Genomic DNA, 57,671 nt, shown 5'->3' with positions numbered 1-57,671 from the left:
GAGCGCACACCGGCGGAAGTGATCAAAAGCATCGAGGAGCAAGGCAAGATTGTAACTGCTTCGCTGAAGGCTCTTCAAAAGCTCCTTAATTCGTGAAATGGGAGGACTTCAATCGGTGGTTTAATCGCGATTTTTGGAGAGCGTTCAAAAACCGAACCTTCCCAATTGATGTTCCCACGACTCCAAAGGAGAGATCGGCTACGGTGCGCGCCGTCTTCAAGGCTGTAAAATCAGCCCGCTACGCGCCGTCCATTCCGGAGGAAGAGATTGTCATGAACAAGGGTATGGTGTGGCCCGAACCACCCCTGTCTTCTGTATCGAAGATTACATCGTTTCACACTACACGACATTTTTTTTGGGAAAAGATCCATTATCAATCCATCCTAAAAACTGATTCCACAGTTGCTCTAAGCGTTTGGGGTGATTGAGCATTTCAATCACATGCTCAAGGCCAGCCCTGAAGTAACTCTTGCGTTTTATATAAGCAGTCAGGGTTTTGTTATGCTTCAAAATGACTCCCCAACTAAAACAGAAGAAGAAGCTTAGGGTGACCACGGCTACTAGTGCGTCGACTCTTTTTGCTTCCCTTAGATGAGTGTCTTCTATGTTGAGCCCTTTCTTTTTGAAGTGACCAAAGAGTACTTCAATACCCCAGCGACGCTGATAGGCGTTCAGAGCTTTCTTACTTTTGAAACGGTTACTCACGACGTAAAGCGTTTGGGTACGTTGTGTTCGAACTTCTTTTTTACCAAAATAGAGATTCATTCCCCAGATACTTTGGCGTTCTACCCGCGAGCGTTTACACTCCCTAGCGAGTAGATCACCAACAATGGTATTTGCTTTGATTCGCAACACAAAAGTAACGTCCTTCTTGTCTAACCAAGCAAGCCACCTCTTCCCGTGGAATTCGCGATCCATAGCAATGAAGTAAATGTCCTTGGCAGGCAGAACTTCGAGCAGTTTACTCATTAGCCCAATGCGTAGCTTTGTGTTGGAGTTCCCTCGTTTGGAAGTCTGTGGTAAGGTTTGCCAAACGAGAGGAACAGCTATTTTTCCCACAATCACTCCGATAGTTAGGATGTTGATGTGAGTTTTACCGAACTGCCAATTGGTTCGATCAATACTCAAAATATAGCCATCCTTAGGTTTAGGAATTTTTCCCAAAATGAGTTGCGTAATAGCGAGCATGGGCAGTTCCCATGTGGCAAAGAACCTTTGGAACCGACGGTAACGACTACTTTGTGAGCACTCCATTTGGCTATCCGTGGCCAGCTTCACCAAATTGACAGATCGAGACTTTGTGATCGCAAAAATAATGTCAGCGAGACACTTGAGACGTGAAAGATTCCCTCCAACCTGCTGTCTCAGAGTTGTTAGTATAGAAATGTGTAAAGACATGCCTATTTTGCGGCATGGCACTTGCAGTCAAGGTTTTATCTAACAATCAGTTGTGATTTTTTGTCGTGTAGTGTGACATCGTTTACTACTTCTACATCAAGGAACTGGAAGAAGTCATTTCCGGCAATCGCACCGAGCATACCTACGGCGGTTGGTCACTTGGCGGGAATCTCCGCAAACACGAAGACCTAGATGTCGAGTTCGACATCAGCTTTTCCAGTGCTCGTTATTCCTTCAATCCCCGCGCATGGCAACAGGCCTTTGGGAGTTACTCTGATGATTCTACCTCCAGCGCTAATGCTGTGGGGCTTGAAACGAGTCGTCGCCAATGAAAAACGCCACAGCCGCTCGCCATTTTCCGACAAATTGCTTCGCCCACCGGGAGAATCGCTACGTATCAAGGTCACGGAATTAGAAGACCAGCTGAATGACGTCCTCGTGAGTCTCGTGTTCACACTGATTTCTCCGGGCATTTTCTTGCTAGTGATCGCCAAGTTCCCTCTGGTGCTTGTCATTCTAGCCATGGTGATTGCTAGTGGAATGGGTTGGGGCTTCGCCTGGAAATACTGGAAGCGCTTGCTTCGTATTCGCAGAGATTTGAGGAACTACCGCCTAGGTTTTGATGGTGAGCGCTGTGTGGGTGCCGAACTCACGCCCTTACTTGCAAAGGGCTACTCTGTGTACCACGACTTCGTTTTTGACATGCGCCCGGGTGGAGAAGCCAGCAACTTCAATATCGACCACATCGCTATCGGGCCTGAAGGCATTTTCATCATCGAAACGAAAACGAAGAGGAAATCTCTCAAGCCACCCATAAACGAACTAGAGCCACAGCAAATTGCGGTCGAGGGCAAATCGCGTGAGACCACCACCCTGCGCTTCCCCGATGGTTCAATTGACGAGAAACCGATCAAACAAGCACTCAGGCAGTCTGAGCAATTTTACCGCTGGCTCAAGATGCCAACTATCACGCAAGCCGAAATTCGACCGATAGTGGTCTATCCAGGCTGGTGGATTCGTTCGAAGAACTGGGATAAGCTTGGAGTTCAAAGCGCTTCAAAGCTTGCAGATCGCCTCCCCGCTCTTGGCAAAGGCAGGCGCCTTCGCTCCGACGAGATTAAAGCCATCGCAGCGCGTATCGAAGACAAATGCCGTGACATTGAAGGCGCGAGATAAGCTACCAGCGACAATGACAAATGCTCAAACTCCGCTCCACGCTAACAGCTAGAATGTTAATCAATATTCTTTCATTACTCATTGATTGAATCGATCTTCTGCCCCCCACTCCATTTCACCGTAATCAGATCGTTGCGATCCATGCGAAAATAGATTTCCTCTATTCTAGCTATCGCCCCACCAACGCTACACTTCTCGCTTAGCGCCAAGTCTCGGATTTCCTAAAACTTTGATTGGAACCTGCCCGCATCCACGCTTATCTTTCTACCAACAACGCACGACACATCAATATGATCACACTCACTCAATCATCCATCAAAGAGGTCAAGAACCTACTCGCCAAGAAACAAGCAGAAGCGGGCGCTGGGCTCCGCCTCTCTGTTCAAAAAGGTGGATGTGCTGGCATGCAGTATGTGATGGAAGTCGACCAGCCGCACGAAGGCGACACCACGATCGAAGAAGATGGAGCCATCGTCCACGTTTCCGCTGACTCTGAACAGTACCTCAAAGGTTGCCACCTCATCTACGAATACTCACTCTCCGATTCCGGCTTCAAGGTCCAGAACCCCAATGCCTCCCGCTCCTGCGGCTGCGGCACGTCCTTCGAGGCCAAAGGAGAAGAAGGCACCTACGATCCAGCAAACGAGTGTAAGTAACTTTAACTCACCGTCCGCTCCGTGCCGCGCGATCGCGAAGACGACTCCTTTGTCGCCAGAATCCTCAAGAAAAAGCCCCCGCTTTTTTGGTGGTTTCTATTGAACACCACAATGCTCTGCATCGCGATTCTCAGCTGGGCATTCTTTTTAGAAATTTTTGGCAACCCGCACCGCGCACGGAACTACGTCATTTTAGAGAAACTGGGACGTAAGCAAGAAGTTAAATCCTTCGACACCATCACCGCACCTAGCGGCAAGGCCTATAATCCAAGTTCACTTTATAAAAAATACTACAACCTCAACCCCGAGGACATTTCGCTGCTCAATAGCGAACTTAAGCGCGTCTACGTAGGAAACCTTAAAGACCCTAGTTATAATAACTATGTACAAGGTGAATTCCGCGTCCTCAAAACACGCGTATTAGACGAGCAAGATTTTATCCAAAATGGAATTGCAATCCAAGCCCAGGCTCTCGTCCGACCAGATGCCTTCCACCCACCCACACCCTACCTTGTACTGATCGAGTGGATTCTACCAGGCGCCCCAGCAAATGCTGTTGAATCCTATCAATTAGGTGACTTGCTAGAACTAGGAAAAAACCCCTATTACCCTTTTGTACTGCACGCACTACGCGTCCCTAGACCGGGCGATGAACCACTCATTTCATTGAGCTGCATTCCATTAGTCTACGACTCTAAGATCATTCCTCCACGCGGCGAGGCATTTTCTATCGAGCCAGCTGAACGGCTCAATCTCAACGGCTCTTTCCCTATCTTTAAGAAACAATAATTTATGAAACTCATCTCTTGGAACGTTAATGGTATTCGCGCAGTCCTAAAAAAAGGTTTTGCCGAATGGTTCGCAGAAGTTCAGCCAGACATTCTCTGCCTGCAGGAAACGAAAGCCCGCGCTGAACAAGTCGAACTCCCACTCGAATTCGCTGGCTACCACCAATACTGGAACGAAGCAGAAAAACCTGGTTACTCTGGCACTCTCATTCTCACAAAAGAAAAACCTCTATCAGTTTCTAACGGAATCGGTATTGACGAGCACGATACGGAAGGTCGCGTCATCACAGCTGAATACCCCGACTTTTACCTCGTCACAGTCTACACCCCAAATGCACAAAACGAGCTCAGACGGCTAGACTACCGCATGCAGTGGGATCTCGACTTTCTCGCCTATTGCAAAGACTTAGAAAAATCAAAACCAGTAATATTCTGCGGAGATCTCAATGTCGCCCACACTGAAATCGACCTCGCTCGACCTAAAAACAATCGCAAGAGCGCAGGCTTCTCAGATCAAGAACGCGCAGGCTTCGATAAAATTGTAGAAGCAGGCTTCATCGACACCTTCCGCCATTTCGAGCCAGATACCACAGACGCCTATTCCTGGTGGAGTTATCGCGCTGGAGCTCGCGGCAAAAATGTAGGTTGGAGGATCGATTACTTCTGCGTTTCTAGCACTTTAGTTGATCGCCTCGAATCAGCAACAATCCTTTCAGAGGTCATGGGTTCGGACCATTGCCCAGTAACTTTGACGCTAAAATAGTTGGCGAAATCTCCCTAACATATTAATGTGCGAGAATGAAAACTCTCATTCTCGCGCTCGCTCTCACTATCCCATTGGCAGCTGAGACGCCGCCAGTTCAGGAAATCACAGTCAAAACGGAAGTCCCTTCACCCGCGTGGAATCTCGCGATTGAAAGCATCCACAAAAAGGATGGAAAACTCCTCGTAGTCACTCGCGCCAGCAAGTCAGAAGGAATTTTCACCCAGCAAATCACAACGGCAAAAGCTTCAGCAAAGCTGCCAAACAAGATTGCTGACATCCCTAGGGAAATCTACTTGTTAGACGCCACTTGGAAGACACCCGAACACGTGCATGCAGTCACTCAAGAAGAACTCGACACCATCCTCGCTGGCAGCACTCAGATTTATAAAGTTAAGACAGAAATCGCTAGCGCCGACTTCCTAGAACTATCACTCGAAGAAGCCGAAGAGCTGGCAAAAAAGAACGGCCTGAAATATAGGATCGTAGAAGTCGACGGTCAACCGCGACCAATCACCATGGACTTACGCATGGATCGCTTCAATTTCCATGTAGAAAACGGCAAAATCGTTAAGGTTACAAAGGGTTAAGCAGGCCATATGTCAGCCTTAAGCCACTTCGAATCAGAGCCAGATTGACTATTCAGTATCCACTGATACACCAGCTCCATGTCCGAGCCCGCTATCGCTTCCGCATCCGAACTTTGCGTTAAATACTCACACCACACAGTGCTCGATGGAGCCACTCTAGCGATCCATCAAGGCGAACGCATTGGCCTCGTCGGCCGCAATGGTTCAGGTAAATCTACTCTCATGAAAATCTGCGCCGGTGCCGACCAGCCAGACTCTGGAGAGTGGACCACCCGCAATGATCTAGTCACCGGCTATCTCCCCCAAAACTTCGAATTAAATGACAATGATACGGTCCTAGAAGCGACACTTGCAGGAGCTCAATACATCCTCGACATGCTCGAGGCATATGACAACTGCGACCCGACATCAAAACAAGGTGCAGAGCTCTTAGAAAAAATCAATCACCACGATGGCTGGACCATCGACTCGCGCGCCCAAGCGCTTCTCACAAACCTCCACGCCCCCGAAGCTGATCGTTTAATAAAAACGCTTTCCGGCGGTGAAAAGCGCCGCGTCGCACTCGCACGGGCACTCCTCGCTCAGCCCGATTTCCTCATCCTCGATGAGCCTACCAACCACCTAGATACTGGATCGATCGAATGGTTAGAAACTTTCCTTTCACGCTATAACGGCACCTGTCTTTTCGTCACGCACGATCGCTACTTCCTCGACCGTATCGCTACCCGTATCGTCGAAATCGCCCGCGGCAAATGTATCGCCTATGACGGCAACTACACCGACTACCTCGTTTCTCGCGCAGAACGCATGGCGCAAGAAGCGGTCAATGAACACAAACGTCAGCGCTTCCTGAAAAAGGAACTCGAATGGGTTCGTCGTCGACCATCAGCACGTCGGACCAAGTCGCGCGATCGTATGGATAAATATTTCGAAGTTGCTGATCAAGAAGCACCCGAACAAGAAGTCGACGTCGACCTCATCATCCCGCCTGCGGCGAAATTGCCAAACGTGGTGATCGAAGCACACGGCCTCACCCAGACCGTCGGTGATCGCACACTCTTCCGTAAGCTCGATTTCAAACTCGAGCCAAATGAACGAATCGGCATCGTCGGGCGCAACGGCATGGGGAAATCCACGCTCATTAAGACCTTATTAGGAATGATGGAGCCCTCTGCTGGTACAGTAAAAGTGGGAGCGCGTACTGACCTCAACTATGTCGACCAAAACCGACTACTCCTCGACGACCAGAAATCTATTTTTGATGAAGTCGGCGAAGGCCAAGAGTACGTGAAACTTGGCGATGAAACACTCGGCTTACGCGCTTACTTGAAACGCTTCCTCTTTGATGACGACCGCATCAACACCAAGATCGAACTCCTCTCTGGCGGCGAACGTTCGCGGGTATTGTTAGCAAAAATCCTCAAACGTGGCGGCAATGTTCTGGTTCTCGATGAACCGACAAACGATCTCGATCTTAACACTCTGCGCTTACTCGAAGAAGCGCTCGCCCACTTCAAAGGTTCCGTGCTGGTCGTTTCTCACGATCGCTACTTCCTTAATCGTGTGTGCACCGGCATCCTCGCGTTCGAAGATGATGGCTCCCTTCATTACAATGTCGGCTCCTACGATTACTACCTTGAAAAGAAAGCTGAACGCGACGCCCAACGCGCAACGTACGAAAACCTAACAGCAGCAAAGGAAAAGCCGAAAAAAGAGAAGTCTAACGACAAGCCTCGCAAACTCAAATGGAGCGAGGAACGCGAACTCGAAACCATCGAAGACGACATTCTTGCAGCCGAAGAAGATGCCGCAGCACAAGAAGCAGTCATCAATGAACCCAACTTCTACACAGAACACACCCACGATTACCAAGAGTACGAAGCGAAACTCAAAGAAGCGCAAGCGAAAGTCGCAAGCCTCTATGATCGATGGGAAGAACTCAGCGCTGTCAAAGCAGCATGGGACGAATACCATGCCTAAACACCATTTCTAACTCTCAAGCACTCTATCTTATGGAAACACGTGTCCACCTGCCAGATTCCGAACCACCCGCAACCATCCGCGAAGTAGTCGCTGCCCTCAAAAAGCAAAAGCTCATAGCCTCACACGACAAACAAAGCTGGGGCGACTGGATCAATTTTGAAGGTAAACAGACAGTCATCTCAATCGAGTCAATGAATGGCCTCACCACCTCGGCGACCATCGAAGAAGCCGAAGGTGAAGACGACATTCTCATCGCCTGCATCACAGCATTCCGCAAGCTCGGATGGTTCGGAGAAGACGAAGACGGACCGTATCCATTGTGATTCTCACCTGGGGAATTATTAGTTAGAAATTACATGCGAGTATGAAAACTGAAAAGCCCCTAAAGGACAAAGCTTACGCATTCGCGTTGCGATCCATCAAACTTTATCAACACCTCCAAACAGATCTTCGTACAGCCACTTCGATAGGAGCCAATGATGAAGAAGCAATTGGAGCTCAGAGCGATAAAGACTTCATCTCAAAATAGTCCATCGCTTACAAAGAAACGAGAGAGTCACACTACTGGTTGAGACTGCTCCAAGACTCTGAATACTCAACACAGCGTCAAGCGGAGTCGCTACTAACTGATTGTGATAAACTCCTAAAAATAGCTGGCTGTAACCTAAAACCCTTAAGCTGAAATTACAGCAATCTTCCTAATTCCTAATTTTAAATTCATCCTTGGAATGCCTTCACAAAAAAACTTCCTCCCTTCTAACTCTCCGCTTCTCCCCGCAGTGGCTCACTTCCTACTCGGTCTCGGTGAAGAGCTCAAAGATACTCTAGTCATCGTCCCAACCGCGCAATCAGGTCGTCAGCTCAGACAGCAACTTCCCCTCATCGCGGGACGCCCCGTACTCGCTCCCGCAGTCACCACTGCCGACGTACTCTACGCGCCCCAAGCCGACTCGAATGCTGCCAATAAAATGCAATGGTGGAATGCCTGGAGCGAAACACTGCGTTCCTACACAGATTCTCAACTCGAAGATCTTTTCCCACAATTAGAAGGAATTAAGCGCGACTTTAATTGGGGGCTCAATGCCGCGCAACGCTTCTGCAAACTTAAAGACGAAATCACCGTCGTCGATCACAGCTTCTCCTCAGTCGCGGCAATTGCAGACGTAGACAAAGAACGCTGGGAGCGCCTAGCCAGCATTGATAAAGACGTAAAAGCATTCCTCGCTAAACACGGTCTTCGTTGCCCAGCCGAAGCGAAACGTTACGCAGCAGAAAACTGGCAGGCCCCTGATAAAGTCAAACGTCTCGTTCTCGCCTGCACACCAGATCTTCCAGCGCTCGCCATAAAAGCTCTTCAGAATAGCAACATTCCGATTGAGGTGCTAGTTCACGCCAATGAAGACTTAGCTGAACATTTTGATCAATGGGGGCAACCTGACACCGCCTACTGGAATTCCTGCCCGATTCCTCTTCCTTCCCCGCAACAGGAGTGCATCAAGCTGCATAGCTCAGGCCATGACAGCTCCGAAGCATTAATCAAAGATCTCTCAAAATACGCATCAGACCAAGTCACTCTCGCAGTCACCGATCAAGCCTTTTCCACATTGGTGAGTGACTCGATTGAACAAGCTGGTTGGCCATGCTTTGATCCCGATGGTCGACTCGTTTCAAAATCTGGCCTCTGGGCGTTTCTCAAGCAACTCCGCCAATGCCTAGCACATTCTAACAGCTTCCAACACGTTCAGAGTCTGCTTAAAGCTCCAGAAGCTCGCTACTTGCTAAAAAGCATTCAATCCCCCGCAAGTATTGCACGGAGGATCGACACCTTATTCCAGAGATCGCTACCGCAAAACTTCGACCACGCGATCCATTGCGCCGATGAAACACTCGCCCCAGTGCTCGAAGAACTCCAAGCATGGTTGAGCACCCGCAGCGACGATGCCTCGCGCTTTCTAGAAAAACTATTCGACCGTATCGAACGCTCGCCAGATTTCCCGACCGAACTCATCGATCCATTTCTCGAAGGTATCGAGACCATCAAACAGCTCGAATTTCATAAGCAGCGGCTCAACTATCACCACGCACTTGAACTCATCATGGCAAGCTGTGAAGGCGTAAAAATACATGCAGAGCGTGCCGGGACAGTCATTGACCAATTAGGATGGTTAGAAATCCCCTACGCCGAGCAAGCACATCTCCACATCGTTGGCTTCCACGAAACCTGCGTCCCAGAACGTCCACATAATGATGGCTTCCTGCCCGAATCCCTCCGTAAAAAACTCAATCTCTACAGCCGCGAACAACTCACAGCCAGAGATTCCTACTTACTTCACAGTATCATCGAAGCGCGCAAAGATCTAGGTTCCACTCATTTCTACCTTTCTCAAACAGCTCCTAACGGAGAAGAACGCCAAGCGTCACGCCTACTCATTCGCTGCGACGAAGAACAACTCCCAGCACGCGTCCAACATTGTTTCCGTGAAGATATCGAGAACAAAAAGCGCCTTCCCGCATACTCCGAAGGTGGCTGGAAACTGACTCTCCAACACGGTCTCAAATGGCCAGAAGAAAAAAATCTCAGCATCTCGCCAAGTAAGCTCACTAATTTCCTTCGTTGCCCGTTCCGCTTTTATCTTCAATACGTCGAGGACTTCCAACGTTCTGATTTTGACTCCCAAGAAATGGACGCCATGCAGTTCGGCAACCTTGTACACGATGTGTTAGAACTCTACGGTAAAGACCCTCAAACACGCGATCTCATCAACACTGAAGAAATCGAGCAAGCCTTTACGGACCTACTAAATACTCTTTTCATCCAACGCTATGGCCACACCAGTAACCTCCCACTGATAATTCAAAAAGAGAGTGCACTCAATCGGCTCAAAGCATTTGCCCCCGAACAAGCGCTCATGCGCGAAGAAGGTTGGCAAATTAAACACGTCGAACTCGCCATTGGTACAAAGGAAAAGGAAATCCTATGGAATTTCGACGAGACACCCATCAAAATGCGCATCGACCGCATTGACGTCAATCAACACAATGGCTCTTGGCGAGTCATCGATTACAAAACTTCGACAAAAGTCAAAAAACCTCAGGAGGAACATCTAGAAAATGTCCGTGCTACAGATGATCCACACCACATCTACGGAGAACTCCTCCCCCCTGCATCATCTAGAGCGCGTGCTGAGCAGCGCTGGAAGAACCTACAACTCCCCCTATACGCCGAATTTGTCCGACAACACTTTCAGTTAGAATATCTCCCAGAGATTGCATACGTCGCTTTCCCCGCCGCAGCCTCTGGCACGGGTCTGCAAGCGTGGTCAACTTATGATGAAAATGTCCACGACTGCGCCATGCAGTGGGTGAGCCAATGCATCACAGCCATTCGCCAGAGCAAGTTCCCCATCCGCGAACTCCCATCTAACATGCGAAGCTGGGATAACTTTGCCGATCTTAGCCCCACCGACTTAGCCTCTGCATTTGATCTCACACCAGCCTCCTAACATCATGTTTTCTAGTCTACTCATTGAAGCTTCTGCTGGTTCAGGAAAAACTTACCAACTCTCTAACCGCTTCCTCGCCCTCCTCGCTCTCGGAGAAAATCCATCCGATCTCATCGCCCTCACCTTCACCCGCAAAGCCGCTGGTGAATTTAGCAGACGCATCTTCAACCGACTCGCCCTCGGCGCGAGTTCACCTGAAAAAGCACAGCAGCTGGCAGCTGAAATCACTCCAACCCTCATCGGTGACCCAGCTTCCGACCAGCCCGGTATTGTCAAAGCAAATGAGCTTCCCGAACTGAGCATGGAACGCTTCCGCCAGCTTCTCTGCGAACTGATCACAGCGCTCGACCAACTGCAGCTCAGTACTCTCGATAGCTTTTTTACCCGACTTGTTAGCTCCTTTGGCCCTGAACTAGGACTCGCAGGTTTCGAAATGTTAGATGAAGACGGTTCCGCCCGAGCTCGCGAAGAAACACTCCAGTCCGTACTCAGTGGTGGTTCACTCACTGACTCTCAACGCGACATTTTCCTCCAAGCCTTTACCATCGCCAACTACGGAAATGAAGAAGCGCGCGTTCGTGACTCGGTCCTTAACTTCATTGAAAACTATCATGAAAAACTCCTCCGACTCAGTTCACCCAGTGCCTGGGGAAATGCTGAATCCTTGTGGCCTGATTCCGATAACTGGCCTTACGCCTCATCTGCCAAACTAGCATCTCTCCAACAAGAAATAGAAAAAGAAATCCCTGAAAGCTTTGGCCATAAAGGATTTGATAAAACCTTCAGAACCTTCACCGACTCGATTACCGAGTACACGCCTGGCTCACCATTGCCCAAACCGATTAGTACTTACTTGTTCAAATGGACTGAAAATACCGAGCGCGGCGATGAAACATCATTCCTCTACAGCCGTAAAGAAATCAGCTTTTCTCTCAAACTGAGTACCGCTCTGTTAGATTTGAAGGATCTCATCCATTTTTCAGAACTACGCACTTATCTGCAGCGCACTCAAGGTATTTGGAGCGTTGTCTACGCATTCGAAAACCAATACCACAAGCTCGCTCGTTCCCAAGGTCGTGTCAGTTTCTCCGACCTCACACTCTTACTTCAGCGACACAATGTTCTAGCGGGCGAGCAAGGCTATAACCACCTCGCTTACCGACTCGATTCACAATTCAAGCATTGGTTGTTAGACGAATTCCAAGACACCTCGCGCGCCCAATGGGATGTCATTCAGCCAGCCATTGATGAAGCTATGATCGACCACGAGGCCACACGCAGCCTCTTCGTCGTTGGCGACACTAAACAATCCATCTACGGCTGGCGCGGTGGTGAACCTCGATTATTTAACGAACTTGAACATCAACCGTCTTGGAGCCACCTCAATGTATGGACGATGTCTCAATCGTGGCGTTCCAGCGCTGTGGTGCTCGATTTCGTCAACCTCTGCTGTGATCCCGAATCTGACGGCATGTCTACATTACCAGAGCAAACACGTGAGCGTTGGAAATTTGAAAAACATGTAGCCGCGAAGGACTTGAGCGGAGAAGTCGCAGTCTATCAGCTTAATGCGAAACCTGAAGATGACGAGCTCAGCGATAAACAAATGGCTATTCTCGCCGAACTTTCACGTATAGCGCCGACGGAACGCGGTCTCAGCTGTGCCATTCTCGTCAGCTCAAATAAGCAAGTCCAAGAGTACACTCAGCTGCTACGCGAACACGGCAACTGGCCAGTCGAAGCTGAAGCAGCAGTGACCATAGCCTCAGATTCACCACTCGGTCTCGCCTTGCTCGATTGGTTCAAATATCTTTGCTACCCAGCCGACCACTTTGCTCTGAGGCATGTGCTATCCTCACCTCTAGCAACCGCAGTCCAGCAATTTGGCGATTCGGATGCCGAACAACTCATCAATGCACGCAGCCAAATCTCTTCCCAGGGCCTCAGCAAGCATCTCGTGCAGTTGATCAAAAAACTCCCGAAATCACTTCATTTAGGAAAATTCCAAGAACTACGACTGCGTCAAATCATCGATACAGCACGTAGCTTCGATGCTAAAGGAGGAACCCTCGAAGAATGGCTGCGCATGCTCAAAACTCAAGTACACCGCGAAGAAAGCAGTGCTGGGGCCATTCAGGTCATGACCGTCCACAAATCCAAGGGACTTGAATTTGACCTCGTCATTTTACCAGAACTCGACGGAAGCGGATATGATGCCATCAATCGCATGGACATGCTCATTCAGCACAACGAGCAACACCTCCCTGAGCACTTCATGCTCAAGCCAAACAAAGAGATTATCCAAAACGACCCGCAGCTCACCGAGCAATACAATGACTGGATCGCAGATAATTGCTACGAACGCGCCTGTAATGTGTATGTGGCCCTCACCCGCGCTGCACACTCGCTCTATCTCTTCCTCAATACTCCTGCGAAAAGCGCACAGCCTACAGAAAAACTCAATGACGCAGGCTGGATCCACCGTTCAGTCGGAGACATCGAAGCCACCGAATACGACTTTGGAGATGGTGTCCTCGGCCAGCGACTCTACCATGCTGGCGACCACCACTGGCATGAAAGCTTCGATTTCTCTGCCGCCCTCGATGTCGAAATATCTGAAGCAGTCGTTCTCCCCACCGCCATCCCTCGCGCTGGCAGAAAGACGGCCTCATCCGACAAAACAGAAATCTTCGTCAACCGCTACTCCCGCTCCAGCCAAGGAGGTAAAGAATTTGGCAACCACATCCACGCGTTGTTTGAGCAAATCGAAAGAGCAAACGACTTAGACAGTCTCCCTAACAATAGCTACAAAGAGCACATCAAAGCGGCGATCGAACATCCAGACGGAGCCTTCTGGTTCTCCCCAGATGCCCACACCGAGATCCTGCGCGAGCAAGCAATTGAAGCGGTCGACAGCAATGGAGTTTGGTTCTCAGGCGTCATTGATAGAGCACTCATCCACCGCAACTCCGAAGGCCAAGTGCAAAAGATTGCGATCCTCGATTACAAAACCGACCGCGTCGAAACCGCAGAGGAACTCACAGAGCGCTACGCAGCACAGCTCGCAAGCTACCAACACTACCTCGCCAGCGCCTACCAAATCCCAGTCGCAAACGTCAGCACCACCCTCTATTCCACAGCTCTGCGTTGCTACATTTGAGTAAACGCATCTCAAACTATTTGTCTGCCCTCTTCTACGCATAAGGCAGGGCTGCTTATCCCTAAGCGGCCGGCAGCGCAACGGTCTTCAAACCGAAATACCCCACCCCTCCTACCCACTTCGCCTCATCCCTGACCCGCTCTGATAGTTACGTTTTTTGACCATTCAACCATTAACCAAAAGTCTACGCTCGACCCATGGTCAGGGATAGGTGAGCTATTACGTTATACAATCTGAGATGAGTATGGATTCCACACCGCAATATTCAGGAAAACCGACACTATACTTAGATCAGAATATCCTCGATCTTTTCGTTAAGAATGGCATGGGTAGCTTTGGGCGAGAGCTAATGGACAAGTTCCAGATTGTTTATTCTGACGAAACTCTTAAAGAGATAAGACGATCTGTCGGCCATGAAAGCGACTTCCTTAATATCCTAAAGGACCTTGGTTCATATCATTTAAAAATCGTCGTTGAACAACCTAGCTTCATTGTAACTGACAAAGCGACCATCACTAGCAGGGACGTATTTGAAGCATTCGAAGAACACTGTAGCAATGATAATGAATATGGAAGCATTGAGAATTCAATGCACCAGTGGCTATACAAGTTCTCTGGCGGAAGATCGGGTGATAGTATTTCTGATATTCATGATGAACAGTTGGCTGCTTTTACACAGCTTATGGGAAGTATGCTCGAAAACGCTGATGAACTTCCTGTTGAAATGAGGGCGCAGATTAAAGAGTATTCCGAACTAATGATGGAGCAATATAAATCTACGCTTCATGAGCTTGAAAATAGGATGTCAAAAGACATTCCCGATACGAAGGAGTGGAATGGAATAAAGTCCTACAGAGAGTCAGTGGGTATAGGTCCAAAGGAACTAAATAATATCAAACCTCCGAAAGTGATCGAAAAAATATGGGATGCTTTTAAAGTTAAGCTCCCAAAAAACGATCACATCAACAGCTTAGAAGATTTCTTCCAGATTCGCATAAATCCTATCTACCCTGACAGACCTTACCATCTACACCAAAAGGTGACCGGTATGTATAACATGCTTAATACTCTTGGCTACTTCCCCGACTCCAAAGTACATAAGGAAAGACGATTTATCGCCGCCATGAGCGATAATAGCCACGCATCAATGGCCTCATTCTGTAATTTATTATTATCAAGAGATGCGAACTTTGTAAAAAAGGTACGGGCTGTGTATGAGTATCTTGGAGTACAAACAGAAGTAAGGCTGGTTACGGTTAGCTATGCATAACAAGGCGCTGCATTCTACACTGCGCTCTAAATTTGCCGTAAAACTCGATGTTAGCGGAGGAAGGACATTTTGGAAGCTCTCCCTCGCGAATTTGTCTTTTACCTAAATGACGATAAAGGACATCGCTTCTGATCTAGAGCAATAGAAAAGGACAGCCCCCATCTAGAGAATCGTCGGCTAGAAAAACAAAATACTCAAGCTTCCAAGTATCGCCACTTAAGAGCGGCATACCGTGCCATGACGTCTACCCAGCCGCCTTTGCAACATCAACGGCAAGTGAAACCCACAGACCTCATATAAAGCACTTACACCTTTGAGGGTTAAAACGCATCTTTCACCCAGCACAATTGCGGTCGCTCATTTTCCTCTAACACTACTTCCACGACATCGAAGCGCCAGAAGAAATCGTTGTCGGGAAGCAGCTTGAGCCACGCACGCGCTCCGCGTTCGATCAACTCCTGTTTCGCGACATTCACCGCGTCGAGCGGACGGCTCCCCGCCCGACGTTTACGCGTTTTCACCTCCACAAAACACAGCGTATCCGCGTCTCTAACAACAATATCTAACTCGCCACCTTTCGGCCCGCGGTAATTGCGGTAAAGCACTTTAGCGCCCTGCCTTCGTAAATAGGCCACCGCCATAGTCTCCCCCAGTTCTCCTAACTCGATGTGACTGCGCTTTTCGCCATCCACATGAAAGTGAAAAGGGCGATCCAACAGTCGATTGGGCACAATAGAATACAACGAGAACACAGCTCGTACACTCTAACGAACCTAGCCTCAGATCACAAGTTCAAGCTGAGCTGCGCCACCGGCGCGAACGACTTCCTGTGAATGTTTGTAGGTCCGTGTGCTTGAAGAGCAGCTAGATGCGCCTTGGTTCCATAACCTTTATGCTTCTCAAAACCATACTCAGGAAATTCTTTTCCGTAGGCGACCATTTGATGATCGCGCTTCACCTTCGCGATGATACTCGCTGCCGCAATTGACAAGCTCTTGCCATCGCCTTTCACAATCCCTTGAGAGGGATAGGGAAAATTCGGCACAGCAAGACCGTCGATCAAACAGAACGGACTCTCTACCTCTAACTGCGCCACCGCTCTCGCCATTGCAGCATGGGTCGCTTTGAGAATATTGATCGCATCAATCTCTTTCACATCGGCATACGAATGCCCCCAGCGGATGCGTTCATCCGCCATGAGATCCGCATAAATCAGCTCACGCTTCTTCTCCGAGAGTTTTTTGGAATCATCTAACAATGGATGACTGTATCCTTCAGGCAGAATCACCGCAGCTGCAGAAACAGGTCCCGCCAAAGGCCCTCTCCCCGCTTCATCCACTCCGACAATCAGCTGATGACCTGCAGCCATTGCCTCTAGTTCTAATTCTAAATCGGGCATCTTACTTACGAATCATCGCTTCTGCTGCTTCTGCGCATTTCACGCCGTCGAGTGCTGCGGAGACAATCCCTCCCGCGTAACCAGCCCCTTCACCACAAGGGATGAAATGCTCAATCTCTGGGTGTTCTAGCGTTTCATCCTTCCGCGGAATCCGCAAAGGACTCGACGTGCGCGTCTCAAAACCTAACAAATTCGCTTCCTCACCGACATAGCCCTTCATTTGTTGACCGAATTTTTTCAATCCTATCTTCATCCGATACGACACATCGTGCGGTAAAATTTCGTCCAGACGCGCCGACGTCAACCCAGGGAAATAGCTCGTCTTCGGCAAGGTGTCTGAAAGTTTTCCAGCAATAAAATCTTTCACTCGCTGACCGGGTGCTTTTTGCACACCACCACCTGCTTTGGAGGCTTTAATCTCTAGATCTTTCTGATACGCGATCCCAGCGAGAATCCCGTGTTCTTTCTGAAATTGCACCGTATCCTCCGGCTCCACAGTCACCACCATGCCACTATTGGCAAAGGGTGAATCGCGCCGCGCCAAGCTCATACCATTCACCACGACTTCATCATTTTCCGTCGCCGCTGGCACGATGAATCCACCCGGGCACATGCAAAAAGAATGTACGCCACGGTCATCAATTTTCGTCGCCAGACGATAACGCGCAGCGGGCAAAATCCGCGGACGCTCGATGCCTCGCTCGTAGGAATACTGGATTGAATCGATCAATGGCTGCGGGTGCTCGATGCGCATTCCAACTGCGAACGGCTTTTGCTCCATCAAAATCCCTTTGTCTGCTAGAAGCTGATAGATGTCGCGCGCGCTATGACCAGTGGCCAGAATGACCGCTTCACCCGTGATTTCACGACCATCCGCAAGCACCACGCCACGCATCTGCTTGTTGTCAGCAGAGAGAATAAAATCGACAACCTTGGACTCAAAGTGCACCTCGCCGCCTGCTTCGAGAATCGATTGGCGCATCGCCTTGACCACATTGGGCAAAAGGTTCGACCCCACGTGCGGGTGCGCATCGGTAAGAATCTGCTCGGGCGCTCCATGCGCGACTAAGGTTTCGTAAACGTCCCTCACAGGACCACGCTTGGTCGCACGCGTGTAAAGTTTCCCATCAGAGTACGTTCCTGCACCACCTTCTCCGAAGCAATAATTTGAATCTTCGATCACGCGCCCTTCTTTCATGATCGGACCAAGATCAAATCGACGCGCAGAAGCATCCTTGCCGCGCTCCACAATGATGGGTTTCATACCCAACTCGATACAGCGCAATGCCGCAAAAATACCCGCCGGCCCGCAGCCCACAATCACGATCTGCTTCTCCCCGCCACCGAGCTTTGTGTAATTGGGCTCTGGCTTCACATACTCCGGCAGTGGTCCATCGATCCCGACTTCCATCCGCATTTGAATCTTGATCTGCGCCTTGCGGGCATCGATCGAATGCTTCTGCAGTCGAAACTCGTGCACGCGCTCCGGCTTCACATGCAGCTTTTTACAAATCGCCTTCTTGCGTGCTGCTTCATCTTCAGATCTCTCCAAAGGAAGAATAATATCAACGAGCTCGTATCGCGCCATGCACCCACTCATGCTTTAGCCCTAGACAATAGTCAAGAAGACAGCCGCGACAGCCCGAAAATCAATCGTAACTCAGCAGCTTCACTTTCCCTTTGAAAATGCGATACGCAAGCGCCGTGTAACCGATCAAAAATGGAAATACGACCAATGTCCCTACTAAGATAATCCACAGCGATGCAGGAGCAGCCGCTGCGTCTGTAATCTTCAAATGCCCGGGAATGATGTACGGATAAAAACTGTAGACCAAGCCGATCCCGCCAAAAACAAAGATAAACATCGAAATTACAAAAGGAAGCCAAGACAACTTATCATTCTCCAGCGGCAAGACCCCGCACAGAATATGCATCAGCACCGTCAAAATAATCGACATCACCGGCATGATGATCAGCAGTGTTAGCTCAGGAAATGAAAACATCCGATCGTAGATCCGTGTGTCGAGAAATACCGCCGCCAGACTACTCATGATCGCTCCGAGCACCATGAACCACAAAGCGACTCGAGCCCACTTCAATGCACGTTTCTGTAACTCACCTTCACACTTCATGATCAACCAAGTCGAGCCCATAAGCACGTAACCAGCTGTCACAATAAAGCCGAAAGACATTGAAAAGAATTCGCCCAGAATCCCCTCTTTAAAACCAATCACGAAACTTCCGACCATGTAGCCTTGCGTAAGCGCGACCAGCAAAGAACTGACAAAAAAAGATCGATTCCATTTCTCCTTCTTTTCTGGCGCCACCTTTTTCCGGAAGTCATACGAAACACCGCGATAGACAAGGCTGAGAATCATCACCGTCACCGGAATGTAGAGGTTAGTGAGCACAACCCCATGTGCCGTAGGGAAAGCTACTAGCAAAAGTCCTACTCCCATCACTAGCCATGTCTCGTTAGCATCCCAAAATGGCCCAATCGAGCTAATCATTTTTTCCTTATCCTCGCCATCCACCTGACGCGAAAGAATGCCAACACCAAGGTCATAGCCGTCCAAAATGGCGTAAAGCAGCATCGACACCCCGATCAAAAAGGCAAAGGCGAATGGCAACCAATCGCCGCTTTCAATAAATTGCTCAATCATACTTCACCTAAGGTTTTCTTTGTTTCTACGCGAGCCATGTAAAAGAGCGTAGCTACGTACGCGACCATCAATATGCAATAAGTCAAAATGTATCCAGTCAAAGTCCATGCCACATGTGCTGGTGGCAAATCTGCAACTGCGTCTTTCGATAAGAGCACCCCTTGAACCAGCCACGGCTGTCGTCCCATCTCGGTCACATACCATCCAGCAATCGTGCCGACCCAACCAGAAAATGTCATCAAGCAGAGAACTCGAACGTAGACCCGAGGATAGTCGATTTTCTTCCAATGGAAAAATACTCCGAGAAATGCCACGCCGATCATTAACATCCCAACGCCAATCATGACCCTGAAACTCCAAAACACAGGTGCTACCCTCGGTCGCAATTCTCCAAAGTCATTCAAGCCTTGCACGTACCCATCTGGGTCGCGAGTGATGATAAGGCTGCCGAGCTTAGGAATCCCCACTTCTACCTCATTCTCGCCTTTTTCCTCATCGGGAATCGCAAACAGCAAGAGTGGAATCCCTTTTCCACTTTCCCAGTGCGCCTCCATTGCAGCCAGTTTTGCGGGTTGGTATTCACGCGTATTCACTCCGTGCAGATCACCAGCGATACCTTGGAGCGGTGCTGCGATCGCTGCCAGCACAAGTGCACATTTCATGCCGGCACGAACAGCGTCTGATCGATCACCTCGCAACCAGCGATAACCCAGTAAGCCTGCGATCAAGAATGCAGCTGTCAGCACAGATCCTAACAAAGTGTGGGTGAAACGATACGGCATCGAAGGGTTAAAGATAATCTTCCACCAGTCCTCAGCATGCGCCACACCATCAATCATTACATAACCATCGGGCGTATGCATCCAGCTATTGAGCACGAGAATCCAAAAGGCCGAGAATGTCGTCCCCAATGCCACGAGAAATGTCGCCAAGGTGTGCAGCCATTGAGGAACACGACGGAAGGCATACAACATGATTCCCAAAAAAGTCGCCTCCATGAAGAAGGCTGTCAGAATTTCATAGGCTAACAAAGGCCCCGCGATATTCCCCACCGTATTCATGAATCCGGGCCAATTTGTACCGAACTGGAAAGACATCGTCACCCCAGTCACCACCCCCAAGCTAAATGTCAGAGCAAAAACCTTGGTGAAGTAAAAGTAGAGATCCATCCATTTGTCATCACCAGTCTGACGGAAACGCAGCTTAAAAAAGAACAACATCCACCCGAGTGAAATCGTGATCGTCGGAAATAGAATGTGAAAAGTAATATTTGCCGCAAACTGAATGCGAGACAGAAGAAATTCGTCCATTTGACTAGCCTAAGTAAGACGACATGCAGTGCTTCATTCTGTGAAAATCACAGTTCTCACCCAGCACACCATGTCACAAATAAGCTCTCCCTTATGCCCACTTTTTGCAAGGTTAATTGGCCGTAAATACTGCCATCTCATCCCAGCTAGCACGCAATCTACCGATCACTGCACCCCACAAAAAAACGAGTACCAATAATTTTTATAAACAATGAAGGATCTAACGCCAAACGTGCTCAAGAATTTGAAACTGCACCTTTTCCATTGCTTCACGCTCAGAAGGAACCTCATCCTCATGCCCGGCTAAGTGCAGTAAACCATGAATGATATATAGCATCAACTCGCGCTCAAAGGAGTTTCCAAATTCAGCTCCGTAGCTCTTCGCCGTCTCCACGCTAATCACGATCTCCCCATGAGCAAAAGTAATCACATCAGTCGCACCAGGAATATCCATGAAATCGCGGTGGACCTGATCGATTGTAGGGTCATCAACAATGCTTACTTCGACGAAGTCTAATTCCTGCAAAGGCCCCCCACCGTTCGCCGGATTCGCTAAAACCAGCGGTAGCGAGCTAGCCGCAGCTTGTTGCCATTTCTCTATAAGAGATTCACCAAGCGGAACAACCTCTTGATTGTTGAACACTTCTATCATCATCTTCTACGCGGATTTAGCCGATGAATCAGACTTCGTAGGCTGAGGACTAGTCGGAGTTTTTACTGGCGTAGTCTCCTGAGACTTCGTCTTGATTTTCTGTGACTTCCTAGAGCTAGGCTTCACCGTTTGCTGGCCAGACTTACGCTTTTCTAAAGGCTCCTCGACCTTGCGCTGCAAACTTGATGGTCGTCCTGCAGCACGCAACTCCTCATCATTCTTCTTTTCCTCCTCTTTCGGATAATTGATCCGACTATGCAGAATACTACGAATCGTTTTGGCGAAGCTTTTGCGGATTTTCTTAAGATCACTAAGTGTCAGTCCACAATCATCCATCTGCCCTTCAGCGATACGCTTGCTCACAATATCATTCACCAGTGCCTCAATCTTCGCTGGGCTAGGCTTTGTTAAAGTACGAGATGCACTCTCCACACAGTCAGCCAAACTAATAATTCCACTTTCTGGAGTGCGTGGCCTAGGTCCAGCATAACGGAAATTTTTCTCATCCACATCGGGAACATCTTCCGCATTGATCAGACCTTGCTCAGCTTTCTCCTTCGCCTCATTACAAGTTTCACGCGCTTTATGATAAAAATAGTAAACCAATGAATCGCCATGGTGCTCGCGAATCACATCGATGATCATTGGGTCTAACTTATGTTTGATAGCTAGATCCACCCCATCCTTGACGTGAGCAATAATCACCAATGCTGACATACTCGGCGTAAGATTATCGTGTGGGTTCTCTTCGCCTTGGTTTTCAATAAAGTAAGTAGGCTTCTTTAACTTTCCAATGTCATGAAAATACGCACAGACACGGCACATCGTAGCATTTGCCCCCACTTCCTCTGCTGCCGCCTCCGCGAGCGATGCCACAATCAAGCTATGATGAAAGGTCCCCGGAGCCTCAAGCTGCATTTGGCGCAATAACTTGTGATTCAGATCACTCATCTCTAGCCAACTAATATCGGTCGTAAGACCGAACATGCTTTCAAGAGCTGGTAAAATGCCACTCACAACCATCGCGATCAATAAGCTCACACCTAGAGAGCCGAGCATCTGCTTGCCCATCGTTTGAATCCCTATCGCATTCTCTGGCCATTGGATGAATTCAAATAAGACACCAAGTACCATCACCACTACACCAGCGTAAAAACCAGCACGAAGTAAGGCTCCACGTCGACGCACTTTTTTAGTAAATGCCACTACGGTGATCCCGGTAATCAAACTCAATACCATGTATTGCATCGTAATCGGTGCTGGAATTAACAAACTCCCAAGCATCGTCACTACATAGGTCGTATACATCCCACTCAAACGGCCCAACAACACTGAGTTCACCAATGGAGCTAGTGCATATGGAAGCAACAATGGCACATAAGCAATACTTCCCATCGATGGCACAATCGCTGCCACAAAGTATAAAATGACCAAGTGCACGGTAATCGTACCAAACACCAATATCACGCGCCCGTTACGTACGCGATGCTGATGGCGCATATCAAACAGAGCAACCAAACCTGCTCCCATCAAAATATTCACAAACACTGCATTCAGTAGAGTGAGCACGCTCTCGCCACCAGTAGTCGCAGAAAACACCAATACACTACTTACCCCCAAGAAGAGTAAATATAACAAAACACGGAAGAAGACGCTGCGATCCATCGTTGCTACCGCAGTTCTTTCGCCTTGCGTGCGACGCTTTTTGCCAGAAGACATCCCTTTTTGAGCAAGCTGCCTTCTTTTAATAAAATCGAATAATCCCACGAAATTTTGTTGGTTATTTCTTCATGAAAAAGCACGAGACGCCCTTTCACAGACTCAGCTCTAGCCGTTCACCTGTCACAATGCAACCTACAAATCATCGCTGTTAGAGACATTCTGACACACAATCCAAGCTAGAACACTCTAAAACAAGACTTCCCCGCCGTCTGCCCGCAGCAACAAAACAAGTCTGCGTCAGCAAAGTTCTCCTACGAAAAGCCTCTGCAAACGAGCAGCTAGTTACTTTCTAAATGCATCGTACGCAGCGATAATCCGTGCCACCACTGGATGACGCACCACATCAGATCCAGTAAAGCGGACAAAATCCACACTCTCAACTTCTTGAAGAGCATGCTCTGCTTCGAGCAATCCAGACATCTGCCCTTTCTTTAAATCAATCTGTGACCCGTCGCCAGTTACCACACACTGGCTCCCCTCACCAATGCGCGTGAGGAGCATGAAGAGTTGCTCGGGAGTCGTATTTTGCGCCTCATCAAGAATCACAAAGGAATTTGCGAGCGTGCGACCGCGCATATAGGCAAGGGGGGCGATTTCAATCGTACCATCTTCCATGTAGCGCTTCCCCGTTTCAGCATCCAGCATGTCGTACATCGCGTCATAGAGTGGTCGCAAGTAGGGAGCAACCTTCTCCTGTAAATCCCCAGGAAGGAAACCAAGAGCCTCACCCGCTTCAACTGCAGGACGCGTCAGTACAATCCGATTAATTTTTTTCGCCTTTAATAAACTCAAAGCCATCGCCATAGCTAAATAGGTTTTACCTGTACCAGCTGGTCCGAGCCCAAACACTACAACGTTCTGAGTCATCGACTGAATATAAGCCATCTGCTGCGGAGTACGCGGCACCACCGGTTTGCGGCCATTCGTCCCGAGCAATTTCACCTTTCCTAACTGAGCGACCCCAGTTTCTCCACCCTCAGCTGCGACATCAATCGCCGTGCGGAAATCTTTTGCCGAAATGTCTGAACCAGCGCGCCGCGCTTCTTCGAGATCGATAATTGCATTTTTCGCCCGAGCCACGCCATCTGCCGAACCACGAAGCAGGATCCAACCCTCACGCGTGACCACTTTCACGCCTAACTTCTCTTTTAAATAGGAAAGTTCTTTCGGTTCATTAGCGAAAAGAGCGTGAACGAACTGAGGAGTCTCAAACTCCAAACGCTCTTCAATTTCATCCATCGTAGCTGACATGACCTTTAGCTATACTACACCTTTTCTAAATGCAATCCACGTTTATGCACCCCGCCAGCCTCAAAAAGCGTTGGGAACTAGTGTTTTTCGCTCGTATCAGAGTACTTATTCACATTAATTCAACAGCGCGGAAAATAACTATTGCATTCTCGGATGGAATACCCTTAATTCCGCGTCCCGCGAGACTGTCCAAAGGTTGTAGGTCCTCTATGGCTTTATCTTTCAGATAAGCGCCAATACTCGCTAGAGGGTAACCCAACCCACTTACTAGACACATGTCAGAAGAAACGACAAATACTGAAGAACTAAGCAAAGAGGAAAAGAAGGCTATCCTTCTCGACCGCTTCGAACTGCCAAACCGCGTCATTAAAGACGAGGATACCGAGACTGATACATACGCACAATTCACTGCCGAGCCATTCGAGCGTGGATTTGGCCACACTATTGGTAACTCACTCCGCCGTGTACTCCTCTCCTCTCTTGAGGGTGCAGCTATCACATCTGTACGTATCGCAGGTGTTCAGCACGAATTCTCCAGCCTTGCAGGCGTTGTAGAAGATGTCACCGACATCATCCTCAACCTCAAGAAGGTGAAATTTAAGCATCACGACAAAGAGCCACGCGTTCTCAAACTCCAAGTGGAAAAAGAAGGCGTTGTAACAGCTGGTGACATCCAAGACGACAACATCTACGAAGTTGTCAACAAGGACCAAATCATCTGTACTCTTGACCGCAAGACTAAGTTCGACTGCGAATTTGAAATCAAAGTTGGTCGTGGATTCAACACTGGTGATGAAAACAAGCGTCCTGACATGCCAATCGGCGTGATCGCGATCGATTCCATCTTCTCACCTGTTACTCGCGTAAAATACTCAGTTGGCCAAACTCGTGTTGGTCAAATGACTGACTTCGACAAGCTCGAACTCGACGTATGGACTGATGGTCGTATTTCACCACCAGACGCACTCCTTCAGGCATCTGCAATCCTTCGTCACCACCTCGACGCCTTCGTTAACTACGACGACGACGCAGTGGAATTCGAATCCGCACAGCCAGAGCAGAGCGAAGAAAACGCAGCACTCAAGAAGCTTCTCAACATGAGCGTGAACGAGATCGAACTCTCCGTTCGTGCAGCAAACTGCCTCAACAACGCGAACATCACTTCCGTTGGCCAGCTTGCTATGAAAACTGAAGCTGAGATGCTCAAATACCGTAACTTCGGTAAGAAATCTCTCAACGAAATTAAGGACAAACTCGTCGAGCTCGGCCTCGGCCTCGGTATGTCCTTTGACCCTTCACTCCTTACAGGACCTATGCCATCAGTGGCTATTCCACGTCTTGGAGTTGAAGAAGAAGCACCGGTGGGTCTCGCTGACCTTATCGCGCAGAACCTTAACGACGAATAACCAAGATGAGAAAAAGACGCAAGACCGTAAAATTGCAGCGTGATGCAGCACACCGCCGCTCACTCCTCGCAAACCTTACATGCAGCCTTATCCAACACGGCAAGATCCGCACCACACTCGCTAAAGCCAAAGCTCTCCGCCCTGTTGCAGAGAAAATGGTAACTCTTGGCAAGCGCGGTGACCTTCATGCTCGCCGTCAGGCAGTTGCATTCCTCCAGCAAAAGGATGCTGTTAAAGCACTCTTCGAAACAATCGCACCAGCAGCAGCTGACCGCCAAGGTGGTTACTGCCGCATCACCAAACTCGGCGCACGTACGAGCGATTCCGCTCCTATGGCACTTATCGAGTGGGTTGATGCACCAGCGACTGTTGAAGCTGAAGAAGCAGCTGAAGCATAAGCCTCACTCAGCTTCGAGCTGATTGATAAAAATTTAACAAGCGCACCTGAGCAATCGGGTGCGCTTTTTTAGCTTCCCAGCTCTCTTGAATCAGCCGGATTACTTGAATTATAATCAGCGAAATTGAACTACCTATTAGATAGCCTGAAATGATTTGAAAATAAAATCGGGATCTATTTAATCCACCAGCCCTTCAAGCTCTATATCCTCTACTAAATCCCACTGATGATTCGGATGAACATGATTTTCACGCGTATGATGACTATGCCAGTGATCACCGTGCGCATGCACAAAGGCATACACATCTGGCTGCGGCGCTTTGTACACTGATTCACCACTGAGCACTACAGCAGGCTCCTCCACTGATACACAAGAAACCACACTGAAAGAAATCAACAAACCAAATAGAAGCCGCATACAGATCTGTCTAACAATAAATATACCCGCTAACAAGCCCAGATAAAACCTAAGCCTCTACCCAACTCTCTATAATTCACCCCATTAAAATTGTCCATCGCCCTCCTGTAAGCCGGATTCTGTCCACTCCCGAGAGAGCTGTGTGATCATTTGTCTCCTGGCCAAAACCAGACGCAGCCGAAGCTGTCGTGCGACTAATACCCGAGGATTCTAGTCGGGCGGGCACCCTTCCTCTGTTTTGTCTTGCACCACGCGGGGTTTACCGTGCCACAGCTGTTGCCAACTGCGCGGTGGTCTCTTACTCCACCCTTTCACCCTTACCTGTGATCCTAAGATCCATCGGCGGTCTACTCTCTGCTGCACTGTCCGTCTACTGAGCTTGAACCCAGCATCCCTCCTTCTTCAAGAGGCGCGTTTCCCTACGGTGTCCGGACTTTCCTCTGCCGTCAGCCTCGAAAGGCCACGACAGCGATCACCCGGAGAGCGATGGACTTGCAAACTAGTCACTTTTACTCTCTGAGCAAGAATTTTCTAGCCCTTCTCCACAGCACCACAAAAAGAGCGCTTCGCTTTTGCTTCTATCAAATGTGCGATAGAACTATTACATTCTCTCAGGCACCTGAATCCCTAACAGCCCAAGCCCCTGCTTAAGAATGCGTCCGGTAACGGCACAAAGCACGAGACGAGTCTTGCGGACATCTCCTTCGCTCTTCAACACAGGACATGCTTCGAAAAAGCTATGGAATGCCTTTGCCAGATCCAGTAAGTAGGCGGAAAGAATATTCGGCTTCAAATCATCAAGCACAGTCGGTAATACTTCTCCAAACTTCGACAGAGTGCGAACAAGGTTGATTTCGCCCTCCTCAGTCACCTTCACGCCTTCTGCATCAAGCTCGACCTCTTCTTCCAGTTTTCTGAAAATTGAACTCACACGCACTGAACTGTACTGTAAATAAGGAGCAGTGTCTCCCTGCAGGGCGACCATTTTTTCTAGATCAAAAATATAATCAGAAGCGCGATTGTGAGAAAGCTCGGTAAACTTCACAGAACCAATACCAACCACCTTCGCCAACTCTTCTTTTTCTACCTCTGAAAGGTCGTTAGATTTCTCATCTAGAACAGCCCGAGATGCTTTTATCGCATCATCTAGCACATCAGCAAGCTGAGGCAGGTCACCATCGCGAGTCTTCAATGGTTTTCCATCTTTCCCGAGAATGGTTCCAAAAGAAACATGCTCGAGCTCTGCAGAACATCCGCGGCGCTCAGCAACGTCAAAAAGTTGCCTAAAGTGTAAGCCTTGCCGCGCATCCACTACATACCAGATCTTGTCGGCTTGCCACTGATCGAGACGATAATCGACAGTCGCAATATCAGTTGTCGCGTAATTAAATCCACCATCTTTCTTTCGAACAATCATCGGCAGATCACTCCATTCGCCATCCCGCTTCTCCTTAAAAGGATCCTGCTTGGGAGGGAGAGTTTCGCCTGAAAAAATACATAAAGCTCCATCACTTTCACGAGCGAGCCCTTCATCAGCTAAAGCTTTAACCAAAGGCGCCAGCTCGTTATTGTAGTAACTCTCACCAAGCCAGTGATCGAAATTCACATCGAGTCGGTCGTAAATTTTATTGAGTCCTACTTTAGACACTTCCACGCATCTTTGCCAGATAGCGAAGTTTTCAGTATCACCACCTTGTAGCTTCACCAATTCGTCGCGGCAGAGGTCTTTGATTGCTTCATCTTCTTTGCACAATGCATTTACCGCTCGGTAAATGCGGAGGAGCTCTTGGAGTGGATCAGCTTCTAGCGCAGGTTCGTCCAGGAGATTTTTCCAGCCATAAATCACCATCCCGAACTGTGTCCCCCAATCACCAATGTGATTGTCAGTAATCACCTTATGACCGAGAAAACGTGAAATCCTTGTAAGAGAATCACCAATGATCGTTGAGCGAATGTGCCCCACATGCATCGGCTTCGCCACGTTTGGAGCTGAAAAATCTACGACAATCGTCTTCGGATCGGCAACTTCACTCACGCCCAAGCGAGCATCACCCACCAGCTCGCCAGCTTTTCTGCTCCAAGCTTCTGGCTTAATAGTGAAATTAATAAACCCTGGACCCGCAATGTCTAGATCAGCGACATCCTCAGCTTCAAATGCCTCAACCAGCTTGGCAGCAAGCTCACGCGGATTCATTTTTAAACGCTTCGCCAAGGCCATCGCCGTGTTAGCCTGATAGTCACCGTGGCGCAGATCAGCCGCGGCTACTACCTTCACAGGAAAACCTTCAGGAACCTCAATCCCTGCTGTTGTCAGCGCAGCATGAAGCCGCGATTCTAAAACTTCTAAAATCGTTTGCATATCGAAAATTTAATAGAGACTCACGCCTCTTAACGTTCACAGTGAATGCGTGAAGGACGAGAACCAAGGATATCAATCACCTCTTCTCGAGTCTCAGCCGCTGCGAGATGTTGACGCACCTCACAATTATTAAACAACTTAGCAATCGCTGCTAAAGTTTGAAGATGCATGTGGTAATCCTTCTTAGGTACCACAAATAATAAGACAAAATTTACTGGCGCATTATCCAGAGCTTCGAAGTCGATGCCTTCCTTTGAACGACCAAAAACAGCCACCACGTGATCAAGCTTTTCTGAAAATGCATGCGGAATAGCCACTCCACTGCCAATCCCCGTACTAATCTGATCTTCTCGTGTCTGCAGAGCTTCTAAAACATCTTCCTTTTTCTCTCCCTTAAGAAACTCGTGACGGTCAAGGTGTTCGACAAGTTCTACGATCGCTGGCCAGTGCTCCTCAGATTTCATATCAAGGATCACTTGGTCATTAGTCAATAAGCTCGCTAATTTCATAATGTGTAGAGAGCCTCGACAGCTGGCACAGCGTGTATGCCAAGTGGCGAAGCATATGTGGGCTTAAATAGGAATCGCTGACAAAGCAAGTCCCTTTTGTCGAGGCCACATGGGCGAATCGATGCTCTGCTCGATGAGAACCCATTTCACTTCAAATACAACCCGGTCGTGCGGTGATGCAATTTTCCCACATGGTCTGTCCATGATTCCCCCCATTGAAACTATTGACATATCATTTGCCACATTTCATATAATGCACCATGTCAACGGCACTACCACCTCGTCCTCGCCACGTTTCTCAATCTCAGTCCGAAATCTGCATCGTTGCATCTAACTACAACCAAGAGTTCACCGACGCGCTTGTCGAAAATGCATGTAACGAGCTCAAAGAGATTAACCCAAATGCCAACATCACCATTGCCCGTGTTCCTGGAGCTTTTGAAATCCCAGTAGCTAGCGCCGCGCTGCTCGCTCAAGATAACAAGCCATCCGTGCTCATCACTCTCGGCCTTATCATTCGTGGAAAAACACAACACGGTGACCTCGTCGCAGAATCTGTCACCAATTCATTGCAAAAACTCGCCTGCGAAACAAAAATTCCAGTAATTCATGAAGTTCTTCTTGTAGATGACGAAAAGCAAGCGTACGCACGCTGCATCGGATCTCAACTCAATCGAGGCCGCGAAGCTGCCCGCTCCGCACACACCATGCTCGAGTTGTTCTCCGACCTTGGACTTCACCAAGGCAACAAAAAGAAATCAACTCGATCTTATCCCAGCAATGCATAGTAGACGCGCCATCAGAGAATCCGCCATTCAGTTCCTTTATTGTTCCGACCTCGAAGGTGGAGCGGCCGCTGAAAACCTTTCCGAAACCTTTTGGGAACTCGCTCTCGAGTCGGACCAAAGCAAGCTTATCAAAGCATCTGCAAAAGCAGTTCTTCACTTGAATCAAGGACGTGAATCACGTCACAATAAATTGGTAGAACGCAGTGCTGACTCTATCGCCATCATCTCTACCGACCCTGAAGCAGAAAAAGTAAAGAAAGCTCTCGATCATCTCCTTAAGCTCGAAAGCAAGTGGCAATCTATTATTGATCGTATCCAGCGTCTCTACGACCCCGGTGTTGAAACTCCAGATCCAGAGCTCTCAGCAGCCTTGAATGATCTCTACACCCTCAACAGCCAACTCACTGACCTGCGCACCCGCTGGAACCTCCAACTACAAGACTTCCCATACATCAACAAGCGCCTCACCCCAATCAAGGCTGCTATCGACGGTCTCCAACGAGTTTCTGATAGAATCGTAATGGTTCAGAACCCTAAAGAGTTCGCAGACCACCCAGACATCAAACATATCCAAGAAACGAACGATAAAATGGAGAGTTTCCGTAAGGAAGTCGATTCCCTCTCTCGCGCCATCGTTTCCAAAAAAGCTGAACTCGATTCCACAATCGAAAAAATTGTCGACAACTACAAACCTGAGCGCATCGATCCAGTCGATCGAGCAATCCTCAGACTCGGCACCTACGAAATCTTCTTCAAAGAAGAAATCCCTGCCCCTGTCACGATCAACGAATGCATCGAAATCTCCCGCCGCTTTGGCTCCAATGAGTCACCCCGTTTCATCAACGGTGTCCTAGACAAAATCGCTAAAATCGACGCGTAAGTTCATATCCCTAGTTTTTCTAGGTTTTTTCCTAAGCTTCAGTTTCATTGAGTGCTCTCTCTGAGACTGGAGCTCTTTTTTTGTGAGGTTTACTTATATATATCATACTATTTGATCGATCAAACTGACACCACACTCAGTTCACAATCAATTCCTAGTATCATCGAAAATTCTAACACAATCATCGATAAAGATTTCCTTGCTAGATGAGAGGTCTTCAGCAGATGATGCCTCCGTCGACTACTAGACCAACAGCCCTACTCCGCACGTCCTGAAAATGAGCAAAGCTATCAAATACATCCACCGAGAGAGAATCCCTAATGAGCCAACACTCATCCTCCCTGGTAGGCTCGACCACTCAGAACTCATTGAACTCGAGAAGCTCCTCGCTCATCGTAAAATAATTTGGCTGTGCGAAGAAAACGTAGCCCTTTCCCCATCCACGGAAAATTATCTCAAACAGTCTAAAAGGGAAGTCATCGCATTCAGCCAGACTGACCTAGGGCTTCAGCAAGTCGGCAAAAACATCCTCTCCGACCTCGGCAGCGATGGTATTGCCATCTTTCTCCCTGGCCAAGTGAACTGCCTTAATGGCACCTCCATCCACATTACTGGCGAGACTCTAACCGCCATCTGCGCACTTGATCTTCCGACTCTTCCGCTCGCCGTTCACATTCCTAGAGAACTTTCCTTAAGCATCGAAAGTCCAAACTCGCTGCCGAGTGCCATCCTCGTGTTTGGCAAGCTACTCACCCCCAGTCAGTGCTCAGTCTCCCAATTCCGCCAAGAGCTGATGATCGCATTTGAAGAAGCCTTTTCTTCACGTTCTTTTCTAAATGGCTCACTTGGATACGCGCTACTCGCTGGACTGAAACGACACAGTAAATCAAAAGTGGTCGATGGCACCAACGATCAGGAAAAGACCTATGACATCATCCTCGGTGCAGCCATCGCCTTATCCAAGCATCTCCAAAACGAAACGAATAAGAAGCGTATTGGTATTATTCTCCCACCAGGTCCCGGCGGTCTCATCGCTAACCTCGCGGCTATCTTTGCTGGGAAAACTCCAGTTAATCTCAACTTCACCGCCAGTAAAACTGCAGTGCAGTCCTCGATCCAACAAGCAGACATCGATAAATTTATCACTGCTGACCCCTTCGTCCGGAAAATGCCTGACTTCGCCTGGCCACCGAACAGAGACCTCATCTACATCGAACGCGTACTGCCAGCCATGAAGAAACAAATCACCCGCTGGGTGGTTCTTTCAAAAATTCTCCCCACCACGGTACTCGCTAAAATGCTCAAAATCTCCAACGACGGTGGAGATAAAGAAGCCATCCTTCTCTTCACTTCCGGCTCTTCCGGAGAACCAAAAGGTGTACCGCTAACGCACCGAAATGTCTTGGCCAATGTCTGCCAATTCGGCACCCGTCTCAACCTACCAGAAAACTCTAACATTCTCGGCTCTCTGCCGCTCTTTCACAGCTTTGGCTGCACTGTCACCCTCTGGTTCCCATGTATCGAAGGCCTAAACCTGATTACTAACCCGAGCCCACTCGACTCTAAGCGCATCGCTGAACTCATCGAGCAACACAAAATCATCCTCCTCCTTTCCACCCCCACATTCCTCCGCGGCTATATGCGCAGAGTGAACCCTGAACAACTAAAGTCGCTTCAACTCGTCGTCACCGGCGCCGAAAAACTACCGCAAAACCTCGCTGAGACCTTTGCTGAAAAATTCGGTATTCATCCGCAAGAAGGGTACGGCCTCACCGAAACCTCCCCAGCCACCAACGTCAATCTACCTGAAAATTCTGACGTAGAAAATATTGCAACCATCCGCTCATCCCGCCCCAGCACAGTCGGAAATTTCCTTCCCGGCATTGCCGTAAAACTCACAGACCCTTCAAGCGATGCTCCCTTACCTCTCGATCAAAGTGGAATCATCTGGATGAAAGGCGCCAATATTTTCCCAGGATACCTGAACAATCAGGAAAAAACCGATGAAGTCATTCAAGATGGTTGGTTTAAAACTGGCGACGTCGGACGTCTAGATTCCGATGGTTTCCTAACAATCGAAGGCCGTATTTCCCGATTCTCAAAAATTGGAGGCGAAATGGTTCCCCATGAAACCGTCGAAGCCGCTATCAACCACGCTCTCGGCCTCGATGAAGAAACCGAGCGGAAAATTGCCGTCGTAGGTATCCCTGATGAGAAAAAAGGAGAAGCCATCGCTATTCTTTCCACCATCGCAGGTGTCGCCCTCGAACAAGAATGCCTCGATCTACGCTACCGTCTCCTCGATCAAGGGATCCCCTCACTCTGGTGCCCTAAACAAATCCTTCCCGTGGAAGAAATCCCTGTTTTAGCTTCAGGAAAACTCGACATCAAAGCCTGTGAGGCTCTTGCCAAACAAGTCCAATAAGCCCCCTAATATCTCCGTGCCTAGATTCGACTCCTTCATGCAATTTGCCCTGCATGATCCAGACCATGGCTATTATGCAAAAAAAATCCGCACCGTCGGTCACCAAGGCGATTTCTCAACCACTGCCACTCTCAGCCCCACTCTCGGAGCTGCTATCGCTGATCGCGCAACCAATTGGCTCAAAGAAAATCCTGGAAGCTTCCACTTAATTGAAATTGGTGCAGGTGACGGATCTCTAGCAGAATCTATCATCAAGTCGCTCCCCTTTATCCAAAGGCTTAAGCTCCACTACCACATCGTAGACACCTCAGAACCTCTACGTAAAATTCAACAACAACGGCTCAAGAGCCACCGAGTCCTCTGGCACGACACCCCTCGCGATGCCCTCAAATCCGCTGGAGGCCGTGCCATCATCTTTTCTAACGAACTAGTCGATGCATTCCCTGTCCGTATTTTTCACCGCATCCAAAATGATTGGTTAGAACTGCATTGCGACAACCAAACCGAAACCTTCCTCCCCGCCTCATCACTCCCCGACTCCTCAGCTCTCAACCCAAAGCACCCAGAAAGCCACCGAGTCGAAGTCCATGAATCCTACCACCAGTGGCTCGAAGAGTGGATCACCTCATGGCGAGATGGTGAAATGATTACTATCGACTACGGAGACACCTACCCAGACATCTACCATCGCCGCCCTCAAGGCACTATCCGAGCATTCTTCCACCACGAAAACCTAACTGGCCCAGCAATCTATCAGAATGTCGGCCATCAAGACCTCACTGCTGACGTCAATTTCACGGACCTCATCGAATGGGGAAATGAGTTAGGACTAGAAACCATTTCACTCACGGATCAAACCTCCTTCCTCACCCCCTTCGCACGGAACACAACCCAAGACCTCTACCTCCTTCACCCAGATGGTCCTGGCGCAGCATTTAAAGTGCTAATCCAAAAACCCGCATTCTAAACCCTGTGAACAACACAGTTCACCTTCACTAGAGCTCGGTAACTAATCGCGTAATCACTCGCACCTTCACAGGCTGATTGGTGTGCAAATTCGCTTCATTCTGAAAATCAGATACACAGTCCTTCGAAACCTTCTTCGTCGCATCCACGGTAATTTCAAGCACTTGCTGCCCATCGCTCGGTGTTAGCCTGCGCACCTGATTCACGCGTACACCATAGTTTTCAGCCGTTCTTCCGAAACGATTAGTCAAATCAGCATCACCAGCAATCTTGTTCACAATCGCAGAGGATAAGGGCACCATCAAGCCTACTAAACAAAGGGTAAAAACAATCGCCGTACGCTTCGCCCATGCCGCCGAGCTCGATGAACGACCGCGGATACCCGCCATAAAAAAGTTGGCCGCACTCCCTAACACGATTGCTACCACATTCGTTCCAAACAAAATCGCCGCTCCTTGCGACACCTCAAATTTCTGCAATGCTAAGCAAATTCCCACTGTTGCAATCGGTGGAACCAAAGCCGCGGCAATAGCAACCCCAGCCAATGCGCCACTCAGCTTCGGACGAGCCAAACAATAACTCGCCGCAATCCCCGAGATAAACGCTACCCCCAGATCGAGAATACTCGGAGCTCCACGCGCTAATAATTCGTCAGTCAGTCCCAAGCCTAAGAATCGAGCGAAAACCCCAAAACCGAACGCCACGCTCAAGGCGAACAAGAAACCTAAACCCACCGCCTTCTGACAATTCTTCCACAATGGCCAATTTCCCTGAACCACTGAAAGTCCACCTCCCAAAAGTGGAGTCATTAGAGGCGCCACTAACATTGCCCCAATCACTACTGCCCCACTGTTAGCGAGAAGACCTAACGAGGCGATACCTGTCGATAAAGCCATCAAAGCAGCGAAATCAAACGACCAACGCGCTTTGTCTTCCACTTCATCGAATAACAAAACCCTTTCACTCCGCTTCAGTTGGGGGATTGAAAGCATCATCATCCGCTCCAGACGATTCCGCAGCTGATGCTTCGTCGAACGCTCCCCACGAATGATTCCCACACTCATCCCCTCATCCCCACGCATCAACCTATCAGGGACAGTGCCAAAAAGTTTCTTTCTAATCGACCCCGCACCAGAAGCTCCGATCAATAACATCCCATAAGACTCAGAATGGATTTCTTCATGTATTGCCTCAAAAACATCACTATGTACGACCGCCTTTGTTGAAACCACATCCTCTTTCACTCCCGACTTCTTGAGAAAACGAGCTAACTGCATCTCACCTACTTCCCGAGACACCTCATCCACATCTGGCTCCACCAAAAATGCCGTCAGGTTTCTACCCAAAGCATCCGCTGCTATCTTCAACCCCCTTCTTGAATGCGGCCCACCTGCACACGGCAATAACACCCGCTCACCAGCACCTTCCCCCAAACGCATCACCATCACAGCACAGTCTACCTCATCCACTAGATACTGAATCGCTTTTCGATACACCTCAGGATGTGAAATCCTGTCCTGTAACACTAACAAGTCAGGCTTCCGCTCCTTTACAACGGCGTGAATAGACTTCGAGACATTTACTGCCTCTAACATTCCAAACTCACTACCCTCTGGCACTCCACCCTCACCCCACCATGCATGAACATCTTCTTCGCTCCACTGTTCTGTCAGCTTACTGTGCCCCTCCTCTACCCGCAACAAACCAAGCTTTCCACCCTCTCCAGCAAACCGAACACACCACCGCTTCATCCCAGCTGCAGTATTTTGATCTCTTACGACTAACAGAATATTCACTATGTCGTAATAAAAGTTTCTAGCGCAGCTTCAACTCCCAATTCACAACATCACCCACGTAACCACAGCATTCCACAAAATTTCATAAATTCCACACAGCGTCACAGACAGCCACAAGGCTTTTTACAAACCCATCTAGCCAACCAATTTAAACATCTAAGACAACCCAGTCGTGTGGTGAAGTAATTTGTCCACACGACCTAAACCGAAGGCTCACTTTCCCCTTTATCCTTCTCCCTTTTTCCTTACTACTTCCGCCATGCACTTCACTACACTTTCAGAACTCACAAACAACCAAAACTGGGTCGGACTCGGCATCGCTGGCAACCAAGCCGAACACCTCAATCAGGCAGGCGAAGCTGACGACTTTAAGGAGGTCGTTGCCCTCGAAAACGCTCCCAAAGGGATCTTCCCATGGTATATCCCAGGCCACGATAGTTTCCTTGGCACCAACCCACTCTCAAGCGACAAACTTAACCACAATGGCGAGCCAGTGCTCCAGCCAGAGCCTGAAATCGCTCTCGTTGTAAAATTCACCTACGCCTCCGACGCCTCAGAGACTTCTGTCGAAGACCTCGATGTCCTCGGTTTCACAGCCTTCAACGATTGCTCCCGCCGTGTCAACGCTCCAAAAATCAGCATCAAAAAAAACTGGGGAGAAGCCACCCAGGGTATGTCAAAAGACATCCTCCCTATCAACGACTTCAACCTCCCAGGTGGCACCATCGATAGCTTTCGCCTCACCTGCTATCTCAAGCGCAACGGTGAATTTCTCCAGTACGGCAAAGATACCGCCGTATCCGACTACTGCTATTTCAACCAAACCCTCGTCGACTGGATGGTAAACCAAATCAACACCCAGACTGATCACGGCCCACTCGAACCCCTCAGCGCAATGCTTGCCTACTCCAAACCCGCCTACGGCATCATCGCCATCGGCGCCACCTGCTACTCAGACTTCGGCAACAGCAACCAACGCTTCCTCCAAGAAAACGACGAAATCTTCATCATCGCCTACGACGCCTCCCACCACACCAACACCGACATCCAAACCTCCCTGACAAACAACTCTCCACTCAAAAACGAAGGCTCCCTCATCATCCTCCAACAATCCGTTACCACCTCCGCCCTGGCCACCACCTCAATCTAACTAAGCTCTGCATTTTCCGCATAAAATGCCCCCCCTTCTCGGGCTCAATTCCCTGAGATACCTCATAATGATTAGACTCACACTCACCACATAAACCGCAACGAGATTCCCCCCTGTAACTATTTTCACGCAAAATAAACATCAACTCCCATAACATAGAGACCAAAGGCCTCCCCCATCTTAGCCTAGAGTAAGCTCATAGAGCGCAACCCTGTGTCTACGGATGAAAATAGAAACGACCAAGCCAACACGCTCCGCAATAGTTCCCACCCACAACCGCATCCCCTTCTCCGATGCCATGCATCAGCGCTCCACGTATTTCTATCAGATTGTCAAATAGGAAGACGACCGCAACACACGATCAATCTCTATTTATCTACAGGATCAATATCCCTTGCCCGATTATCCTAGTCTCAACTAATCTATTCAGGTGATCCAATCCTTCGCCTGCAAAGAAACCGCGCACCTTTTCCATGAAGAAAAGAGCCGCCGTTTTCGGGCAATTTCACGAGTTGCGCTGAGGAAGCTGATCCAAATGAACCGCGCCGGCAAACTCGATGACCTCCGTGTTCCTCCCGGTAACCGACTCGAAGCACTCAAGGGGGAGCGCTCAGGGCAACATTCCATTCGCATCAACCAACAATGGCGCATCGTCTTCCGTTGGACCGATGCCGGACCAGCCGATGTCGCCATGGTCGACTACCATTGACAACACCCTTATGACGTCATACGTTATACCCATGAACCCACCGATCACACCCGGCGAGATCTTGCTCGAGGAATACTTAGAGCCAATGGGGATTTCCCAGAATGCCATGGCCCGCGCGATTGGCGTCGCTCCGCGTGCGATCAATGAAATCGTCCACGGCAAACGCTCGATCACTCCACAAATGTCGATCCGCTTTGGCGCCTTTTTCGACCAATCCCCCGAATTTTGGCATGGCCTCCAAGTCGAATGCGACTTCCGCGCCCTGCGCAAGCAAGCCAAAGAGCTCACCAAAAACATCCCCCGCGCCGAAACCCTCAGCGCCTAAGCTCCTGAACCAGCACTCCCCCCAAAAAAAATCTGAGCTAATCATTCCAATCTGTGGTCCGAAAGCTCCATCCATTCTCCGCCCACCCAGTCGACAACTGCGCACTAAGCAAACTACAAAAAAATACATACACACTTCTAACAGTCAGTATGTCAATTAATGCCAAGCCATCGATTTACTTAATAGCATACTCACGCAAGTACCTGAAAAAACTTTCGCGTCTTTCGCGGTTAGGAAATCACCCCAAACTAGGAAAGCACTTCTTAAAATTCTCCCCAACAGGCGCAGTGAAAGTCAGTGATTCGCCTGTCACGGGATGGGCGATACTTAAGCTCTTAGCTTGAAGCAACATTCTCGTACCTGTGCCTAGCAGTTGGCCGAGCTGGTCGCAGCGTTCGATCCCAGCGTAACGGTAATCCCCCACGATTGGCAGATCAGTATCGAGTAAATGCCGACGAATCTGATGGAAACGGCCTGTGTGCGGAACAGCTTCTATCAAACTAAGCGTGTTCCCTTGATTTTCCTCACTGCATGGCTGGTCAGCCAAAGCCGGATGTTGATAACTCTCTAACACCTTAAAGCTGGTGTGCGCTTCACGAACTGGCGCCCCCTCATCTTTCTGAATCGGCACATGGCATTCCCAACTGTTTTGCTCTGACACTCCCTGCACCACCGCCCAATACTTTTTCTCAAAATCGTGATACTCCAGCGCTTTGTGCAAGTGATGCGCCACCTTCTTGTCTAGCCCTAACAAGAGCACGCCTGATGTCGGCCGATCCAGCCGATGAATCGTATAAACACGTTTGCCAATCTGATCACGAAGGATCTTCATCGCCACCAAGTCACCCTCCTGCGGCTCCCGAGCTGGGTGCACCAAATAACCAGCCGGCTTATCAATCACCACCAACCATTCATCCTGATACAAAATTGCTAACTCCTCACTCATTCAAAACTCAACATTTTTCATTCAACATTCGAAAGCGCAGCTTTCGCTACACCGCATCTCTCGCCGCTAAATAAGCATTAGCAAGTGCCACAGGAAGCTCCTGCGCTGTCGCATCGACCGATTGAATACCGTGCTCATGCAGCTCTTTCAAAATGGCAGCACGATCATCGAGATACATCTGAGTCGCACCAACTGCGAGCGCATCATCCAAACTCACCACAGGCTCATCCATCCGGTCCATCACCTCTTTTTCACGGAGATTAGCTAACAGAGTAAGATGCTTCTGTCTCACCAATCGCAGCGGCTCTATCAAGTCAGCCCCATCCTCTCCGCGTACATTACTCAAAAATACCACCATCGCGCGCCTACGCTGACGCACTAACAATCTCTCTGCCGCTTCTGCATAATCACTCGGAGAAGTAGTTGTTTGATAATCATAAAGATGGTTCAAAATCGTAGTCATAGAGCTCACACCTTTCACAGGTGGCAACCATCGCTCTTCTCCCCCAAAGCTCAAAATGCCCACCTTATCTCCTTGCTTTAATGCCACATAAGACAGCAATAGCATTGCATTGAGACAATGGTCAAACTGAGGAATATCCCCATCCACCGCGCGCATCCGTTGGCCACAATCGACTGCTAGAATCAAGGTCTGATCACGTTGCTCTTGGAATTCGCGACTGATCAAATGACGTTTCTTAGAAGTCGCCTTCCAGTCCACTTTAGAAAGCGTGTCACCGAGCTGATAGTCGCGCAGCTGATGAAAGTCCTTACTCATCCCAGCCCTATTCTTCAGTACGATTCCCATTTGCTCAGGGCTGTTCTCCATTGCTAACAAAGCAAACTGAACCACTGGCTCATAGTTAGGATAAACCCGTGTACTCTGGGTCTCACCAGCGCGCAGCTGACGTGTCCAAAACCCTAACAAACCCCGATACTCAATGTGCGCCGCATCCACTTCCCACATGCCGCGTTCTCTAAAACGCACCGGGTATTCTAACTTTAGATGCTTCTTCGCATCAATGCCTCCACTCCAGGGTAAACCATCGCTTTCCGCAATTTCAGGCAAACCATCATACACTCTGACTTTTACGGGGAAGCGTGAGCAGTTGCTAATCTTTAACTCAACTACCGATTCTTGATCGATCGCAAAACGTGTCGGCAAAACGCGTTCAACCTCCAACTTTGGTATCGCTAGCACAATCACCAAATCTATCAACATCAACGCCACCCAGACAGCCAATGCTATCCACCACAATTGTGTGAGCTCAGGCAATATTGAAACGAGAATTCCAATCCCCAGCCATACAAAGCCACAAGATATCGCCAAGTTACTTGGCTTACAGCGCCCTTTCTTCCAGAGCACTAAGATTGCAATGACAGGGCTAAGATAAAACAAAGCACTGACGAAAAATCCTATAAAGCCACTCATGGAGGCCAAATGGTGAGGACCAATCATTGAAAATTTACTGACGTGGCGCCTCCACCGAAGCTACGATACTCAGAAGTGCATCATCGACTTTCTGCCCACTAATCGCCAGCTCGGGACTCAACTGAACTCGGTGACGAAGCACAGGAAGAGCTGATTGCTTAATATCATCAGGAATCACATAATCACGGCCAGCCATATAAGCATAGGTCTTCGCGATTTTAACAAGACTAATCGCTCCGCGAGTTCCTGCCCCTAAACTAATCCCCTGTGTATTTCGGGTCGCACGCACAATATTGACTGCATAATCGACTACCTCATCGACACAGCGAATGTGAGCGACTTCCTCTTGAATCTTCACGATATCCTCTGGAGAGCTGAGTTGTTTCACTGAAGCGGGACTCAAGCCAGCTCCACTAGTCACATCTCTCACAATCTTTGTCTCGTCCTTAATCGATGGATAGTCGATCACTACCTTCATCAAAAATCGATCAAGCTGAGCTTCAGGCAGAGGGTAGGTTCCCTCTTGTTCAATAGGGTTCTGCGTGGCCAATGCCATAAAGGGTGGAGTGAGTTTAATCGTCTCCCCATCGATCGTCACCTGCCGTTCCTGCATCACTTCTAACAATGCAGCCTGCGTTTTTGCCGGTGAGCGGTTAATTTCATCAGCTAACAAAAGATTCGTAAAAATGGGCCCCTTGCGCACCTGAAATGTCTGACTCTTCATATCGTAAAGTGTGAAGCCAGTCACATCAGACGGCATCAAGTCGGGCGTGAACTGAATGCGTCCAAATTGCCCACCAAATGTATTGGCCAAAGCAACCACAAGATGGGTTTTCCCTAATCCAGGCTTCCCTTCTAACAGCACGTGACCACCAGCCAAAAAAGTAGCAATCACCTGATCAATAACGAGGTCTTGGCCAAACACTACTCTCCGAAGTTCTGCCCGCAGTTGCTGTACATAACTTTGCTCTGTCGACGAACTACCCATGCTCACTGCTGAGTTGTCCAGTGTTTCTTGTGATTCATTCATAATTGTTTCAATAGGGTTTGAAGATTTTTGGTAATGCGCACCATAGTGCTGGAGTCTTTGACCTGTTTCAGAGTCATTGCTTCGGTAATCTGTTCTCGATTCATCCCAGAAGATTCACTGAGTTTTTCAAGTAATACACTGGAATCCTGATGCTCAGAAAATGCGTGGCCAGACTTCTGGAGCACCGCCTCTCGTAAACTTTTGAGTAAAACATCAGACCGCTCTTGCCTCCAAAAGAAGCGACCAACGTGCTGCACCTGCTCTAGATAGTTTCTAGAATGCCCCTCCGTAACCTCTAACAAAGGCCCGAATCTCGGTAAATTCTTCCATAGCCACAACACAGTCAGAACGAACAATGCCCACATTGCCTTCGATGCATGCTCTCCTAGCATCGAAGTAAAACTTCTTATTTTGCCCAATGAAAACTCAACATGCTCATTGTTGGCAACCATCGCATCGAGTAACTCTGCATGTTGCTCTAATTCCAAATAAGGATTCCGGAACAAGCGGGCTTCACTTACAAATGTAATCCTGCCCATAAATTCATTTCCCTGCTCAGAATAACCATACAAACGACTAAAGAAGCGATGATGGTCAGCGATGTCGTACCAATCACCGATATAATAAGTGTCGTCTATGGATTCGAAATATTTCATCCCGCCGAGCCGCGCAGCATAGCTTTGCTCATCATCGAAATAGATATCAACCACCTCCGAACTGGGGAGAATCCTTCCTCGTGCAATCTTATCGAGCCGCTCTTCCCTCGCTTTTTTTAAAGCTTCATTCTCTTCTTCGCCCGTCTTCTCCAGATCTCCTAGAATATCTTCTGCGCTCTCCCAATCCTCATCCACTTCGAGCTTCAAATCCACAGCCTCTAACAGCATGTTGATGCCGTTGTTAATTTCATCCTCCTCGGACTCACCCCAAACTTCTGGCTCATGATCTGGATAGCCGCCGACATCAGTCCAGAATTCTTCCCCGCGTTCGAGAAAACATACGAAATGGCCACCATCGGCTACCCATTCAAGAATGCGTTCTGCATCGCCCACTGAGCGCACACTCGAAGCTGGCGCAAACACCGTCCCATCAGCTTCATCAAACTTGAGCACCCCACTCGTACTCTCCACCACTTTTCCACCAGCTTCTAAATAGCGTTCAGCAGCGAGGTACGGGTTCTTACGCGCCTTCCCCATATAGCCGATGACGTTTTCCTTTTCCTCAGTCTCGCGAGAACACGAAGCTAAGAAAAACACTGTGAAAATACATGCCCAGAAATACCTCAAGCCACATCCCCCTTACTAAACGGCCACGCTCGCATTAACCACGAAGCATCTTCATTACTAGGAACGGCTGAACCGTATGCTAAGCGCATCCAGCAATGTGTTAATCGATCAAAATACTCACCCCGTTCATCAGAAATCTGCGAGTGCACCGAGCGCAAGCAATCAAGTTCAGTATCACCATCAGAGATTTCTACATCATCTTGCAGTACGATCGCTGAAATCGCCCCTCTGTATAGAAGACTCATCGCTTCTTGATATTTTCTCTCATCCCACGCCTTACGAGCAGCAGCCACAATGTCATCGGGCAAACTCTCCGGAGTGATATCCATTCCCATCACAGAACTGACCTTAGGCTCAGCTTTCGATAGTCCAGAAACTTTCGTCCCAGTGAATACATGTCTGTTAGAATAAATAAGCCAAACAAGACCCGCCACTATCGCAGCCAATACAGCCCAGAAAATGAACTGAGCCAGCGGACCGACAAATCCCCAATCACCGCTTTGGAAACCAGAAGATGACGACGAATTAGTACTCACGGGAACTTCAACAATTTCAGTGTGAACAATGAAATCTTCATGCTCCATCACTTGCTCTAAGCGTTCGTTTGAAGCTTCCGTTACCTCTCCAAAACCGAGACCACCGCAAAGAAGCATCGCAATAGTTTTACCAGTATTCTTTAAAATGCCACTCACCCGCTCACTCATGCGCTTGAATGCCAACTCGATATCCCAGCCTTCGGTCACTGTCCGGCTATTGATATAAATCGCAAATCCAGCCCCCACATAAAATGGCTCGACTAAAGTAATGGCCAACAACACTAAAACTAACAAAGCCCAGACGTATGGCGCCTCAATGAATGCGGCATCGCTACCCATAATGTGATCGACCCAAAATTCCTCTAACACCACCGAATCTCCGAACAAAGCCAGCACACTCAGAGACAAAAAGAACATCGAAACAATCGAGGCTAACACTAAGACGAGGCAGATCAACGATGCTTGGCTCGCGCCCTCACCACCATTGCGAGAAAGCAAACTCACTCGCTCTCGATACGCTTTGCGCTTCAAGCCCTCCAGTTCCATCACTGGTTGAGAAAGCCCACGCCCTAGATCGAGCGGCCCTAACAAGAGAGTGCCAAATGCCCTCCTCGTAAACATGCCAGGAAGCGCTCTCAGCAACTCGCTGAACGTTGAGTCTTCGCCAAACAATCTGCGACTAATCACAAACAATGGCACTCGGTCACAAAACGGCAAAATCCAAATACATAAAAACCCCGCGATCCATGGACGTCCCTCTTCAAAGGGCAACATCTGCGAAAGTGCAATGATCAGAAACCACAAAGGAACTACCGTCAGCAGCCACGCCGAGATTACCTTTCCATAGTTCTCACGCACCAAAGCACAACCCAGATCGATTGATTCCCAGCGTCCGCGCGGTCTAATCTCAGCAGTTACTTTTTCAAGCTTCACGCTTCCCCCTTCCCACAAATCCAAAATAAACAATAAGCAATGCCCACCCAACAAAACCAACCGTGTATTTCACCCACGGAGCAAAATAATGAGCCGACCAAAACCCTTCCACGCAAGCTGCGATGAAAGTAAGAAAAAACGCGCCGTAAACCAGAGGTAGACCTTTCTTACCACTTTCTAACAATGCTCTCCCGCGCGACATCCTACCGGGATTCAGAAGCCCTAAGCCGATCCGCATTCCAGCCATTCCAGCCACCACCATACCTGTCAGTTCGTAAGGAGCATGCCCGGACACGAAGCTAAAGAACTTCACCGGATCACCATACTCTATCACATAGGCCATCGCTCCACCTATGCCTAAACCATTCATCAGCAGAATAAACAAGCTGCCCACTCCTGCTAGAATCCCCCCTGCTATGATCTGAAAATCAATGCCAATATTGTTGTACACGTAGAAGCCAAACATCATGAAGTTTGCTCCAGCCTCGTCGCGCATACTTAAGTTCGCATTCTCACTCTTACCATACATGGAATCCATATTCTCCATGCCATGGCTCCCTAAAATACTCCGTACCCAATCTAAATCGTAGTGGACCGAAATCCACATCCCAAACAGAGGTATCAAGAAAAATAACCAACACAAAATGTGCAACCTCCACTCACGGCGCATCACCTGTGGAAATTCTTCGGCAAAAAAGTAGAGTGTTTTCTCAATAAATCCACCCGAGCTTCTCGCCAAGACCTTGTGCCCACGAATCACTTGTTGGTTGAGAAATTCACAAACAGCTTCCCCGTACATCCGATGACGCGCAATCGATAACTCTTGGCAGCGCTCGCGTACCATTTTGGGAATCTTCTCTGCATCAATCTCACCACCCTTCTTGCCGGACTCTAACAGCTTCATTTGGCGATCGTACTCGCGCCACTGTTCAGATTTTTTCTGTTCGAATTGACTTCCCCCCATTGCTTTATCTTCCCTCTGTTAACCAATCAGCCATACCTAACAACTTTGTCATCCCCTTGCGATCACTCTCGCCAGTCACTGCGCTAGCGTGATTAGCTAGCTCAATTCTCCGCGCTTCCGACCACAAGCCTGCACGCTCACGAAAAGCTGCGATGGCAGCCTGCTCCTCACGTGTTAGAGCGATCGGCGGAGCCACTGCTTCTAATGCTGGCGGTAAAGTAGCTGAAAGGTGCTGCACTGGCTTGTCATAAACAACCACCGTATTCGCGACAAGATCACCTAGGCGTTGAAACTTCTTAGAAAGAAAACAAGTCATTAAGCCAGCTCCATAACCACCAATAAAAATACCCATCGAACCACTCGGCACGCCCGGCAACATATCAATGTAGCGCAAAATATTACGAACCAGCACCTGACCGCGATTGGCTCGGTTCCCTGAACCATCAACTACCCGAATACCTAGCGCACGTTTACCTGGAGTCGCCGCTTTTTTCCCTCCTTCAAAGAAAGCAAAATACCCCCAAGACATCAAAAATAAGGAGATCAACATTACACCAGCCGCAATATTTCCATTTGAACCAATGGCAAGCATGGTGGTCACGATCCCAATCACAAACAACAAACCTAGAATAATGAGGTAATCAATCACCAAGGCCATCGCCCGCGCGAAAGGTCCAGCCACCCTCAATAAGATTTCCACCCCATCACCAAGCTCCACGCTCTGTAAGGTATCTATCTTTTGCTCGGGTTTCGCCATACACTCAAATTTCTCAAGCAGACTAGCCTCTAGCCCAATGGCGTAAAGAAAAAGAACCACTCCAAACACCTGTAAATCGATATTTTCTCATTTTCCAAGCTCAAGCCCCGCACCGAAACCTGTTAAATTGTAAACCATTCTGTCGCGGATTGCCATTGTTCCCCTCCGACTTGCTGACTCATATATGTTTTACCAATTTTCTGTCTTTAGACTACTCACCCCATGAAATCACACCTAACATTCGCTCTTACATGTAATCTAGCAGCATTATCTGCACTCAGTGCTGCTCCAAAAGGAAATAAGCTAGATTTCGATAAGGTCTGGGAGACACAGAACATTGAAATTAAATCTCCTGGCATCGAGCACCCAAAAGCCAAACCTGGTTTTCCTCCACGAGCTCTTACACTCTCGAAAGATGCACATATCGCATTTATCGGTGGCGGTTTGGGATCACGCATGAACCTCTATAGCGAATTCGAAACCGAGATCCAGCGACGTTACCCAGAGCTCAACCTCTACATTCGTAACATGTGTTTCGAAGGCGACACCCCCGCTTTCCGCCCACACCCAGCGCGTAGCAGCTATGTCGTTCTCCCTGATGGAGAAAAACTGGTGAAAGAAGAATACCGAGCAAAATCAAAATCGCGTGGTCACTACGAGACTCCCGCCCAATGGCTCGCCCGTCATAAAATCGACACTGTCATTGGCTTCTTCGGCTATAGTGAATCATTTGATGGCCTAGAGCGTCTCAATGGCTACAAGGAAGAGCTCAGAGCCTTCATCAAACACACCCTCAAGCAAAACTATAGTATAGCGGTAAGCAGGTGCAACTCGCCATCGTTGGCCCTGCTGCCTTCGAAAACCTCAGCACTGATTTCGATCTCCCGAATGGAGAAGAAACCAATAAACGTCTCGAAGACTACACCCAAGCCATGGCTGAAGTCTGTAAAGAAGAAGGCGTCCTCTTCATCGATACATTTGATGCCACCTCCAAACTCTACAAATCTAACAAAGACTACCTCACCAGCAATAGCCATAACCTGACTCGCGATGGCTACCGGCAGCTCTCACCCGTTTTAGCAAATAAGCTTTTCGGAGAAGCCAAAGCGAAAGGTGATTACCAGAAAACTCTAGCAGCAGTTAGTGAGAAAAATCGTCTCTGGGTCATGGACTATAAAATCCCCAATGGCGTTCACGCCTACGGACGTCGCTTCGCTCCTTTCGGTGACAAAAACTACCCAGTAGAGATTCGAAAAATCCGTGAAATGACCCACCTGCGCGACCGAGCGATCTGGGCTAATAACCAAGGAAAAAGCTTTGACCTCGCTGCTGCGGACAAAGAAACCACGCCACTCATCACAGTCGAGACAAACTCTGACCGCCCAGTCGATTATAAAGACGGTGAAGAAGTCGCGGAAATCATGCAAATGGCAGAAGGATTCAAGATCGAACTTTTTGCCGACGAGAAACAATTCCCCGAACTCGCCAACCCCTCACAAATGGCATTCGATAATGCGGGTCGACTCTGGGTCGGCTGCATGGGTTCCTACCCTCACTACAAAATCGGTGACCCACTCCCGAATGACAAAATCATTATTCTCGAAGACACCGATGGCGACAACAAAGCGGACAAAGTCATCACCTTCGCCGACAAGCTCAGTGTCCCCACTGGTTTTGAAATTACCGAAAAAGGAGTCTTCGTCGCCCAAGGTAAAAACCTACTCCTGTTAGAAGACACCGATGGTGACAGCGTCGCCGACAAGCGCACTGTGGTGCTTTCAGGATTTGATGATCACGACACCCACCACGCCGTCTCTTCCTTCTGTGCCGATCCATCGGGAGCCTTCTACATGGCTGAAGGAGTTTTCTCCCACACCAACACCGAAACTCCATACGGACCAGTGAGAGGAACCGACGGTGGCTTCTATCGATACAACCCTAACAAAATGCGTCTCGAGCGCACCGCTCAAATCAATGTCCCTAACCCGTGGGGAATTGCCTTCGATGATTGGGGGCAAAACTTCTTCCTCTACACTTCAAACCCAGCGATGGGCTGGATGCAACAAGCAGCGCTGAAGCCAGATTTTGGACGCAACTTAAAATCCTCTGACCTCCTCACCGACCAACGTGTCCGACCTACCTCAGGGCTAGAATTCGTCTCCTCGCGCCATTTCCCCGATGAAATGCAAGGTGACGCCCTGCTCTGTAACAACATTGGCTTTCTAGGGTGCAAACAGCACAAGATCGTCCAAGATCCGAAAACAGGTTTCTACAGTGCAGAATTTCGCCAAGACCTCTTCTACGCCCCAAAAGAATACCAATACTTCCGCCCAGTAGATCTCGAATTTGCTCCCGATGGCTCACTCTTTTTCATCGATTGGAGTAACGTCCTCATCGGCCACATGCAGCACTCCGCTCGAGATCCAAAACGCGACCACGTTCACGGTAGAGTCTACCGCGTCACCTATCCATCACGCCCACTCCTCAAACCTGCAAAAATTGCAGGAGCGAGCATCGAACAGCTGCTAGAAAACCTCAAGGAACCAGAGATTAGAACTCGCTACCGCACCCGCCGTGAACTTCGCGGCCGAGATGCTGACAAGGTGTTAGAAGCCACTCGCTCATGGGTAGCTCAACTCGATAAACAAAACCCGCGCTACGAGCATCACCTGCTAGAAGCGCTCTGGGTTACTTGGGGAGTCAATAAAATCGACCAAGACATCCTCGAGTCTACCCTCTCCGCTAAGAACTTCCGTGCACGTGCTGCTGCAGTCCGCGCCGCTCGCTACAATGTTGATAAAGTTTCTAACTTAGAGCAGCTCATGCTCACTGCATGTGAAGATCCGAACGCCCTCGTCCGTCACGAAGCAGTCATTGCATCCTCATGGATCGCCGGTGAACTCGGTCTCAAAATGATCAACAAAATCGGCCAAGTCGGCATTGATAAACAATACACAGGGGATGCCTTCAAGTTTGCCCATGGCGATCTCACCGGCAATAAAGTGAAAGTGAAGGACAATAGCTACAAGCCAATGAAACGAGGAATCACTCGTAGAACAGGAAAAGAAGTGCGCGTCCAAATTAATTGCGTCCACGAAGGCCTCAAATTTGACTTCGAGAAATTCACTGCGGCAGTTGGCCAAAAGATCCAGATCACATTAAACAACCCAGATGTCATGCAGCACAACCTTGTAGTCGTAAAGCCTGGCACCGAAGATAAAGTCGCTAGGCTAGCAATCGACATGGGTGCCGAAGGCTTCCCCAAAGGCTTCGTCCCTGAATCCGGTGATGTCATCGCCGCCACGAAATTACTCAATTCAGAACAGCAAGAAGTCATCGAATTCACCATCGAGGAACCCGGAACTTACGGCTACATCTGCTCTTTCCCTGGTCATGATAAAGTCATGCGTGGAGTTATCATCGTAGAATAATTCTCGCGTTATTTAAAGAACCTAACCACACGAGCAGAGCTATACAACAAGCCTGTGAATCAGCTTTTCTTGACTCCACCGGCTCAAACCACTTAAGTGTTACTACTTATATAGTACAACTATTATGAACGGATATTACGAATTAAAAGAAGCCGCTGGCGGGAAGTTTAAATTTAACCTTAAAGCTGGAAACCACGAAATCATTCTCAGCAGCCAGCTCTACACAACTAAGGCCGCCGCCCAAAACGGCATTGAATCCTGTCAGAAAAATGGCACAGACGATGCTAAATTTGAAAGACTCACTTCAAAAGCTGACCAACCCTATTTTCGATTGAAAGCCGGCAACGGCCAAATTATCGGCTCTAGTGAAATGTACAGCTCAGAAGCAGCCAGAGACAACGGCATCAAGTCCGTCCAAACCAACTGCGCCACTACTACCATCAAATAGTCTCCTCATGAACGAACTCAAACAACAGCTCATCGATAAATTAGGGATCGATGAAGCAATGGCAGACACTGCTATCCAACTCGTTTTTTCTTACGCCAAAGATAAGCTCCCAGAAAACCTTCGAGGTCCACTTGATCAAATTTCTAAGGGTGAAACACCCGATATGGGTGACACAGCCATGAACGCTCTAAAAGGCTTCCTTGGATAATCTGATTCACACTAAGATTTTTACAATACCGACCAGACTCGCTCTCGGTCGGTATTTTTATTTCTAGTACTCCCGAATAATTTCCTAACTATATATTCCCCCACTTGCGAGAGATCGCGCTTGCACTATACTCCCTACCACTTCTAGTAACACATCCATATGACAGCCCAGAAAATTCACAGCTACACTGGTGGCCACGTATTCACTAATGGCTATGTCGTCGAGCACGACGGAGCTTGCATCATCATCGACGCCCCAGCCTTGATTCACGAAGTCATCCAACAAGAAGGGCTCAAGCCGACTCATCTCTTACTCACCCACCAACACTTCGATCACACCGAAGATGTAGAAGCTCTGCAGGACATGGGTATAAAGGTGCTAATGCACTCGCCGTACAACGAAACCCTCATCCGCCAAAAAGAAGCGCGTGAAAACTGGGGTCTCCCTATCAACATTAAACCATTCGAAGCAGACGAATTGTTAGACGGAAAAGATTCCATCGCGATCAAGGGATTAGAAATCCGTGTCTCTCACGTGCCTGGCCATTCTCCTGACTCTATCACATTCTATCTCCCAGCCCTCGGAGTCGTCTTCGCTGGCGACACCCTCATGGAGGGCTCCATCGGCCGCACCGACCTCCCTGGGGGATCGCATGAAACTTTGTTAGACGGTATCCGCAGCAAACTCTATGCGCTGCCTGATGAAACAGTAGTCTGCTCAGGTCACGGATCACAGACCACCATAGGAAGAGAAAAATCCCACAATCCATTTATTTAAAATCACTCTATGCGTCTGCGATCTCTTCAGCTGGATAGGTCCAGATTTCGCTAAGCGTCGGATGGTAGTGTGGTATTTTCGCCAATTGCCCAGCAGTTGAATGAAATGCCATTGCTACCACTATCTCATGAATAAGCTCCGCAGCTTCTGGTCCCACCACCGAGCCGCCTAAAATTTCTTTGGTCTCCGCATCGGCAATCAATTTCACAAAGCCGAACTTCGAACCGTGAATCATCGACTTCCCGTGATCGTTAAATGGGTATGATTCGACTAACACCTCACGTCCTTGTTCTTCCGCTTCAAGTTCGTTCATCCCCACAGCCGCTACTTGTGGATCAGTGAAAATTCCATAGAGCTTTAAGCGGTAATCCATCTCTGCGTAATCTGACTCACCCGCCATATACCGCATCGCATTTTCTGCCGCCATCTCTCCCTGCTCGATCGCTATGTGCACAATCTCATACGGACTCGCGACATCACCACAGGCAAAAATATTTTCAGAACTCGTCTGCATATCGAGACTGACTTCGATTCCACCCTTGCCATTTAATTTGATCCCAGCCTTCTCAGCCTCTAACGAGCCAGTATTAGGTTTCCGCCCGAGAGCAGCGAGAATCTCATGCGTTTCCACCGAATGCTCTTTACCATCTTTTAGATAAACCACGCGTTTGTGCCCCGCGCTGGTGCTTTCCACCCTTTTCAATTCAGTACCACATTCGATTTTTAAACCACGGTGCTCCAAATCCGCCTGTAGTTCGTCAGCCAAATCATGATCCATTCCAGAGAGCAAATGTGCGCTGCGCTGGATCACAGTCACTTTCGTCCCAAGACCATCTAAGTAGTGCGCCATCTCAAGAGCTATTGCTCCACCACCGAGAACCACCATCGATTCAGGCAAATCAGCAAGATCTAGAATATCATCCGAAGTCAAATATCCGTTCTCGGCTAAGCCCTCGATCTCAGGAACAAAAATCGTAGAACCAGTCGCCACGATCACAGTGTGTGCTGTCAGCTTTCGAGTCTGCTCACCTTCTTTCACTTCGAGGGTATGCGCATCGACAAAGCGACCAAAGCCTCTCACCAAATCAAAACGACCATCTTCTAACTGCTCCGCTCGATAATCAGCAAAATCTTTAATCAACCATCGTTTGCGTTCGATCACCTTTTGCTGATTTACCGAACTCTTTTCTACATCGATGCCAAACTCTTTCCCCTCACGAACCACAATATTACGGTTGGCTGATTCTATCAGCGCCTTACTCGGCATACATCCAAGTAAAATGCACAAACCTCCCAATTCATCCGCCCCATCAATGACCACGACCTTTTTACCAGCCGCCGCTGCAGTGCGCGCTGCTGCATAACCACCACTTCCGCCGCCGAGAACGGCTACATCAAAATCATAATTTTCCATAACTTGTAATCTAACACAGTCACACTACAGCAAATCTCTGCTTTGTAAATGAGCTCTCATTTCTTCTGAATCTTTCACCACATGTGCAAAACCACCATGCTCCTTACTCAATTGTTTGAAATCTTCACGCACCTCGTTGGCACGCAGTTCGCCAGAAACAGAACGTATTAAAATCGCCTTCACACGCTCCGACCCGTACGACTTTAACGCATTAGCATAAATCTCCGGATCGCGTTGGCTGTCGTCACCAAACAAAATAAACGATGCCCCCTGAAACCATGACGCCACCTCATCGATCGACGCTCTCTTATGCACATCGTGACTCGGCGTCAGCCATTGCTCAGGAGTCAGCCCCCAGTTTGTCATAAACAACCCGCCCGCCGGCAATTGAGCGCGACGAAAAATGCGTTTCAAAAAATTGGCCAAATTCCACGGTGAACTCGTCACATAAAACACAGGATACCTACCACCTTGATATAACTCCGAGATAAGTTCAGGCATCCCAGGCACCAATTCACGCGTCAGAGAATTCCCAAATAAAGTTGTCTCTAACATTTTCCCCATTGAGATCGACCCAGTCTCCATCAAGGTGTCATCCACATCACTGATGATTACCATCGGTGTTTGTTCCTTACTACCCACTAATGGAACCTCGGCTCTATATCCATGCTGAGGGAGATGCACCTCGACTGACTCAATCGGCCCTTTGCACGCATCTTGGACTTCAAAATACCCTTCCTTGTTAGAGCGTACCGTAATCACCCTATCACCCATGGTGATCTCAACGCGAGCATGTGGAAAATCTAAGGTAAACCAGTTACTCGCCATGCGCTTAAAATTCACCCACTTGCCATCCTCGGGCTTAGGAGCAGACATCACACGCAGCGCCATCACTCGTCCAAATAGGTAAATTCCTCCAGGGTGGAGAATCGCATTGTACACATCCGCCACTGGATCCGCCTTCTTACGCGGAATCCAAAAAGTCATAAGGTACCAAATTACCCCGAGCAGCCATTCTATAACTAGCGCACCGTGGCGCAACCATACGATCAATCCCTTCATCCAGTAGTCAAGCTTCTAGCATACAGCATGCCGATGGCAAGCCGTCAGCAGAACTATACTGGCCAAAACACCAAAATGGCCTTATGGGTCTTATATGACTTCAGAGGAAATACATAAATCCATCTATTCCATGGGCCAAACAGCTCGCAACGCGGCACACGCACTAGCCCAGCTCAGCGCCGAGAAAAAGTCAGACATTCTGCGCGCCATGGCCCAAGGCCTCCGCGACAATGCAGCAGAAATTCTTGAAGCAAACGCTAAAGACATCAAAGCAGGTGAAGAGAAAGGACTCAGCGGAGCACTCCTTGACCGTCTCCGTCTCGACGAAGCCAGAGTCCACGCCATAGCTGGCGGTGTCGACCAAGTCGCAGATCTTCCTGATCCAGTAGGTGAAGAACTCGAGCAAACCACTCGCCCTAACGGTATCAGTATCACAAAACTTCGCGTCCCAATTGGCGTTATCGGTATCATTTTCGAAAGCCGCCCAAACGTTACTTCAGACGCCGCTGTACTCTGTCTCAAGTCTGGCAATGCAACCATCCTTCGCGGAGGTTCCGAAGCGATCCATTCTAACAAAGCAATCGCAAAAGCGCTGCAATCTGGCGGTGAGCCAGCTGGTCTTCCTGAAGGCGCCATCCAGCTCATCCCATTCACTGACCGCGAAAGCGTCCAGGTAATGGCTGGCATGGACAAATACCTCGACCTCATCATACCACGCGGTGGTAAAGGTCTGATCGAGGCAGTTGTTAGCCTCGCACGCATGCCAGTGATCAAGCACTACGATGGAATCTGCCACGCCTACGTCGACAGAGACGCTGACCAAGACCTAGCTATTGCCATCATTGACGATGCGAAAACGCAAAAGCCATCCGTCTGTAACGCGCTTGAAACTGCACTCATTCACAAAGATGTAGCTGCTGAGTTTCTTCCAAAACTCGCTGAGCGCCTCAACAAACGTGGTGTTGAAATCCGTGGTGACGAAAGAGTAAGAGAAATCCTCCCAGATGTTAAAGCTGCAAGCGAAGACGACTGGAGCACAGAATACCTCGACCTCATCATCTCCATCAAAGTAGTCGACTCCCTTGATGACGCTATCGCGCACATTAACGAATATAGCTCACAGCACAGTGAGGTCATCATCACGACCAACGAGGCGGCAGCGCAGCGCTTCCAGTCATCCATTGACAGCGCCTGTCTCTTCCACAACTGCTCCACACGCTTCGCAGATGGTGAAGAGTTCGGTTTCGGAGCAGAAATCGGGATCAGCACCGACAAACTCCATGCACGCGGACCAATGGGCCTCAAAGAGCTCTGTAGCTACCAATACCGCATAAACGGCGAAGGTCAGCTCAAAGACAAAGCGCGCCAAGAAAACCTCTAATAATTACTCAAACAAAAAGCCCCATGTTGCCATCTGCAGCATGGGGCTTTTTTATCTAAAAATGCAATCTAAAGTCCCCGCTGTCTCACGGCTTCGTAAAGGCATACACCAGTCGCAACTGACACATTGAGACAATCCACTTTCCCTGCCATTGGAATGCCAATCAGAAGATCACAGTTCTCTTCAGTCAAACGACGTAAACCAGGTCCTTCAGCACCCATTACAATCCCAACAGGCCCCTTCAGATCCATGTCGTAAAGTGTCTGCGTCGCCTTGTCACTGGTCCCGATCAACCAAATCCCATGGTCCTGCTGAAGTTTCTTCATTGTCCGAGCAAGATTTGTCACACGAATAAAGGGAACATTCTCAGCAGCCCCCACAGCCACACGCTGAGCAGTTTCTGTTAGACCGACCGACTTATCTTTCGGAGCGATAACCGCATCGACTCCCGCTCCATCCGCTGTACGCAAAATTGCACCAAGATTGTGAGGATCTTGAACGCAATCAAGAACGAGCACAAAGGGCGTAGTACTCTTTGCTAAAATGTCATCAAGCGCATCCTCACCTTTCACCAGACCACCGCCACCTTTGCCTCGCACATGCTTGTTCTCACGTGCTTCCACATCTCCTCTTCGCTCTTTCGCTCGTTTGCGCATTCCTTCACTTAAACTAAAGATCCAGAGCAGACAAGCCGAAGCATTGAGTTGCGAGATCTCTTTTCTCAGCTATCCTAGACTCATGGCTGCTCCAGCAATCCCATTCATTATCAAACTCCTTCCCAAGCTTCTCCCTGCTGCTAAGCTCGCCTATGAACACCGCGACAAAGCCGTTGTTCTCTATAAAAATATCCAAAGTTGGCGCAGCAAAGAGAATGACGAACCGCTCACTATCGATGTCAGCGACCCACTCAGCGTCGATGAACAAATCGACCAACTCCGCACCATGATCCATCAACGCGATGACATCATCACCGAGCAATCTGACCTTCTCGCTAAACTCGCCAACGACCTAAGTGAACTCAGCACCCTCACCGAACGCCTACGCCGCCGCTCCATGTGGCTCTGGCGCGCAATCTACCTCGTAGTGATCATCCTTCTCATCCGCTGGATTTTCTTTTAATATCGAATAAGAACGCCACTTCTGAGTAAAAAAACGGCTAGCACCTTGCGATGCTAGCCGTTAAAATTTTTCTAGATTGAAGAACCTAGTCCTTAGACTCGGACTCTTCTACTTCGTCTTCCTCCTCATCATCGTCGAAGTCGTCTTCATCAATGAGTTCACCGTGCTCCATCAGGAACTTGCGCTTACGCTGTTCTTTAGGAAGTGGTGAGAGAAGCATAGATACAGCGCGACCTGCAAGACGTGGCTTTTGGTCGAGGTTGGCCATACCAACCATATCTTCTGCCACTCGTTGGAGAACTACGAATCCTAGATCCTTGTGCGCATTTTCACGACCACGGAACTGGAGCTGAACCTTCACCTTGTTTCCTTCATCGAGGAAATTCTCGATACGGGAACACTTGAGGTTATAGTCGTGCTCTTCGGTACGGACGCGGAATTTAACTTCCTTGAGTTTAGTCGTAGTCTTAGGGTTGCTCTTCTTCAGCTTCGACTGCTCGTACTTGTATTTGCCATAGTCGCAAACTTTACATACCGGCGGATCAGCTTTTGATGCGATCTCTACTAGGTCTAGGCCAATGCTCTTGGCTTTTGATACTGCTTCACGTGAACTCATCACACCGATGAGTTCCCCACTGTCAGTGACCACACGTACTTTTGGTGCGCGGATGTATTCGTTGACGCGCGTCATATCACGACGGCGGTTCTTATATGGCTTCTTTGGCTTTGCTATTGTTTTATCCTCCTATTGGTATTGGTATCAGAGCGAAATTCCTAATGGCTCTTAGAGTGAGCGCTCAGAAATTTCAGTGTGAAGATTCTGGATGAATTCATCGAGTGGCTGAGTGCCAAGATTTTCACGATCTCTGTGGCGAACTGAGACAGTGTTAGACTCTGCCTCCTGCGCGCCAATGACCAGCATATAAGGCACTCTGTCTAGTCTGGCAAGGCGAATCTTGGCTCCTAATTTTTCAGAAGCACGATCCACACTCACGCGCACGCCAATATCAGCCAACTTTTTCGCTGCTGCATCGGCATGTTCGATGAATTTATCGGAGAGTGGTAACACACGCACCTGCTCAGGAGCAAGCCATGCGGGAAACTTCCCTTCGAAATGTTCAATAAGAAGACCGCAGAAACGTTCGAGTGAACCGAATGGAGCTCGGTGAATCATCACTGGACGATGGCGACCATTGTCAGCACCGACGTAGCTGAGGTCAAAACGTTCCGGCAGGTTGAAGTCAAGCTGCACAGTACCAAGCTGCCAATCGCGACCAATAACATCCTTCACCACGAAGTCGATCTTCGGTCCATAGAATGCTGCTTCACCGAGTTCGATCGTGAAATCGACTCCGAGCTTCTCAGCTGCCTGTTTGAGTGAAGCTTCCGCTTTTTCCCAAACTTCACGGCTACCGACGTACTTGTCGGAATCCGGATCTGAGAATGAAAGGCGCACACGGTAGTCTTCCATACCAAGCGTATTTAACACCTTTTTGACAAGATCGAGGCAGCTTGCTACTTCCTCGTCCACTTGATCA

The 57,671-nt window shown here is 48.8% G+C and carries 53 protein-coding genes and 1 other RNA gene (2 of these 54 running past the window's edge); 28 read left to right on the top strand and 26 right to left on the bottom strand.

Annotation, left to right across the window (positions count from 1 at the left end; all coding sequences use genetic code 11):
- A protein-coding gene (locus tag ACFPK9_RS15530) for an N-6 DNA methylase (RefSeq protein ID WP_377096416.1) crosses the window boundary here: on the top strand, positions 1 to 96 show its final stretch. The gene continues 1,824 nt to the left of window position 1, outside the view; 96 of the gene's 1,920 nt are visible here — the last part of the coding sequence; its start codon lies beyond the left edge, outside the window; the stop codon is at positions 94 to 96.
- A 243-nt stretch (positions 97 to 339) separates the two neighbouring features.
- On the opposite strand, the gene ACFPK9_RS15525 is transcribed toward ACFPK9_RS15530, so the two are convergent.
- The gene (locus tag ACFPK9_RS15525) at positions 340 to 1,398 is read right to left on the bottom strand and encodes an IS4 family transposase (RefSeq protein WP_377096413.1); all 1,059 of its coding nucleotides are present in this window, start codon (positions 1,396 to 1,398) and stop codon (positions 340 to 342) included.
- A gap of 276 nt (positions 1,399 to 1,674) precedes the next feature.
- Between ACFPK9_RS15525 and ACFPK9_RS15520 the strand changes: the two genes are divergently transcribed.
- The 12 genes from ACFPK9_RS15520 to ACFPK9_RS15465 all read left to right on the top strand — a co-directional run bounded on the left by ACFPK9_RS15520 (position 1,675) and on the right by ACFPK9_RS15465 (position 15,287).
- Positions 1,675 to 2,574 carry a nuclease-related domain-containing protein gene (locus tag ACFPK9_RS15520; RefSeq protein WP_377096410.1) on the top strand — a complete coding sequence of 300 codons (900 nt, stop codon included), beginning with the start codon at positions 1,675 to 1,677 and terminating at the stop codon, positions 2,572 to 2,574.
- A 290-nt stretch (positions 2,575 to 2,864) separates the two neighbouring features.
- Positions 2,865 to 3,230, top strand: coding sequence for a HesB/IscA family protein (locus ACFPK9_RS15515; protein WP_377096407.1), 366 nt, complete (start codon positions 2,865 to 2,867; stop codon positions 3,228 to 3,230).
- 21 nt (positions 3,231 to 3,251) lie between these two features.
- On the top strand, positions 3,252 to 4,019 hold the full coding sequence (locus tag ACFPK9_RS15510) for a hypothetical protein (RefSeq protein ID WP_377096404.1): 768 nt from the start codon (positions 3,252 to 3,254) through the stop codon (positions 4,017 to 4,019).
- Positions 4,020 to 4,022: 3 nt separating this feature from the next.
- A complete protein-coding gene (locus ACFPK9_RS15505) occupies positions 4,023 to 4,781 on the top strand; it encodes an exodeoxyribonuclease III (protein WP_377096401.1) in 759 nt (252 codons plus the stop codon).
- 35 nt (positions 4,782 to 4,816) lie between these two features.
- Positions 4,817 to 5,371 carry a hypothetical protein gene (locus ACFPK9_RS15500; RefSeq protein ID WP_377096398.1) on the top strand — a complete coding sequence of 185 codons (555 nt, stop codon included), beginning with the start codon at positions 4,817 to 4,819 and terminating at the stop codon, positions 5,369 to 5,371.
- 78 nt (positions 5,372 to 5,449) lie between these two features.
- Positions 5,450 to 7,351, top strand: coding sequence for an ABC-F family ATP-binding cassette domain-containing protein (locus ACFPK9_RS15495; RefSeq protein ID WP_377096395.1), 1,902 nt, complete (start codon positions 5,450 to 5,452; stop codon positions 7,349 to 7,351).
- Positions 7,330 to 7,677: a hypothetical protein gene (locus tag ACFPK9_RS15490; RefSeq protein ID WP_377096392.1), complete on the top strand. Its 348-nt coding sequence runs from the start codon at positions 7,330 to 7,332 to the stop codon at positions 7,675 to 7,677. The genes ACFPK9_RS15495 and ACFPK9_RS15490 overlap by 22 nt, the downstream gene beginning before the upstream one ends.
- Positions 7,678 to 7,718: 41 nt before the next feature.
- Complete coding sequence (locus ACFPK9_RS15485) at positions 7,719 to 7,883, top strand: four helix bundle protein (RefSeq protein WP_377096389.1); 165 nt, start codon at positions 7,719 to 7,721, stop codon at positions 7,881 to 7,883.
- A gap of 3 nt (positions 7,884 to 7,886) precedes the next feature.
- On the top strand, positions 7,887 to 8,036 hold the full coding sequence (locus ACFPK9_RS15480; protein WP_377096661.1) for a four helix bundle protein: 150 nt from the start codon (positions 7,887 to 7,889) through the stop codon (positions 8,034 to 8,036).
- Between the two features lie 46 nt (positions 8,037 to 8,082).
- Entirely contained in the window at positions 8,083 to 10,857 is a 2,775-nt protein-coding gene (locus ACFPK9_RS15475) for a PD-(D/E)XK nuclease family protein (protein ID WP_377096386.1), read from the top strand.
- Positions 10,858 to 10,861: 4 nt separating this feature from the next.
- Entirely contained in the window at positions 10,862 to 14,017 is a 3,156-nt protein-coding gene (locus ACFPK9_RS15470) for a UvrD-helicase domain-containing protein (protein WP_377096383.1), read from the top strand.
- A 244-nt stretch (positions 14,018 to 14,261) separates the two neighbouring features.
- The gene (locus tag ACFPK9_RS15465; RefSeq protein WP_377096380.1) at positions 14,262 to 15,287 is read left to right on the top strand and encodes a hypothetical protein; all 1,026 of its coding nucleotides are present in this window, start codon (positions 14,262 to 14,264) and stop codon (positions 15,285 to 15,287) included.
- A gap of 320 nt (positions 15,288 to 15,607) precedes the next feature.
- Here the strand turns inward: ACFPK9_RS15465 and ACFPK9_RS15460 are convergent, their stop codons facing one another.
- The 8 genes from ACFPK9_RS15460 to ACFPK9_RS15425 all read right to left on the bottom strand — a co-directional run bounded on the left by ACFPK9_RS15460 (position 15,608) and on the right by ACFPK9_RS15425 (position 24,284).
- The gene (locus ACFPK9_RS15460; RefSeq protein ID WP_377096378.1) at positions 15,608 to 16,003 is read right to left on the bottom strand and encodes a YraN family protein; all 396 of its coding nucleotides are present in this window, start codon (positions 16,001 to 16,003) and stop codon (positions 15,608 to 15,610) included.
- Between the two features lie 68 nt (positions 16,004 to 16,071).
- Positions 16,072 to 16,686: a ribonuclease HII gene (locus ACFPK9_RS15455; RefSeq protein ID WP_377096375.1), complete on the bottom strand. Its 615-nt coding sequence runs from the start codon at positions 16,684 to 16,686 to the stop codon at positions 16,072 to 16,074.
- A gap of 1 nt (position 16,687) precedes the next feature.
- On the bottom strand, positions 16,688 to 18,274 hold the full coding sequence (locus tag ACFPK9_RS15450; RefSeq protein ID WP_377096372.1) for an NAD(P)/FAD-dependent oxidoreductase: 1,587 nt from the start codon (positions 18,272 to 18,274) through the stop codon (positions 16,688 to 16,690).
- Positions 18,275 to 18,335: 61 nt separating this feature from the next.
- Positions 18,336 to 19,349, bottom strand: a complete 1,014-nt coding sequence (locus tag ACFPK9_RS15445) for a cytochrome d ubiquinol oxidase subunit II (RefSeq protein WP_377096369.1) — start codon at positions 19,347 to 19,349, stop codon at positions 18,336 to 18,338.
- Positions 19,346 to 20,659, bottom strand: a complete 1,314-nt coding sequence (locus ACFPK9_RS15440; protein WP_377096366.1) for a cytochrome ubiquinol oxidase subunit I — start codon at positions 20,657 to 20,659, stop codon at positions 19,346 to 19,348. The genes ACFPK9_RS15445 and ACFPK9_RS15440 overlap by 4 nt, the downstream gene beginning before the upstream one ends.
- A 220-nt stretch (positions 20,660 to 20,879) precedes the next feature.
- On the bottom strand, positions 20,880 to 21,314 hold the full coding sequence (ybeY, locus tag ACFPK9_RS15435) for an rRNA maturation RNase YbeY (RefSeq protein WP_377096363.1): 435 nt from the start codon (positions 21,312 to 21,314) through the stop codon (positions 20,880 to 20,882).
- Positions 21,315 to 21,317: 3 nt separating this feature from the next.
- Positions 21,318 to 23,030, bottom strand: coding sequence for an HDIG domain-containing metalloprotein (locus ACFPK9_RS15430; RefSeq protein ID WP_377096360.1), 1,713 nt, complete (start codon positions 23,028 to 23,030; stop codon positions 21,318 to 21,320).
- 285 nt (positions 23,031 to 23,315) lie between these two features.
- Positions 23,316 to 24,284 (bottom strand): PhoH family protein, encoded by a 969-nt coding sequence (locus tag ACFPK9_RS15425; protein ID WP_377096357.1) that lies wholly within the window; start codon positions 24,282 to 24,284, stop codon positions 23,316 to 23,318.
- A gap of 275 nt (positions 24,285 to 24,559) precedes the next feature.
- Here ACFPK9_RS15425 and ACFPK9_RS15420 point away from each other — a divergent pair, with 275 nt between their 5' ends.
- Entirely contained in the window at positions 24,560 to 25,690 is a 1,131-nt protein-coding gene (locus ACFPK9_RS15420; protein WP_377096354.1) for a DNA-directed RNA polymerase subunit alpha, read from the top strand.
- 5 nt (positions 25,691 to 25,695) lie between these two features.
- Positions 25,696 to 26,088 carry a 50S ribosomal protein L17 gene (rplQ, locus tag ACFPK9_RS15415; RefSeq protein WP_377096351.1) on the top strand — a complete coding sequence of 131 codons (393 nt, stop codon included), beginning with the start codon at positions 25,696 to 25,698 and terminating at the stop codon, positions 26,086 to 26,088.
- 177 nt (positions 26,089 to 26,265) lie between these two features.
- Here the strand turns inward: rplQ and ACFPK9_RS15410 are convergent, their stop codons facing one another.
- The 4 genes from ACFPK9_RS15410 to ACFPK9_RS15395 all read right to left on the bottom strand — a co-directional run bounded on the left by ACFPK9_RS15410 (position 26,266) and on the right by ACFPK9_RS15395 (position 29,373).
- Positions 26,266 to 26,505: a hypothetical protein gene (locus tag ACFPK9_RS15410; protein WP_377096349.1), complete on the bottom strand. Its 240-nt coding sequence runs from the start codon at positions 26,503 to 26,505 to the stop codon at positions 26,266 to 26,268.
- A gap of 92 nt (positions 26,506 to 26,597) precedes the next feature.
- Positions 26,598 to 26,993: RNase P RNA component class A (gene rnpB / locus ACFPK9_RS15405), an RNA gene on the bottom strand.
- A 113-nt stretch (positions 26,994 to 27,106) separates the two neighbouring features.
- Complete coding sequence (argS, locus tag ACFPK9_RS15400) at positions 27,107 to 28,864, bottom strand: arginine--tRNA ligase (protein WP_377096346.1); 1,758 nt, start codon at positions 28,862 to 28,864, stop codon at positions 27,107 to 27,109.
- Between the two features lie 29 nt (positions 28,865 to 28,893).
- The gene (locus ACFPK9_RS15395; protein WP_377096342.1) at positions 28,894 to 29,373 is read right to left on the bottom strand and encodes a PTS sugar transporter subunit IIA; all 480 of its coding nucleotides are present in this window, start codon (positions 29,371 to 29,373) and stop codon (positions 28,894 to 28,896) included.
- A 260-nt stretch (positions 29,374 to 29,633) separates the two neighbouring features.
- On the opposite strand from ACFPK9_RS15395, the gene ribH reads away from it, so the two are divergent.
- The 4 genes from ribH (at position 29,634) to ACFPK9_RS15375 (ending at position 34,433) form a co-directional block, all read left to right on the top strand.
- Positions 29,634 to 30,161, top strand: a complete 528-nt coding sequence (gene ribH / locus ACFPK9_RS15390; RefSeq protein WP_377096337.1) for a 6,7-dimethyl-8-ribityllumazine synthase — start codon at positions 29,634 to 29,636, stop codon at positions 30,159 to 30,161.
- A complete protein-coding gene (nusB, locus tag ACFPK9_RS15385) occupies positions 30,154 to 31,041 on the top strand; it encodes a transcription antitermination factor NusB (RefSeq protein ID WP_377096335.1) in 888 nt (295 codons plus the stop codon). Before ribH ends, nusB begins: the two co-directional genes overlap by 8 nt.
- A 277-nt stretch (positions 31,042 to 31,318) precedes the next feature.
- Positions 31,319 to 33,466, top strand: coding sequence for an AMP-binding protein (locus ACFPK9_RS15380; RefSeq protein ID WP_377096333.1), 2,148 nt, complete (start codon positions 31,319 to 31,321; stop codon positions 33,464 to 33,466).
- A gap of 16 nt (positions 33,467 to 33,482) precedes the next feature.
- Complete coding sequence (locus ACFPK9_RS15375; RefSeq protein WP_377096330.1) at positions 33,483 to 34,433, top strand: SAM-dependent methyltransferase; 951 nt, start codon at positions 33,483 to 33,485, stop codon at positions 34,431 to 34,433.
- A gap of 28 nt (positions 34,434 to 34,461) precedes the next feature.
- Here the strand turns inward: ACFPK9_RS15375 and ACFPK9_RS15370 are convergent, their stop codons facing one another.
- The gene (locus ACFPK9_RS15370) at positions 34,462 to 36,183 is read right to left on the bottom strand and encodes a DUF389 domain-containing protein (RefSeq protein WP_377096327.1); all 1,722 of its coding nucleotides are present in this window, start codon (positions 36,181 to 36,183) and stop codon (positions 34,462 to 34,464) included.
- Between the two features lie 304 nt (positions 36,184 to 36,487).
- Between ACFPK9_RS15370 and ACFPK9_RS15365 the strand changes: the two genes are divergently transcribed.
- The 3 genes from ACFPK9_RS15365 (at position 36,488) to ACFPK9_RS15355 (ending at position 38,412) form a co-directional block, all read left to right on the top strand.
- Entirely contained in the window at positions 36,488 to 37,378 is an 891-nt protein-coding gene (locus ACFPK9_RS15365) for a DUF5718 family protein (RefSeq protein ID WP_377096324.1), read from the top strand.
- Positions 37,379 to 37,808: 430 nt separating this feature from the next.
- Complete coding sequence (locus ACFPK9_RS15360) at positions 37,809 to 38,087, top strand: type II toxin-antitoxin system RelE/ParE family toxin (RefSeq protein WP_377096321.1); 279 nt, start codon at positions 37,809 to 37,811, stop codon at positions 38,085 to 38,087.
- Positions 38,088 to 38,097: 10 nt separating this feature from the next.
- A complete protein-coding gene (locus tag ACFPK9_RS15355; RefSeq protein WP_377096319.1) occupies positions 38,098 to 38,412 on the top strand; it encodes a HigA family addiction module antitoxin in 315 nt (104 codons plus the stop codon).
- A 238-nt stretch (positions 38,413 to 38,650) separates the two neighbouring features.
- Here ACFPK9_RS15355 and ACFPK9_RS15350 read toward each other — a convergent pair whose 3' ends face one another.
- From ACFPK9_RS15350 to ACFPK9_RS15320, 7 genes are read right to left on the bottom strand one after another with little or no spacing between them, the layout of a single operon-like run.
- Positions 38,651 to 39,358 (bottom strand): RluA family pseudouridine synthase, encoded by a 708-nt coding sequence (locus ACFPK9_RS15350; protein ID WP_377096316.1) that lies wholly within the window; start codon positions 39,356 to 39,358, stop codon positions 38,651 to 38,653.
- A 46-nt stretch (positions 39,359 to 39,404) separates the two neighbouring features.
- Positions 39,405 to 40,790: a DUF58 domain-containing protein gene (locus ACFPK9_RS15345; RefSeq protein WP_377096313.1), complete on the bottom strand. Its 1,386-nt coding sequence runs from the start codon at positions 40,788 to 40,790 to the stop codon at positions 39,405 to 39,407.
- Positions 40,791 to 40,824: 34 nt separating this feature from the next.
- Positions 40,825 to 41,778, bottom strand: a complete 954-nt coding sequence (locus ACFPK9_RS15340) for an AAA family ATPase (protein ID WP_377096658.1) — start codon at positions 41,776 to 41,778, stop codon at positions 40,825 to 40,827.
- 38 nt (positions 41,779 to 41,816) lie between these two features.
- The gene (locus ACFPK9_RS15335; RefSeq protein ID WP_377096310.1) at positions 41,817 to 43,073 is read right to left on the bottom strand and encodes a DUF4350 domain-containing protein; all 1,257 of its coding nucleotides are present in this window, start codon (positions 43,071 to 43,073) and stop codon (positions 41,817 to 41,819) included.
- A 26-nt stretch (positions 43,074 to 43,099) separates the two neighbouring features.
- Positions 43,100 to 44,572, bottom strand: coding sequence for a hypothetical protein (locus ACFPK9_RS15330; protein WP_377096308.1), 1,473 nt, complete (start codon positions 44,570 to 44,572; stop codon positions 43,100 to 43,102).
- A complete protein-coding gene (locus ACFPK9_RS15325) occupies positions 44,562 to 45,536 on the bottom strand; it encodes a stage II sporulation protein M (protein ID WP_377096305.1) in 975 nt (324 codons plus the stop codon). The genes ACFPK9_RS15330 and ACFPK9_RS15325 overlap by 11 nt, the downstream gene beginning before the upstream one ends.
- A 4-nt stretch (positions 45,537 to 45,540) precedes the next feature.
- Complete coding sequence (locus tag ACFPK9_RS15320; RefSeq protein WP_377096302.1) at positions 45,541 to 46,293, bottom strand: RDD family protein; 753 nt, start codon at positions 46,291 to 46,293, stop codon at positions 45,541 to 45,543.
- 824 nt (positions 46,294 to 47,117) lie between these two features.
- On the opposite strand from ACFPK9_RS15320, the gene ACFPK9_RS15315 reads away from it, so the two are divergent.
- The 4 genes from ACFPK9_RS15315 to ACFPK9_RS15300 all read left to right on the top strand — a co-directional run bounded on the left by ACFPK9_RS15315 (position 47,118) and on the right by ACFPK9_RS15300 (position 51,157).
- Positions 47,118 to 49,724 carry a PVC-type heme-binding CxxCH protein gene (locus ACFPK9_RS15315; protein ID WP_377096299.1) on the top strand — a complete coding sequence of 869 codons (2,607 nt, stop codon included), beginning with the start codon at positions 47,118 to 47,120 and terminating at the stop codon, positions 49,722 to 49,724.
- 124 nt (positions 49,725 to 49,848) lie between these two features.
- Positions 49,849 to 50,172 (top strand): YegP family protein, encoded by a 324-nt coding sequence (locus tag ACFPK9_RS15310; protein ID WP_377096296.1) that lies wholly within the window; start codon positions 49,849 to 49,851, stop codon positions 50,170 to 50,172.
- Between the two features lie 7 nt (positions 50,173 to 50,179).
- Positions 50,180 to 50,380, top strand: coding sequence for a hypothetical protein (locus ACFPK9_RS15305; RefSeq protein ID WP_377096294.1), 201 nt, complete (start codon positions 50,180 to 50,182; stop codon positions 50,378 to 50,380).
- Between the two features lie 159 nt (positions 50,381 to 50,539).
- Positions 50,540 to 51,157 carry an MBL fold metallo-hydrolase gene (locus tag ACFPK9_RS15300; RefSeq protein ID WP_377096291.1) on the top strand — a complete coding sequence of 206 codons (618 nt, stop codon included), beginning with the start codon at positions 50,540 to 50,542 and terminating at the stop codon, positions 51,155 to 51,157.
- A 7-nt stretch (positions 51,158 to 51,164) separates the two neighbouring features.
- On the opposite strand, the gene ACFPK9_RS15295 is transcribed toward ACFPK9_RS15300, so the two are convergent.
- The gene (locus tag ACFPK9_RS15295; RefSeq protein ID WP_377096288.1) at positions 51,165 to 52,571 is read right to left on the bottom strand and encodes a dihydrolipoyl dehydrogenase family protein; all 1,407 of its coding nucleotides are present in this window, start codon (positions 52,569 to 52,571) and stop codon (positions 51,165 to 51,167) included.
- A 24-nt stretch (positions 52,572 to 52,595) separates the two neighbouring features.
- On the bottom strand, positions 52,596 to 53,558 hold the full coding sequence (locus ACFPK9_RS15290; protein ID WP_377096286.1) for a phosphatase domain-containing protein: 963 nt from the start codon (positions 53,556 to 53,558) through the stop codon (positions 52,596 to 52,598).
- A 169-nt stretch (positions 53,559 to 53,727) separates the two neighbouring features.
- Here ACFPK9_RS15290 and ACFPK9_RS15285 point away from each other — a divergent pair, with 169 nt between their 5' ends.
- Complete coding sequence (locus ACFPK9_RS15285) at positions 53,728 to 55,014, top strand: glutamate-5-semialdehyde dehydrogenase (protein WP_377096283.1); 1,287 nt, start codon at positions 53,728 to 53,730, stop codon at positions 55,012 to 55,014.
- A gap of 68 nt (positions 55,015 to 55,082) precedes the next feature.
- Here the strand turns inward: ACFPK9_RS15285 and rlmB are convergent, their stop codons facing one another.
- On the bottom strand, positions 55,083 to 55,670 hold the full coding sequence (rlmB, locus tag ACFPK9_RS15280; protein WP_377096280.1) for a 23S rRNA (guanosine(2251)-2'-O)-methyltransferase RlmB: 588 nt from the start codon (positions 55,668 to 55,670) through the stop codon (positions 55,083 to 55,085).
- An 82-nt stretch (positions 55,671 to 55,752) separates the two neighbouring features.
- Here rlmB and ACFPK9_RS15275 point away from each other — a divergent pair, with 82 nt between their 5' ends.
- Complete coding sequence (locus ACFPK9_RS15275) at positions 55,753 to 56,133, top strand: hypothetical protein (RefSeq protein ID WP_377096277.1); 381 nt, start codon at positions 55,753 to 55,755, stop codon at positions 56,131 to 56,133.
- A gap of 85 nt (positions 56,134 to 56,218) precedes the next feature.
- Here ACFPK9_RS15275 and infC read toward each other — a convergent pair whose 3' ends face one another.
- Positions 56,219 to 56,824, bottom strand: coding sequence for a translation initiation factor IF-3 (gene infC, locus ACFPK9_RS15270; RefSeq protein WP_377096274.1), 606 nt, complete (start codon positions 56,822 to 56,824; stop codon positions 56,219 to 56,221).
- A 93-nt stretch (positions 56,825 to 56,917) separates the two neighbouring features.
- Positions 56,918 to 57,671 carry the end of a threonine--tRNA ligase gene (gene thrS, locus ACFPK9_RS15265; protein WP_377096271.1) on the bottom strand. Its footprint extends 1,127 nt past the window's final position, so the window shows 754 of its 1,881 coding nt (coding positions 1,128–1,881); the start codon falls outside the window, past its right edge — the gene reads right to left on this strand; the stop codon is at positions 56,918 to 56,920.

The sequence above is a fragment of the Rubritalea spongiae genome, from assembly GCF_042652385.1.
Taxonomy (GTDB): domain Bacteria; phylum Verrucomicrobiota; class Verrucomicrobiia; order Verrucomicrobiales; family Akkermansiaceae; genus Rubritalea; species Rubritalea spongiae.
Note: the sequence above shows the minus strand (reverse complement) of the source record. Positions and strands in the feature narration are given on the sequence as shown.

What these genes read in the sequence shown, in the direction of transcription:
- ribH (WP_377096337.1), top strand. Translation starts at nt 29,634, where the DNA reads ATGTCAACGGCACTACCACCTCGTCCTCGCCACGTTTCTCAATCTCAG.
- ACFPK9_RS15525 (WP_377096413.1), bottom strand. Translation starts at nt 1,398, where the DNA reads ATGTCTTTACACATTTCTATACTAACAACTCTGAGACAGCAGGTTGGA.
- ybeY (WP_377096363.1), bottom strand. Translation starts at nt 21,314, where the DNA reads ATGATGATAGAAGTGTTCAACAATCAAGAGGTTGTTCCGCTTGGTGAA.
- argS (WP_377096346.1), bottom strand. Translation starts at nt 28,864, where the DNA reads ATGCAAACGATTTTAGAAGTTTTAGAATCGCGGCTTCATGCTGCGCTG.
- ACFPK9_RS15425 (WP_377096357.1), bottom strand. Translation starts at nt 24,284, where the DNA reads ATGTCAGCTACGATGGATGAAATTGAAGAGCGTTTGGAGTTTGAGACT.
- ACFPK9_RS15515 (WP_377096407.1), top strand. Translation starts at nt 2,865, where the DNA reads ATGATCACACTCACTCAATCATCCATCAAAGAGGTCAAGAACCTACTC.
- ACFPK9_RS15495 (WP_377096395.1), top strand. Translation starts at nt 5,450, where the DNA reads ATGTCCGAGCCCGCTATCGCTTCCGCATCCGAACTTTGCGTTAAATAC.
- ACFPK9_RS15355 (WP_377096319.1), top strand. Translation starts at nt 38,098, where the DNA reads ATGACGTCATACGTTATACCCATGAACCCACCGATCACACCCGGCGAG.
- ACFPK9_RS15285 (WP_377096283.1), top strand. Translation starts at nt 53,728, where the DNA reads ATGACTTCAGAGGAAATACATAAATCCATCTATTCCATGGGCCAAACA.
- ACFPK9_RS15500 (WP_377096398.1), top strand. Translation starts at nt 4,817, where the DNA reads ATGAAAACTCTCATTCTCGCGCTCGCTCTCACTATCCCATTGGCAGCT.
- ACFPK9_RS15370 (WP_377096327.1), bottom strand. Translation starts at nt 36,183, where the DNA reads ATGAAGCGGTGGTGTGTTCGGTTTGCTGGAGAGGGTGGAAAGCTTGGT.
- ACFPK9_RS15350 (WP_377096316.1), bottom strand. Translation starts at nt 39,358, where the DNA reads ATGAGTGAGGAGTTAGCAATTTTGTATCAGGATGAATGGTTGGTGGTG.
- ACFPK9_RS15450 (WP_377096372.1), bottom strand. Translation starts at nt 18,274, where the DNA reads ATGGCGCGATACGAGCTCGTTGATATTATTCTTCCTTTGGAGAGATCT.
- ACFPK9_RS15445 (WP_377096369.1), bottom strand. Translation starts at nt 19,349, where the DNA reads ATGATTGAGCAATTTATTGAAAGCGGCGATTGGTTGCCATTCGCCTTT.
- ACFPK9_RS15340 (WP_377096658.1), bottom strand. Translation starts at nt 41,778, where the DNA reads ATGGGTAGTTCGTCGACAGAGCAAAGTTATGTACAGCAACTGCGGGCA.
- ACFPK9_RS15300 (WP_377096291.1), top strand. Translation starts at nt 50,540, where the DNA reads ATGACAGCCCAGAAAATTCACAGCTACACTGGTGGCCACGTATTCACT.
- ACFPK9_RS15295 (WP_377096288.1), bottom strand. Translation starts at nt 52,571, where the DNA reads ATGGAAAATTATGATTTTGATGTAGCCGTTCTCGGCGGCGGAAGTGGT.
- ACFPK9_RS15410 (WP_377096349.1), bottom strand. Translation starts at nt 26,505, where the DNA reads ATGCGGCTTCTATTTGGTTTGTTGATTTCTTTCAGTGTGGTTTCTTGT.
- ACFPK9_RS15470 (WP_377096383.1), top strand. Translation starts at nt 10,862, where the DNA reads ATGTTTTCTAGTCTACTCATTGAAGCTTCTGCTGGTTCAGGAAAAACT.
- ACFPK9_RS15395 (WP_377096342.1), bottom strand. Translation starts at nt 29,373, where the DNA reads ATGAAATTAGCGAGCTTATTGACTAATGACCAAGTGATCCTTGATATG.
- ACFPK9_RS15380 (WP_377096333.1), top strand. Translation starts at nt 31,319, where the DNA reads ATGAGCAAAGCTATCAAATACATCCACCGAGAGAGAATCCCTAATGAG.
- ACFPK9_RS15490 (WP_377096392.1), top strand. Translation starts at nt 7,330, where the DNA reads ATGGGACGAATACCATGCCTAAACACCATTTCTAACTCTCAAGCACTC.
- ACFPK9_RS15520 (WP_377096410.1), top strand. Translation starts at nt 1,675, where the DNA reads ATGATTCTACCTCCAGCGCTAATGCTGTGGGGCTTGAAACGAGTCGTC.
- ACFPK9_RS15475 (WP_377096386.1), top strand. Translation starts at nt 8,083, where the DNA reads ATGCCTTCACAAAAAAACTTCCTCCCTTCTAACTCTCCGCTTCTCCCC.
- ACFPK9_RS15305 (WP_377096294.1), top strand. Translation starts at nt 50,180, where the DNA reads ATGAACGAACTCAAACAACAGCTCATCGATAAATTAGGGATCGATGAA.
- ACFPK9_RS15440 (WP_377096366.1), bottom strand. Translation starts at nt 20,659, where the DNA reads ATGGACGAATTTCTTCTGTCTCGCATTCAGTTTGCGGCAAATATTACT.
- nusB (WP_377096335.1), top strand. Translation starts at nt 30,154, where the DNA reads ATGCATAGTAGACGCGCCATCAGAGAATCCGCCATTCAGTTCCTTTAT.
- infC (WP_377096274.1), bottom strand. Translation starts at nt 56,824, where the DNA reads ATGACGCGCGTCAACGAATACATCCGCGCACCAAAAGTACGTGTGGTC.
- rlmB (WP_377096280.1), bottom strand. Translation starts at nt 55,670, where the DNA reads ATGCGCAAACGAGCGAAAGAGCGAAGAGGAGATGTGGAAGCACGTGAG.
- ACFPK9_RS15420 (WP_377096354.1), top strand. Translation starts at nt 24,560, where the DNA reads ATGTCAGAAGAAACGACAAATACTGAAGAACTAAGCAAAGAGGAAAAG.
- ACFPK9_RS15455 (WP_377096375.1), bottom strand. Translation starts at nt 16,686, where the DNA reads ATGCCCGATTTAGAATTAGAACTAGAGGCAATGGCTGCAGGTCATCAG.
- rplQ (WP_377096351.1), top strand. Translation starts at nt 25,696, where the DNA reads ATGAGAAAAAGACGCAAGACCGTAAAATTGCAGCGTGATGCAGCACAC.
- ACFPK9_RS15290 (WP_377096286.1), bottom strand. Translation starts at nt 53,558, where the DNA reads ATGACTTTTTGGATTCCGCGTAAGAAGGCGGATCCAGTGGCGGATGTG.
- ACFPK9_RS15365 (WP_377096324.1), top strand. Translation starts at nt 36,488, where the DNA reads ATGCACTTCACTACACTTTCAGAACTCACAAACAACCAAAACTGGGTC.
- ACFPK9_RS15325 (WP_377096305.1), bottom strand. Translation starts at nt 45,536, where the DNA reads ATGGGGGGAAGTCAATTCGAACAGAAAAAATCTGAACAGTGGCGCGAG.
- ACFPK9_RS15505 (WP_377096401.1), top strand. Translation starts at nt 4,023, where the DNA reads ATGAAACTCATCTCTTGGAACGTTAATGGTATTCGCGCAGTCCTAAAA.
- ACFPK9_RS15275 (WP_377096277.1), top strand. Translation starts at nt 55,753, where the DNA reads ATGGCTGCTCCAGCAATCCCATTCATTATCAAACTCCTTCCCAAGCTT.
- ACFPK9_RS15430 (WP_377096360.1), bottom strand. Translation starts at nt 23,030, where the DNA reads ATGTCTTCTGGCAAAAAGCGTCGCACGCAAGGCGAAAGAACTGCGGTA.
- ACFPK9_RS15310 (WP_377096296.1), top strand. Translation starts at nt 49,849, where the DNA reads ATGAACGGATATTACGAATTAAAAGAAGCCGCTGGCGGGAAGTTTAAA.
- ACFPK9_RS15345 (WP_377096313.1), bottom strand. Translation starts at nt 40,790, where the DNA reads ATGAGTGGCTTTATAGGATTTTTCGTCAGTGCTTTGTTTTATCTTAGC.
- ACFPK9_RS15485 (WP_377096389.1), top strand. Translation starts at nt 7,719, where the DNA reads ATGAAAACTGAAAAGCCCCTAAAGGACAAAGCTTACGCATTCGCGTTG.
- ACFPK9_RS15465 (WP_377096380.1), top strand. Translation starts at nt 14,262, where the DNA reads ATGGATTCCACACCGCAATATTCAGGAAAACCGACACTATACTTAGAT.
- ACFPK9_RS15320 (WP_377096302.1), bottom strand. Translation starts at nt 46,293, where the DNA reads ATGGCGAAACCCGAGCAAAAGATAGATACCTTACAGAGCGTGGAGCTT.